The following is a 57043-nucleotide window of genomic DNA, read 5'->3' as shown; positions in this document are numbered from 1 at the left end:
GCGTGCCGTCGGTGAAGGCCAACTGGTACGCCGAGGTGAAGCGGGCCGGCGCGATCGGCCGCAACGTCTTCTGGCCCGCGCCGAACGTCGACTCCGGCCTGGTCTCCCTGGTCCGCCGCACCGAGCCGCTGGCGACCACCGCCACCCGGCAGGAGGTCTTCGCGGTCGTGGACGCGGCCTTCGCGCAGCGCCGCAAGACCCTCCGCGCGGCCCTCGCGGGCTGGGCGGGCTCCCCGGCGGCGGCCGAGGAGGCCCTGGTGAAGGCCGGGATCTCGCCGCAGGCGCGCGGCGAGTCCCTGACGGTGGAGGAGTTCGCGCGGATCGCGGAGGCGAAGGCATGAACGGCGGTACGGAGCGGGTGCGCGACGGCGCGCGGACGGCGGGCGGCGGTACGGAGCCGGTCGGCGGCGGCACCGGTGGTACGGGCGACGGGCCGCGGTCCGTCACCGTCCGCGTCCCCGCCAAGGTCAACGTCCAGCTCGCCGTCGGCGCGGCCCGCCCCGACGGCTTCCACGACCTGGCCAACGTCTTCCTCGCCGTCTCCCTCCACGACGAGGTGACCGCCACCCCCGCCGAGGCCCTGACGGTCACCTGCGAGGGCCCGGACGCCGACAAGGTGCCGCTCGACCGCACCAACCTCGCGGCCCGCGCCGCCGAACTCCTCGCCGCCCGGCACGGCATCGCCCCGGACGTGCACCTGCACATCGCCAAGGACATCCCGGTGGCCGGCGGCATGGCGGGCGGCAGCGCGGACGGGGCGGGCGCGCTGCTCGCGTGCGATGCGCTCTGGGGACTGGACACCCCCCGTTCCGAACTCCTCGACATCTGCGCCGAGCTGGGCTCCGACGTGCCGTTCAGCCTCGTCGGCGGGGCGGCGCTCGGCACCGGACGCGGCGAGAAGCTGACGGAGCTGCCGGTCGGCGGCGCGTTCCACTGGGTGTTCGCCGTCGCGGACGGCGGGCTCTCGACCCCGGTCGTCTTCGGCGAGTTCGACCGGCTCACCGAGGGCACGGACGTCCCCGAACCGGCCGCCTCGCCCGCCCTCCTGGAGGCCCTGCGCACCGGAGACACCACCGCCCTCGCGGGCGCCCTCGCCAACGACCTCCAGGCCCCGGCGCTCTCCCTGCGCCCCTCGCTCGCCGCGACCCTGGCGGCCGGCACGGACGCGGGCGCGCTCGCCGCCCTCGTCTCGGGCTCGGGCCCGACGACCGCGTTCCTGGTGAAGGACGCGGAGGCGGCGAAGGCGGTCGCCGCCGCCCTGACCGCCTCGGGCACCTGCCGCACGGCCCGCACGGCGACCTCCCCGGCGGCCGGGGCGACGATTCTGCCGGACTGACACCTTCCCTTCACCCGCGCCTGCCACCCTGACCCCTCGGACGGACCGGAACGAGGGGCGGGGCGCCGGATGAGGACGCGGCGATGGCTCGGGACGATGCGGCTGCTGTCGAGCGCCGTCGTGGTGGGGCTCCTCTGCCTGCTGCTGGCCGAGGGGACGTCCGAGGGCCGCCCGCCCGGCGCCCCGTTGCCCTGGATCCCGTGGTGGGCGGTCCTCGTCGCCCTGGCCCTCTTCCTGGCCGACTCCGTCCGGGACCTCGTCCGGGCCTGGCACGCCTGGCGGGCGGACCGCGGGTACTCACGCGGCGGTTGAGTATCCGCGCCCTGTCGCCCCGCCGGGCCCCGCGGGACCGTACTCCCATGGGAAGCAGGAACACGGGAAACAGGGACACGGGAAACAGGAGTACGGGAAGCCGCGGCCGCCTCCGCGCGCGTGACCTCGCCGCCGCCACGCCCGCCACCCGGGACCGGTACGTCGACCTGCTCCGGGTCGCCTCGCTCGCCGTCGTCGTGCTCGGGCACTGGCTGATGGCGGCGGTCGGCCCGGACGGGCAGGTCGGGAACCTGCTCGCGGTCGTGCCCGAACTCCAGGCGGTGACCTGGGTGTTCCAGGTCATGCCGGTGTTCTTCTTCGTCGGGGGCTTCGCGCACGCCCTCGCCCACCGTTCCCGGCCCCGGTACGCGGAGTTCCTGCGGGCCCGGCTCCAGCGGCTGTTGCGCCCCACCATGGTGTTCGTCGCCGTGTGGGGCGCCGCCGCGCTCGTGCTCCCGCCGCTCGGCGCCGACGGCGGGCTCGCCGGGGTGGCGCTGCGGCTCGTCACCCAGCCGCTCTGGTTCATCGGGATCTACCTGGCGATGGTCGCCCTCACCCCGCCGCTCCTGAGGCTGCACGAGCGGTGGGGCTGGGGCGCGTTCGCCGCCCTCGCGGGCGGCGCGGTCGCCGTCGACCTCCTGCGGTTCGCCGTGCACGTGCCGTTCGTCGCGTTCCTGAACTTCGCGTTCGTGTGGCTGGCGGTCCACCAGCTCGGCTTCCTGCGCGCCGACGGCATGATCCCCCGCCCCGCCCTGCTCGCCGGGGCGGGCCTCGCCGGTGCGGCCGCGCTCGTCGCCCTCGGCCCGTATCCGCTCTCCATGGTGGGGATGCCGGGCGAGAAGGTCTCCAACATGGCGCCGCCCACGCTCGCCCTGCTCTGCCACGGGCTGTGGCTGGTCGGCGCGGTCGAGCTGCTGAGGGGGCCCGGGGGCCGGTTCGCCGCCCGCGCCGGGGTCTGGCGGGCGGTGGTCGCCGCCAACGGGGTCGCGATGACCGCGTTCCTCTGGCACCTGACGGCCATGCTCGGGGTGTACGGGGCGCTCCTCGGGTCCGGCGTGCGGCTCCCCGAGCCCGCCTCCGGGGCCTGGTGGGCGCAGGTGCCGCCGCGGCTCGCGGCGGCGGCCGTGCTCGCCGCCCTGCTCGTCGCCGCCTTCCGCCGCTTCGAGGCCCCGGTCCCGGCCGCCCCGGCGACCGGGACCGGCGGCCCGCTCGCCGCGCTCGGCATCACCCTCGCCCTGTTCGGTGTCCTCGGCCTCTCCCTGACCGGTTTCGCCGGGCTCCTGGACGGCCACGCGGCGACCCTGGTCGTCGTCCCGGTCACGGCCCCGGCCGCCGTGGCGCTGATCCTGGCGGGCTGGCTGGTGGTGGAGCGGGCGGGCCGGGCGCCCGGGGCGGTCACCGGCCGGTCGCGCTGAGCGCCACCAGCCCCTTCGTCCCCATCGCGTACACCTTCCCGCCGCCCGCCCGCGCCCTTCCGCATCACGCCGTACACCGTGCCGCCGCCGACGGTCGCGACGAGCCCTCCGCCGTAGGCGCCGGTGGACAGTTCCGCCGGGTGGGCCAGGGGGCCCCACCTCCTGCGGCCCGTGCCGTCGAAGGCCCACATGTTCTTGGTGCTGAGGGCGACGATCGTGTCGCCCTCGCGCAGGAGCTGCACCAGCGGTTCGGAGACCGGTGCCGTCCACAGGGGCTTCGCCGTGGTCTCCGTGCCGAGGGGGCGTTCGGGGTCGGTGAGGGCGGGGTCGGGGTGACCGAGGGCGCGAGGACCGAGGCGGCCTCCTCGATCATCGCGATCAGGGCGGGCGGCAGCCACGCGCCGGAGGTCCGGGGGGCCGCCCCCTGCTCCACGATCCCGACGATCTGCCGGGGCGCGGGCCGGTCCTCCGGGCGCTTCGCCAGGCACGCGGCGACGAGCAGCCGCAGCCCCTCGGGCACCCCCGACAGGTCCGGCTCCCCGTGCACCACGCGCCGCAGCACGTCCGTCGGCGTCCCGCCGTCGAAGAGCCCCGCGCCCCGGGCGGCGAACGCGAGGGTCGAGCCCAGCGAGAACACGTCGCTCGCGGGCCCGACCGGGTCCGCCACGGCCTGCTCGGGCGACATGTACGCCGGAGTGCCCAGGACCATGCCGGTGGCGGTGAGCGCCGTGCCGTCGACGGCACGCGCGATGCCGAAGTCGATGACGTGCGGCCCGTCGAGGGCGAGGAGCACGTTCGCCGGCTTCAGGTCCCGGTGGACCACCCCCGCCGCGTGCACCCCCACCAGGGCCTCCGCGAGGCCCGCCGCCAGCATCCGCAGCGCGGCCTCCGGCAGCGGCCCGTGGGCGGTGACCGCCCGGCTCAGCGGGACGCCCGGCACGAACGCCGTCGCCATCCACGGCACCTCGGCGTCCGGGTCGGCGTCCACCACGGGGGCGGTGAACGCCCCCGACACCAGCCGCGCCGCCGCCACCTCGCGCCGGAACCGGTCCCGGAACCGCCCGTCCCCCGCCAGGTCCGGCCGCACCACCTTCACGGCCACCGTGCGGCCCCCGGACGAACGCCCCAGGTACACCGCGCCCATGCCGCCCGCGCCCAGCCTCCCGACGAGCGCGTACGGACCGACCCGCCGCGGGTCGCTCCCGACGAGCCGCTCCATGCGTGACACCCCCTCCCCCGTGAGGCCCCACAGGCTAGTGGTGATCACCCCGGCGGGAGGGGTGTTCGCGCGCACCGGACCGGATCGGGCACCGCCCCGACCCCGACCCGGTCGTCACGGAGAGTGACGGGTCGCCCCACGGTCTACCCTGGACGTCGATCGATCACCCCGTACAGGAGTCAACGTGGCCGTCAACCTGGTCAATGTCGAGAACGTCAGCAAGGTGTACGGCACCCGTGCCCTGCTCGACGGCGTCTCGCTCGGCGTCTCCGAAGGGGACCGGATCGGGGTCGTGGGGCGCAACGGCGACGGCAAGACCACCCTCATCCGGATGCTCGCCCGCCTGGAGGAGGCCGACACCGGCCGCGTCACCCACAGCGGCGGCCTGCGCCTGGGCGTCCTCACCCAGCACGACTCGCTCGACCCGGAGGCCACCATCCGGCACGAGGTCATCGGCGTCATGGCCGACCACGAGTGGGCCGGCAGCGCCAAGATCCGCGACGTGCTCACCGGCCTCTTCGGCGGGCTCGACCTGCCCGGCTTCGAGAACGGCCTGGACACCGTCATCGGCCCGCTCTCCGGCGGCGAGCGGCGCCGGATCGCGCTCGCCAGGCTCCTCATCGAGGACCAGGACCTCATCGTCCTCGACGAGCCCACCAACCACCTCGACGTCGAGGGCATCGCCTGGCTCGCCCAACACCTCCAGAACCGGCGCTCCGCGCTCGTCTGCGTCACCCACGACCGCTGGTTCCTCGACCAGGTCTGCACCCGCATGTGGGACGTGCAGCGCGGTGACGTGCACGAGTACGAGGGCGGCTACTCCGACTACGTCTTCGCCCGCGCCGAGCGCGAGCGGATCGCGGCCACGGAGGAGGCCAAGCGGCAGAACCTGATGCGCAAGGAGCTGGCCTGGCTGCGGCGCGGCGCCCCCGCCCGCACCTCCAAGCCCCGCTACCGCATCGAGGCCGCCAACGAGCTGATCGCCGACGTGCCGCCGCCGCGCGACACCTCCGAGCTGATGAAGTTCGCCAACGCGCGCCTGGGCAAGACGGTCTTCGACCTGGAGGACGTGACCGTCACCGCCGGGCCCAAGGAGCTCCTGAAGCACCTCACCTGGCAGCTCGGCCCCGGCGACCGCGTCGGCCTGGTCGGCGTCAACGGCGCGGGCAAGACCTCACTCCTGCGGGCCCTCGCGGACGCGGCCCGCAGCGGTGGCGAGGTCCAGCCGGCCGCCGGCCGGATCGTCGTCGGCAAGACCGTCCGGCTCGCCTACCTCTCCCAGGACGTCACCGAACTCCCCGGCACCCTGCGCGTCCTGGAGGCCGTGCAGCAGATCCGCGACCGGGTCGACCTCGGCAAGGGCCGCGAGATGACGGCCGGCCAGCTCTGCGAGCAGCTCGGCTTCTCCAAGGAGAAGCAGTGGACGCCGGTCGCGGACCTCTCCGGCGGCGAGCGCCGCCGCCTCCAGCTGCTGCGCCTGCTCATGGACGAGCCGAACGTCCTCTTCCTCGACGAGCCCACCAACGACCTCGACATCGAGACCCTGACCCAGCTGGAGGACCTGCTCGACGGCTGGCCGGGCTCCATGGTCGTCATCTCCCACGACCGGTTCTTCATCGAGCGCACCACCGACAAGACGTTCGCCCTGCTCGGCGACCGGACCCTGCGGATGCTGCCGCGCGGCATCGACGAGTACCTGGAGCGGCGCCGCAGGGCCGTCGAGGCGTCCGTCCCGGCGCCCGCCGCCGCCCCCGCGCAGCCGAAGCCCGGCGTTTCGGCCGCGGACGCGCGCGCCGCGAAGAAGGAGCTGCAGAAGGTCGAGCGCCAGCTCGACAAGGTCTCCGAGAAGGAGGCGAGGCTGCACGGGCAGATCGCGGACAACGCCACCGACTTCGAGAAGGTGGCGAAGCTCGACGCCGAGCTGCGGGAACTCGTCGCGGAGCGTGAGGAGCTGGAGATGCGTTGGCTGGAACTGGCCGAGGACGCATAACGAGGGCATCACAGGCCGGTCCTCCCTTGGGAACAAGGGGCGGACCGGTCGCTTTTGCGCCATTGCGTGAGTGGTAGAAAGAAAACCCGTTCACGCCTAGGGGGAACCAGCTGATGACGCAGCCGCCCAGCAACCAGCCGCCGGGGGGCTTCGGAGCCCCCCAGGACCCGAGTCGGCCCTCGGACCAGCCCCCGCAGCCGGGGCAGCCGCCCGTACCTCCGGTTCCGCCGCAGGCGCCGCCGGTCCCGCCCACCCCGCCGCAGGGCCCGCCGGCCGCGCCCGGCCCGTACGGGCAGGCCCCGCAGCAGCCCGGATACGGCCAGCCGCAGCAGCCCGGAGCCGGGTACGGCTACCCGCAGCAGCCCGGCCAGCCCGGCCAGCCCGGTCCGTACGGGCAGCCGGTGCCGCCCCCCTACGGCTACCCGCAGGGCCAGCAGCCCGGCCCGTACGGTCAGCAGCCCGGCCCCTACGGCGGCTACCCCGGTCAGCCCGGCGCCCCGACCCCGCCCGGCGGCGGACCCGGCAAGAACCGGACCGCCCTCGTCGCCGGCGTGGCCGCCGCGGCCGTCCTGATCGCCGCCGTCACCACCTGGGCCGTCGTCGGCGGCGGTGACGACGAGAAGGACCCGGTGGCCCGGCCCACCGCCACGGCCGCCCCGACCTCCGGGGCCCCCAAGCCCTCCGAGTCGGTCGACCAGGGCGACGGCTCCGGCGACGGGCGCAACGGCGAGGAGGACCTCAACGCGGGCCGCCAGGACGGCGAGGCCAAGGTCAACTGGCTGCTCAAGAACACCGTCGACCTGCCCCGCAACGGCTCCGACGTCAAGGGCCCCTGGATCGTCGGCGACACCGTCGTCAAGGCCATGTACAAGAGCGTCGAGGGCTACGACCTCGCCACGGGCGCCGTGAAGTGGACCGTCCCGCTGCCGTTCAAGCTGTGCGCGGCCCCGACCGAGCCCTCCGCGAACGGGATCATGGTCTTCGGGTACGAGGAGAGCGCCAAGGACGGCGCCAAGTGCACCGAGCTCCAGCAGATCGACCTGAAGACCGGCAAGCCCGGCTGGAAGAAGGCGGTGCCGAAGGCCACCGGCTTCTTCGCCTTCTCCGACAACACCCTGGCCATCAGCGGCAACACGGTCACCGCGGCCGGCTCCAGCAGCGCGTACGGCTTCTCGCTCACCGACGGCCGGCAGCTCTTCGCGGGCCCCACCACCGGCTGCAAGCCCTTCGCCTACGCGGGCGGCAAGAAGCTCGTCGCCGCCATGGACTGCCCCGCCAACGGCACGAGCAAGAAGACCCAGGCGGTCGGCGAGGTCGATCCCGACACCGGCAAGCCGAAGTTCGTCTTCCAGCTGCAGGCCGGCTGGGAGGTCGACAAGGTCTACTCGGTCGACCCGCTGGTCGTCTCGGCCACCCAGCGCGAGCCGAAGAAGTGGGGCATCTTCTCCCTGCGGCCCGACGGCAAGCTCCGCTCGAACATCCAGGGCGGCACCGACAAGTTCGCCCCCTCGTGCGGCGGCAGCTTCGTCATCTTCGGCAAGAACCTCCAGGGCTGCACCGGCGTCGCGGCCGACGCGAACACCTTCTACATGGCCACCGAGACCGGCTACGGCAAGGCCAACGAGGTCATCGCCTTCGACCTGGACAACGGCAAGGCCAAGTGGCGCTCCAAGGCCCCCGGCGAGCAGACCGTGGTGCCGCTGCGGATGGAGGGCTCCGAGGTCCTGGCGTACGTGAAGTCCTCGTACAACAAGGGCGGCGCCGTCGCCACCATCGCCCCCACCGGCGGCGCGCCGAAGATCCTGCTCCAGCACCCGGCCTCCACCGCAGAGATCGAGAACAGCTTCTTCAGTGCCGGCTACGCCTACGGCAACGGCGTCTTCGTGGTGGCGAGCGGACGCGTCTCCGCCACGAACGACAAGGAAGAGAAGCTGGTCAAGACGATGATGGCCTTCAGCAAGTGAGGTACACGGACCGATGACGCAGCCACCCCCGCCCCCGCCGAACCAGCCGCCGGACCCGCAGGGCGGCTTCGGGGCCCCGACGCCTCCGCCGCAGGCCCCCGGCTACGGCTACCCGCAGCAGCCCGGAGCCGGCTACGGCCACCCGCAGCAGCCCCCGGCCGACCAGGGCTACGGCTACCCCCAACAGCCCCCGGCCGACCAGGGGTACGGCCACCCGCAGCAGCCTCCGACGGCGCCGTACGGCTACCCCGGGCAGCCCCGGCCCGACCAGGGCCAGGGGTACGGCTACCCGGCGCAGCCGCAGCAGCCCCCGGCGGCCCCGTACGGCTACCCGACGCAGCCCCAGCAGCCGCAGTACGGCGGGTACCCGCCCGTCCCGCCCCCGGCGCCCGGCGGCGGCAAGAAGCTGTCGGCGCAGCTCCAGATCGTCATCGCGGCGGCCGTCGCGGTCGCCCTGATCGTCGGCTTCGGCATCTGGTACGCCAACTCCGGTGACGGCTCCGAGGAGGCCAAGGGCCCGGACGGCACCACGCAGGGCCCCGCGACCGGCGGCGGCACCGGCGGCAAGGGCGGCGGCGGTGGCGGCGGCAAGGAGAAGGCGCCCGCCGACACGCAGGCGAAGGTGGCCTACAAGATCGACCTGCCGAAGGTCCCGGACGTCACCGACGTCTCCGGCTCCTGGATCACCGACAAGGCGTTCGTGAAGCCGGGCCTCAACTCGCTCGTCGCCTACGACCTGGACAAGGGCAGCGTCCTGTGGACGCTGCCGCTGACCGGCCAGATGTGCGGCGCCTCGCGGCACGTCAGCGCCGACGGCAGGCTGCCGATCCTCTTCGAGGCCGCCAAGCGGGTCGCGCCGCGCTACTTCCAGCCGTGCACCGAGGTCGGCGTGGTCGACCTGAACACCGGCAAGCTGGTGTGGTCCGAAGCGGTCTCCGTCGGTGACGAAAAGGCCCGGCTCAGCGAGGTCACGCTCAGCGGGGCGACCGTCGCGGCCGGCGGCACCGACGGGGGCGCGGCCTTCGACCTCGCCAACGGCAACCCGCGGTGGAAGCCGAAGGACGAGGGCGACCGCTGCTACGACCTGGGCTACGGCGGTGGCCCGGCCCTCGTCGCGGTCCGCAAGTGCGGCACGTACGACAACCCGTCCGTGCTGATCCAGAACCTGGACCCGGTGTCGGGCAAGCCGCTCTCGCAGTTCAAGATGCCGACCGGCGTCAAGTACGCCTCGGTCGTCTCCAGCAAGCCGCTGGTCGTCGCGGCCGACGTCGGTGAGACCGCCGGCGACGGCAGCGGCATCTCGGACTTCTTCTCGATCGACGAGACGACGGGGAAGCTGAAGGCGAAGATCACGGCGGACGCCGACCGGTACGCGGCCCGCTGCCGCTCGACCCAGGTCGAGTCCTGCACCCAGGCGCTCGTCGGCAACGGCAAGCTGTACGTGCCGACCGAGGAGCACGAGGGCAGCACGGGCGACTACGGCTCCGAGACCAACGAGATCATCGCCTTCGACCTCGCCACCGGGCGCATGATGCCGGAGAAGGCCGACGCGGGCGACAAGTACACCCTCGTCCCGATGCGGATGGACGGCGCCGCCCTCATCGCCTACAAGGAGGCGCCGTACGACAAGGGCGGACAGGTCGTCTCGGTCGACGGGGCCACGATGAAGGAGACGCTCCTCCTGGAGAACCCGGCGGACAAGTCGTCCCAGAACCCGGAGCGGACCTTCAGCCTGAACGGCGCCGACCTCCGCTACGCGGACGGCCGGTTCTTCCTCTCGGACAACCTGCTCAGCAAGCCCCGGGCGTCGGACACCGGCCCCAAGGACTACCTGGCGGTCTCCTTCGCCGTCCCGCGCTGACGGCACGGCGGCACAACAGGACGACGGCACGACGGCACGACGGCACGACGGCACGACGGCACGACGGCACGACGGCACCACAGCACGACGGCACACGGCCGCGGGCCCCTCCGGACCACCGGAGGGGCCCGCGGCCTTTTCCGGTGGTCCCGTTCGCCCGCTCGGGCGGCCCGTGTCCGGGATTGGCGGGATGGGGGGCGGGGGAGCGTGTAGCTTGCCGGGTTCAGGCCCGCCGGGATCTGCGGCGGGCCTCGGAGGAGGGGGAATGACGGGGATGGGCGTACGCCTCGTGGTGGTCGACGACCACCGGCTGCACGCGGAGGCGCTCGCCTCGGCGCTCAAGCTGCGCGGGCACCGGGTGCTCGCGGCGGCCGCGCCGGTGGCGGGAGCGGCGGAGCTGGTGGTGGGCCGGGCGCCGGAGGTCTGCCTCCTGGGCACGGCGGCGCCGGACGTGCCGGGGGTCTTCGACCCGGTCGTGCGGATCAGACGGGAGCGGCCACAGGTGGCCGTGGTGGTGCTCGGCCCGGTGCCGTCGCCGCGCGGGATCGCGGCGGCGTTCGCGGCCGGGGCGTCGGGGTACGTCCGCCACGACGAGCGCATCGAGGGCGTCGAGCGGGCCCTGGTGAAGGCCAGGGCGGGCGAGTCGGCGGTGGCGCCGCAGCTCCTCCAGGGCGCCTTCGCGGAGCTGCTGCACCCGTCGGAGCAGCCGGACGACGAGGGGCAGCGGCTGCTGCGGCTCCTGACGCGGCGGGAGGTGGAGGTCCTGGTGCGGGTCGCGGAGGGCGAGGACACCCGGCTGATCGCGGTGGGGATGGGGATCGCGCCGAGCACGGCGCGGACGCACGTGCAGCGGGTCCTGATGAAGCTGGGGGTCGGCTCCCGCCTGGAGGCGGCGGCCCTGGCGGCCCGCACGGGGCTCCTGGACCGGGCCCTGCCGGGGCCGAGGGGCGCCTCCTAGAGCCCCCCCGCCCGGCGAACCGCGCGGATCGCGCCCCGCGCCGGATCACGCCCCGCGCCGGGGCGGAGCGATCCGGGGCGGCCTCCGGCATTGACGGTGATGTTTGAATGTGATTCTTTGTGCGTGGTTCTGTTTGGTTGCGCTTGGTCCTGCCCGGAGGGCATCCCGTGAAGAAGACCGTCACCACGCTCGCCGACGGACGCGAGCTCATCTACTACGACGCGCGCGAGGACACCGTCCGCGACGCCGTCGACCCCCGCCCCCTCACCCGTGTCGTCTCCCGCTCCGAGATCCGGTACGACGAGCTGACCGGCGACCCGGTCACCGTCGCCTCCCACCGGCAGGACCGCACCTACCTCCCGCCGGCCGACGCCTGCCCGCTCTGCCCCTCCCGGGACGGCCGCGAGAGCGAGATCCCCGAGAAGGGCTACGAGGTCGCGGTCTTCGAGAACCGCTTCCCCTCCCTCTCCGGCGGCGTCGGCCGCTGCGAGGTCGTCTGCTTCACCGACGACCACACCGACTCCTTCGCCGACCTCACCGAGGAACGGGCCGCCCTCGTCCTCGACGCCTGGACCGACCGCACCGCCGCGCTCTCCGCCCTCCCCGGCGTCGAGCAGGTCTACTGCTTCGAGAACCGGGGCGCCGAGATCGGCGTCACCCTGCCCCACGCCCACGGCCAGATCTACGCCTTCCCCTACGTGACGCCCCGGACGGCCGCCATGAGGCGCCGGATCGACGCGCACCGCGAGGCGACCGGGCGGAACCTCTTCGACGACGTCGTCGCCCGGGAGAAGGGGGACGGCGAGCGGGTGGTCCTGGAGACCGAGCACTGGATCGCCTTCGTGCCGTACGCCGCCCACTGGCCGTACGAGGTGCACCTGCACCCCAAGCGGCGGGTGCCCGACCTGCTCGCCCTCGACGGCGGCGCCCGCACAGAGTGCCCACAGGTCCTTCTGGAACTCTTGAGGCGCTTCGACCGGATCTTCGGCCCGGACGCGCCGCCGACCCCCTACATCGCCGCCTGGCACCAGGCGCCGTTCACGGACGGGCGGCGCGAGGACTTCGGGCTCCACCTGGAGCTCTTCACCGTCCGACGGGCCCCGGGCAAGCTCAAGTTCCTCGCCGGCACCGAGTCCGGCATGGGGGCCTTCATGAACGACGTGCGGCCGGAGGACGCGGCCCGACGACTGCGAGAGGTGGCGAGCGCATGACGCGCAGGTATCTGGTGACGGGCGGGGCGGGGTACGTGGGCAGCGTGGTCGCCGCCCACCTCCTGGAACGGGGCCACCGGGTCACCGTCCTCGACGACCTCTCCACCGGCTTCGCCGAAGCCGTCCCCGAGGGCGCCGAGTTCGTCGAGGGACGCGTCCAGGACGCCGGGCGGTGGCTCGACGGCTCCTACGACGCCGTCCTGCACTTCGCCGCCTCCTCCCAGGTCGGCGAGTCCGTCGAGAAGCCCGAGAAGTACTGGGAGAACAACGTCGGCGGCACCACGGCCCTGCTCGCCGCCATGCGCGCGGCCGGGGTCCGCCGCCTCGTCTTCTCCTCCACCGCCGCCACCTACGGCGAGCCGGAGGCCGTGCCGATCCCCGAGACCGCCCGCACCGCCCCCACCAGCCCCTACGGAGCGACCAAGCTCGCCGTGGACCACATGATCGGCGGCGAGTGCACCGCCCACGGCCTGGCCGCCGTCTCGCTGCGGTACTTCAACGTGGCCGGGGCGTACGGCCCGTACGGCGAGCGCCACGACCCCGAGTCGCACCTGATCCCGCTCGTCCTCCAGGTCGCCCTGGGCCGCCGCGAGGCCGTCTCCGTGTACGGCGAGGACTACCCGACCCCGGACGGCACCTGCGTCCGCGACTACATCCACGTCGCCGACCTCGCCGAGGCCCACCTGCTCGCGCTCGACGCCGTGGCGGCGGGCGAGCACCTGGTCTGCAACCTGGGCAACGGCAACGGCTTCTCCGTCCGCGAGGTGATCGAGACCGTCCGGAAGGTCACCGGCCACCCGGTCCCCGAGGTCACCGCCCCCCGCCGCCCCGGCGACCCGGCCGTCCTCGTCGCCTCCGCCGACACCGCGCGCGAACGGCTCGGCTGGACCCCCTCCCGCCCCGACCTGGCGGACGTCGTCGCCGACGCCTGGGCCTTCGCCCGGAACGGGGAAGGAGAGTGCCCGTGAACGTCGCCGCCGGATTCCGGAGCCTCTACGGGGCCGCCCCCGACGGGGTCTGGGCGGCCCCGGGGCGGGTCAACCTCATCGGGGAGTACACCGACTTCAACGACGGTTTCGTGCTGCCGCTCGCCCTGCCGCACACCGCCGTCGCCGCCGTGGCCCGCCGCGACGACGGCGTCCTGCGCCTGCACTCGGCCGACGTCGACGGCGGGGTCGTCCAGCTCGACGCGGACACCCTGGAGCCGCTGTCCGGCGGCGGCTGGGCGGCCTACCCCGCCGGGGTCGTCTGGGCCCTGCGGGAGGCCGGGCACCCGGTGACCGGCGCCGACGTGCACCTCTCCTCGACCGTGCCGACCGGCGCCGGACTCTCCTCCTCGGCCGCCCTGGAGGTCGTCACCGCCCTCGCCCTGAACGACCTGTTCGGCCTCGGCCTCTCCCGGCCCGAACTGGCCCGGCTCGCCCAGCGCGCCGAGAACGCCTTCGTCGGCGTGCCCTGCGGGATCATGGACCAGATGGCCTCCGCCTGCGCGCTGGAGGGCCACGCCCTCCACCTGGACACCCGCGACCTGTCGTACCGCCAGGTCCCCTTCGACCCGGCCGCCGAGGGGCTGACACTCCTCGTCGTCGACACGCGCGTGAAGCACGCCCTCGGGGACGGCGCGTACGCCGAGCGGCGCGCCGGGTGCGAGGCGGGCGCGCGGGCGCTCGGCGTGCGCACCCTGCGCGAGATCGACGCCGCGCACCTGCCGGAAGCGCTCGCACGGTTGGACGACGAGACGGTACGGCGGTACGTGCGGCACGTCGTCTCGGACAACGCGCGCGTGGAGCGGGTGATCGCGCTGCTCGACGCGGGGGACCCCCGGGCGGTCGGCCCGCTCCTCACCGAGGGCCACGCCTCGCTCCGGGACGACCTGCGGGTCTCCTGCCCCGAACTGGACCTGGTGGTCGGGGCGGCGAACGCGGCCGGGGCGCTCGGCGCCCGGATGACCGGCGGCGGCTTCGGCGGCTCGGCCGTCGTCCTGGTGGAGGCCGACCGGGCGGAGGAGGTCGCCGCCGCCGTCGAGAAGGCCTTCGCCGCGGCCGGGCACACGGCCCCGGGCGTCTTCCCGGCCGTCCCCTCGGCGGGCGCCCACCGCCTCTGAGGAGCCCTTTCCGGCCTCCGCCCCCGGCAGTTCCGCGATTCGGCCCCCGCCGTGGAGCACCGCCCCTACCCTGGGGCGGTGCCGGTGGGGGCCGGCGTCGTTCAGGGGACGGGGCCCGCCGGGTACGGCGCCGTGAGCGGGGTATCTCTCCCCGCACGGCGGCCGTGTCCCACGACGGACCCGCCCCCGGCGCTCCGCCCGCGCCGGCCCGTTCCTCGACGCATGGGGGTGTCCGTGGCACGTATCCGGGTCCTGGTGGTGGACGACCACCGGATCTTCGCCGAGTCGCTGGCCGCCGCCCTCGCGGCGGAGCCGGACGTCGACGTCGCCGCGGCCGGCAGCGGTCCCGCGGCCCTGCGCTGTCTGGAGCGCGGTGCGGCGGAGGGGCGCAGGTTCGACGTGCTGCTGGTCGACGCCGAGCTGGGCGCCGGCCCGCCCGGGACGGCCCCGGCCCGCGCCGTGCCCGACGACGGCGAGGGCGCGGTGGACGGGATCTCGCTGGTGGCCGGGGTGCGCCGGGTCCAGCCCGCCGTCCGCACCGTCGTCCTCGCGGAGCGGGACGACCCGCAGCGGGCCGCGCTCGCCCTCCAGGCCGGGGCGTCGGGCTGGGTCGCGAAGGACTGCTCGCTCCAGCGGCTGCTCGCGGTGGTGCGGGGGGTCCTCAGGGACGAGACGCACCTGCCGCCGGCCCTGCTCACGGGCGTCCTGCGAGAGCTGACGGCGGCCCGCAAGCACCGCACGGACAGCGAGCGGCTCGTGGAGTCGCTGACCCCGCGCGAGCGGGAGGTGCTGCGCTGCATGGTCGCGGGCCTGGGCCGCAAGGCGGTCGCCGAGCGCCTCTTCCTCTCCCCGCACACCGTCCGCACCCACATGCAGAACGTGCTGGGGAAGCTGGGCGTGCACTCGACCCTGGCGGCGGTGGCCCTGGCCCGCCGCGCGGGCGTCGGCCCCGCGGAGGCCGTGCCGGTGTCCGTACCGGCGCCGGTGCTAGCCGGGGACGTTGTCGAACGGGGCGGTCAGCCGGCGTAGCAGGGCGGCCAGTTCGGCGCGCTGGGCGCCGGAGAGCCGGGCCAGGATGGCGCGCTCCTGGGCGAGGAGTCCGGCGAGCGCCTCGTCGGCGCGGTCGCGGCCCTCGGGGGTGAGCCGGACGAGGACCCCGCGCCGGTCGCTGGGGTCGGGCAGCCGCTCGACCAGGCCCTTCTTGGTGAGCCGGTCGATGCGGTTGGTCATGGTCCCGGAGGTGACCAGGGTCTGGGTGAGGAGCTGGCCGGGGGAGAGCTGGTAGGGCGCCCCGGCGCGGCGGAGCGAGGTGAGGACGTCGAACTCCCAGGGCTCCAGCTGGTGCTCGGAGAAGGCGAGCCGACGGGCGCGGTCGAGGTGCCGGGCGAGCCGCGAGACGCGGCTGAGCACCTCGAGCGGTTCCACGTCGAGGTCCGGGCGCTCGCGGCGCCATGCTGCGACCAGTCGGTCGACCTCGTCCTCCATGACGATCAGTGTAGAGGGTCTGTTGACATAAAGTCTCTTCAAGTGAAGTTTCTTTGCCTAAAGATTCTTTTTATCAAGATATATTTCCCTGGACTATGGGGAAGGGACCCGGCCGGAACACCGTTCCGTTTCGGTCATTCGTTCCAGCAAGGGGGCTTCGAACATGCATTCCGTGGAATCCGCCGCGCCAACCTGGGATCCACAGCAGTACCTCCGCCACTCCGGACACCGCGCCCGGCCCTTCCTCGACCTGCTCGCCCGAATACCGGAGCTGCCGGCCGGAGACCGGCCCGCCCGCATCGCCGACCTCGGCTGCGGCCCCGGCAACGTGACGGCCCTCCTCGCCGACCGGTGGGCCGACGCGCACATCACCGGCTTCGACCTCTCGCCCGAGATGCTGGAACGGGCCGACAAGGACTGGGCGGGGACCACCGGGGGAGGCGGCTGGATCGACTTCCGGCCCGCCGACGCGGCCCACTGGACCCCGGACGAGCCCTACGACCTGATCGTCTCCAACGCGGCCCTCCAGTGGGTCCCCGACCACCCCGAGTCCTTCGCCTCCTGGATCGACGGGCTGCGCCCCGGCGGCACCTTCGCCTTCCAGGTCCCCGGCAACTTCGTCTCGCCCAGCCACGCCCTGCTCGGCGAACTCTGCGACACCCCCGAGTGGCGCGACCGCCTCGGCGACCAGGGCCGCCGCTTCGTCCACGTCCTCGACACCGCCGACTACCTGAACCGCCTCATCGGCCTCGGCTGCGAGGCGGACGTCTGGGAGACCACGTACTGCCAGCTCCTCCAGGGCGAGGACCCCGTCCTCGACTGGGTGAAGGGCACCGCCCTGCGGCCCGTCCTCACCGCCCTGGGCGACGACCGGGAGGCGGCCGACGCCTTCCTCGGGCAGTACCGCGCCCTCCTGCGCGAGGCCTACCCGCCCGGCCCGCACGGAACCGTCTTCCCGTTCCGGCGGATCTTCGCCGTCGCCCGCAAACCGGCCTGAACGCGCGGGAACGAACCGTCCTGAACGCGCGGGAAGCGGTGGACGCGCGGACGCCCCGCACCGGAACTCCGGTGCGGGGCGCCCGCGATGCCTCGGTACCTCAGAAGACCTTGTTGTAGATCTGGAAGCCGGGGCCGAACTTGACCCGCCCGGAGAACTTGCCCGGCGCGGTGTTCAGGTAGGTGTACAGGTCGCCGTTGTGGGCGACGCCGATGAGGTCGGCCTTGCCGTCGGCGTTCAGGTCGCCCGGGGCCACCAGCTTGCCGTAGGTCTGCCAGCCGGGACCGATCTTCACCCGGCCCTTGAACGGCGCGGTCGCGCTCCCCGTACCGCCGTAGAGGTACAGGTCGCCGCCCGGGGTGGTGGCCAGCAGGTCGGTGCGGCCGTCGCCGGTGTAGTCGCCCGCGCCGACCAGCTTGTCGTACGAGCCCCAGCCGGGGCCGACCTTGATCCGGCCGCCGAAGGCGGTGCCCGCGCCGTTGCCCGCGTACAGGTAGAGCACGCCGGACCTGTCCCGGGCCAGCAGGTCGCCCTTGCCGTCGCCGGTCAGGTCGCCCGGGCCCACGATCGTGTCGTAGACGTCCCAGCCGGGGCCGATCTCCGCGCCCTCGACGTACAGGACGCCCTCGAAGAGGAAGCCGAGGTCCGACAGGGCGTCCTGGTTCAGCGAGGAGAAGTGCAGGGGGACGAAGGTGTCGTCGTAGCCGCCGTTGTCGGAGGCCAGCACGCGCGGGTCCAGGGAGCCGGTGGTGCTGCCGTTGTACCAGTACAGGGCTCCGGCGGGCGTGGTCGCGAAGATGCCCTCCTTGCCGGTGTACGGGTTCCCGCCGCCGTTGGCGAAGTGGACGATGCCCTTCATGCTGCCCGTGCTGCCGGACTTCTGGGGCGCGGCCAGGGTGCCGTTGCCCTTGCCCGCGTAGACGTACAGCGAGCCCTTCTGGTCCCGGGCGAGCAGGAAGCCGTCGCCGCCGGGCAGGAGCTGGGTGTAGACGCCCCAGCCGCCGCCGATGGCCTTGCGGGCGCCGAACGGCGCGGACGCCTTGCCCGTACCGGCGTAGAACCACAGCGTGCCGGCGGTGTCGCGGGCGTACAGGTCGCCGCGGCCGTCGCGGTTGGCGTCGCCGAAGCCCACGATCTGGTCGTAGGCGCCCCAGCCGCCGCCGATCAGCGTACGGGCCCCGAGCGGCTTCGACAGGTTGCCGGTGGCCAGGTACAGGTACAGCGACCCGTCCTTGGTGCGGGCGATCACGTCCGCGCGACCGTCGCCGTTCAGGTCGCCGGGCGAGGAGATCTTGTTGTAGATCTGCCAGCCGCCGCCCACCGTCGACTCGTACGGGCTGCCGTACGGGTCGGCGTCGCGGTACAGCTTCAGCGTGCCGTTCTCGGACAGGACCAGGACCTCGGGCTCGCCCGTGCCGCCCTGGTTGCCGATCGGGACGATCTCCTTCGCGACGTCCTCGGTGCGGAAGAGCTCGAACGCGCCCCCCTGGCCGCTGGACGTGGACGAGTAGAGCTGCCCGTCCACGGCGCGGAAGATGATGTCCTCGAAGCCGTCGCGGTCCAGGTCGGACTGGAGCCGCGCGCCGGCCGTGGCCGTGGCGGCGCCCATGCGGACGTCCTCCCGCTGCGGGAGCGCCAGCTTCGGAGGAGTGAAGGAGGGCGCCTTCTTCTCGGCCACCCGCTTCGTGGCCGACGGACGCGGCGACGGGTTGTCGGCGGACGCGGTGCCCGCCAGGAGCATGCCCGCGGAGAGGGCGAGAGCGGTGCAGGCGGCGAGGCGGCCGGCACGCTTGGAGTGCGTGAGGAACAAGAGATCCCCCCCAGGGATCAGAGGTGCGACGGAAACGCACACAGACGAGATCAAACGGGAGGGTTCGCACGGCGTCGAACGGCGTCGACGCAGGCCGATGGCCCCGTCGAGACGGCTTCGTTCGAAGGTCGGAACACCCCCCCGGATGTTGAACATGATCCTACCCCGGTCCCCCCGGAGCGCCAGGGGTTTGTGCCGGGAAGCAGGGAAGCCGGCAAGCAGGGAAGCCGGGGGGCCGGGAAATCCCGGACCCCCGGGCCGTTCTGCCTCCCGGCCGTCACGACATGGAGTCGTAGGCCCCGAAGCCGCTGCCGATGGCGAAGCGCGCCGAGAACGTGCCCGACGTGGTGTTCAGATAGCGGTAGAGGGTGCCGTCGGCGGCCACGCCGAGCAGATCGGCCTTGCCGTCGGCGTTCAGGTCGCCGGGGGCCACCAGCCGGGTGTACGTCTGCCAGCCGGGACCGATCCTGACCCGGTCCTTGAACGGCGCGGTCGCGCTCCCCGTACCCGCGTACAGGTACAGGTCGCCGCCCGGGGTGCGGGCCACGATGTCCGCGCGGCCGTCGCTGGTGTGGTCGCCCGCGCCGACCAGCCTGTCGTACGAGCCCCAGCCGGGGCCGACCTTGATCCGGCCGCCGAAGGCGGTGCCCGCGCCGTTGCCCGCGTACAGGTGGAGCACGCCGGACCTGTCCCGGGCCAGCAGGTCGCCCTTGCCGTCGCCGGTCAGGTCGCCCGGACCCACGAACGCGTCGTAGACGTCCCAGCCGGGGCCGATCTCCGCGCCCTCGACGTACAGGACGCCCTGCTCGACCCACGCGACGTCCGACGAGGCGTCCGGGTCCAGCGTGGACAGGTGCGTGAAGCCGACGCCCGCCCAGGCGCCCGGTTCACCGGTCGGGGTGCGGTCGGCGAGCACGCCGTCGGTCCGGCTGCCGTACCAGAACAGCGTGCCGGCCCCGTCCCGCGCCAGGACGCCCTCCTTGTCGCCGGTGACCGGGATGTTGCCCGCGCCGCCGAACTGCGGAATGCCCTGCCAGTAGCCCACGGCGTCGAGTTGCCGGCGGGTCTCGAAGGCACCCCCGCCCTTGCCGACGTAGTACCAGAGGGTGCCCTTCTGGTCGCGGGCGAGCAGCTCCCCGTTGCCGTCCCCGTTGTCGTCGCCGACGGCGAAGATCTGGTTGTAGGCCTGCCAGCCGCCACCGACGGCCTTGCGGGCGCCGAACGGCGCCGCCTTGTCGCCCCTGCCGGCGTAGAACCACAGGGTGCCGGCGGTGTCGCGGGCCAGCAGATCGGCCCAGCCGTCGCCGTTGTTGTCCCCGATGCCGAGGAGCTGGTCGTACGTGTTCCAGCCGGGACCGACCTTCACGCGCGCGGAGAACGGCTCCGCGTGGTTCCCGGTGGCGTAGTACAGGTACAGGTTGCCGTTGTGGTCGCGGGCGAGGAGGTCCGCGCGGCCGTCGTCGTTCACGTCGCCGGGCGCGAGGACCTTGTTGTAGATCTGCCAGCCGAGGCCCTGCCAGGCGTACGAGGCGGTGGTGGGCGTGGCGTTCGCGTACAGCGAGAGCACGCCCCGCGACGAGAGGGTCAGGACCTCGGGGCCGCCGCCGTCGCCCTGGTCGCCGATCGGGACGACGTCCTTGACGGGCTCGGGGACCTCCGCGAGGAACCGCCCGCCCCCGCCGGCGGTCGTGGCGGTGTGGAGACCGCCGTCCCAGGCACGGTAGATCAGGTCGCCGTACCCGTCGCCGTCGAAGTCCGACAGCTGCGGGGAGCCGGCGGGCCTGGACGCCCCCACGGCGTCCGCGCGGCCCGCGGCGCCGCCGGGGACCTTCCGGACCGACGGGGTGGCGGAGTCGGGGGCCGGCTTCCCGACGGCCGGGCGGGGCGAGGGCCCGTCGGCCGACGCCGGGGCCGCGAGCAGCATGCCCGCGGAGAGGACGAGAGCGGTGCAGGCCGCGAGGCGCGCACGCGTGGAACGCACAGGACGCAAGAGATCCCCCCCAGGGATCAGATGACGATGGACCGGGCGCGGGGCTCCGCGACACCTCCGCGCGCGGTGCACGCGCGCGGAGGGCGAACACCCTCCCGGTTTCGGCAGGAGCATATCCCGCCCCCACGACACGTCACCGACGCCCGCCCCCGGCAACCGGAACCCCCCTCCGCCCGCCGGTCCCACCCCTTCCGGCCCCCGGCCCGCCGGCCCCTCGGGGCCCCGCCGAGCGCCCCGGCCCGCCGGGCTTCCCGCGTCCCGTCAGCTCTTCCGGTGCCCTATCAGCCGCGGCTTCTGCTCCAGGCCGTCCAGGCCGTGCCACGCCAGGTTCACCAGGTGCGCCGCGACCTCCGCCTTCTTCGGCTTGCGGACGTCCAGCCACCACTGGCCCGTCAGGGCCACACTGCCCACCAGCGCCTGCGCGTACAGCGGCGCCAGCTTCGGATCGAACCCCCGCGCCTTGAACTCCAGGCCCAGGATGTCCTCCACCTGCGTGGCGATGTCGCTGATCAGCGACGCGAACGTACCCGTCGACTGCGCCACCGGCGAATCCCGTACGAGGATCCGGAAGCCGTCCGTGTAGTTCTCGATGTAGTCGAGCAGCGCGAACGCCGCCTGCTCCAGGAGCTCCCGCGGATGCCCCGCCGTCAGCGCCCCCGTCACCCCGTCCAGGAGCTGCCGCATCTCCCGGTCGACCACGACCGCGTACAGCCCCTCCTTCCCCCCGAAGTGCTCGTACACCACCGGCTTGGAGACCCCGGCCTTCGCCGCGATCTCCTCCACCGACGTGCCCTCGAAGCCCTTCGCGGCGAACAAGGTGCGGCCGATGTCCAGCAGCTGCTCCCGGCGCTCCGCGCCCGTCATCCGCACCCGGCGCCCGCGCCGGGGCTTCTGCTCGCCGCCGCTGCCGCCACTGCCGCCGGTCCTGCCCTCGATCGCCACGTCCTCCATCATGCCGCGTCTGCCGGCGCGGCCCGGCGGCGGGCTTCGATGCGCGACTTCGCCGGCCAGCGCACGTCGTACGCCCAGCCCGCCTTCTCGAACCAGCGGATCAGCCGCGCACTGGAGTCGACCTGCCCGCGCAGCACCCCGTGCCGCGCCGACGTCGGGTCCGCGTGGTGCAGGTTGTGCCACGACTCCCCGCACGACAGGACCGCCAGCCACCACACGTTCCCCGACCGGTCGCGCGACTTGAACGGACGCTTGCCCACCGCGTGGCAGATCGAGTTGATCGACCACGTCACGTGGTGCAGCAGCGCCACCCGCACCAGCGAGCCCCAGAAGAACGCCGTGAACGCGCCCCACCACGACCACGTCACCAGACCGCCCACCAGCGGCGGGATCGCCAGCGACACCACCGTCCACAGCACGAACTGGCGCGAGATCGCCCGCAGCGCCGGATCCTTGATCAGATCGGGCGCGTACTTGTGCTGCGGCGTCCGCTCCTCGTCGAACATCCAGCCGATGTGCGCCCACCACAGGCCCTTCATCAGCGCCGGAACCGTCTCCCCGAACCGCCACGGCGAATGCGGGTCGCCCTCCGCGTCCGAGAACTTGTGGTGCTTGCGGTGGTCCGCCACCCAGCGCACCAGCGGCCCCTCCACCGCCAGCGACCCCATGACCGCCAGCGCGATCCGCAGCGGCCGCTTCGCCTTGAACGACCCGTGCGTGAAGTACCGGTGGAAACCGATCGTGATCCCGTGGCAGCCGATGAAGTACATCGCCACCATCAGACCGAGGTCCAGCCAGCTCACCCCCCAGCCCCACGTCAGCGGCACCGCCGCGAGCAGCGCCAGGAACGGCACCACGATGAACAGCGTCAGGGCGATCTGCTCGACCGACCCCTTCCTGTCACCGCCCAGCGTGGCGAAGGGCAGCGCTTCGGGGCCGTCCGGATTGTCCGGCGCCTCGGGCGCAGAGGTCATCTCGGGGCTCATGGTCATGGGTCTCCCTGGGGATGAGGGGCAGAAGGGGTGACGCGCGCGGAAACGCGCACGTGAACGATCCCGTGGCTACGGCTCCGTAACCTACGGTGTCGTAAGTATGGCAGCGTCGTGGCGCGCGGCAAGAGGGCACAAGAGGGCCCCGGCCGCCACCGGAGGGACGGCCACCTATCCTTGGTGCGTCGGACAGCGCGGTCCGCAAGCCTCCAGAACACCTCCAGACGTGCTCAAACACTGCAAGGAGCCGCACCTGTGAGCAGTGCCGACCAGACCCCCACCGCCAGCGCCGAGCTGCGCGCCGACATCCGCCGACTGGGCGACCTCCTCGGCGAGACCCTCGTCCGCCAGGAGGGCCACGAACTCCTCGACCTCGTCGAGCGCGTCCGCGGCCTCACCCGCGAGGACGGCGAGGCCGCCGCCGAGCTCCTCCGCGGCGTCGAACTCGAGACGGCCGCCAAGCTCGTGCGCGCCTTCTCCACCTACTTCCACCTCGCGAACGTCACCGAGCAGGTCCACCGCGGCCGCGAACTGCGCGAGAGGCGCGCCGCCGAGGGCGGCCTCCTCGCCCGCACCGTCGACATGCTCAAGGACGGCGACCCCGAGCACGTCCGCGAGACCGTCAAGAACCTCAACGTGCGACCCGTCTTCACCGCACACCCCACCGAGGCCGCCCGCCGCTCCGTCCTCAACAAGCTGCGCCGGATCGCCGCCCTCCTGGAGACCCCGGTCGGCCAGGCCGACCGGCGCCGCACCGACCTGCGCCTCGCCGAGAACATCGACCTCATCTGGCAGACCGACGAGCTCCGGGTGGTCCGCCCCGAGCCCGCCGACGAGGCCCGCAACGCCATCTACTACCTCGACGAACTCCACGCGGGCGCCGTCGGCGACGTCCTGGAGGACCTCGCCGCCGAACTGGAGCGCGTCGGCGTCGAACTGCCCGCCGGCACCCGCCCCCTCACCTTCGGCACCTGGATCGGCGGCGACCGCGACGGCAACCCCAACGTCACCCCCCAGGTCACCCGCGACATCCTGATCCTCCAGCACGAGCACGGCATCACCGACGCCCTCGAACTGGTCGACTTCCTCCGCGGACTCCTCTCCAACTCCATCCGCTACACCGGAGCCACCCCGGAACTCCTGGACTCCCTCCAGCGCGACCTGGAACTCCTCCCCGAGATCAGCCCCCGCTACAAGCGCCTCAACGCCGAGGAGCCCTACCGGCTCAAGGCCACCTGCATCCGGCAGAAGCTCGTCAACACCCGCGAGCGCCTCGCCCACGGCACCCCCCACCAGGACGGCCGCGACTACCTCGGCACCGCCGAGCTGATCCACGACCTCACCCTCCTCCAGACCTCCCTGCGCGAACACCGCGGCGCCCTCTTCGCCGACGGGCGCATGGACCGGGTCATCCGCACCCTCTCCGCCTTCGGCCTCCAGCTCGCCACCATGGACGTCCGCGAGCACGCCGAGGCCCACCACCACGCCCTCGGGCAGCTCTTCGACCGCCTCGGCGAGGAGTCCTGGCGCTACGCCGACATGCCCCGCGACTACCGGCAGAAGCTCCTCGCCAAGGAACTCCGCTCCCGCCGCCCCCTCGCCCCCACCCCGGCCCCCCTCGACGCCGCCGGACAGAAGACCCTCGGCGTCTTCCACACCGTCAAGGAAGCCTTCGAACGCTTCGGCCCCGAGGTCATCGAGTCCTACATCATCTCGATGTGCCAGGGCGCCGACGACGTCTTCGCCGCCGCCGTCCTCGCCCGCGAGGCCGGCCTCATCGACCTCCACGCCGGCTGGGCCAAGATCGGCATCGTGCCGCTCCTGGAGACCACCGACGAGCTCAAGGCCGCCGACGTCATCCTCGACGACATGCTCGCCGACCCCTCCTACCGGCGCCTCGTCTCCCTCCGCGGCGACGTCCAGGAGGTCATGCTCGGCTACTCCGACTCCTCCAAGTTCGGCGGCATCACCACCTCCCAGTGGGAGATCCACCGCGCCCAGCGGCGCCTGCGCGACGTCGCCCACCGCTACGGCGTCCGCCTCCGCCTCTTCCACGGCCGCGGCGGCACCGTCGGCCGCGGCGGCGGCCCCTCCCACGACGCGATCCTCGCCCAGCCCTGGGGCACCCTCGAAGGCGAGATCAAGGTCACCGAACAGGGCGAGGTCATCTCCGACAAGTACCTCATCCCGTCCCTCGCCCGCGAGAACCTCGAACTGACCGTCGCCGCCACCCTGCAGGCCTCCGCCCTGCACACCGCGCCGCGCCAGTCCGACGAGGCCCTCGCCCGCTGGGACGCGGCCATGGACACCGTCTCCGACGCCGCCCACACCGCCTACCGCAAGCTCGTCGAGGACCCCGGCCTGCCGGCGTACTTCCTCGCCTCCACCCCCGTCGACCAGCTCGCCGACCTGCACCTGGGCTCACGGCCCTCCCGCCGCCCCGGCTCCGGCGTCTCCCTCGACGGACTCCGCGCCATCCCGTGGGTCTTCGGCTGGACCCAGTCCCGCCAGATCGTCCCCGGCTGGTTCGGCGTCGGCTCCGGCCTCAAGGCCCTCCGCGAAGCCGGACTCGCCCCCGTCCTCGGCGAGATGTACGAGCGCTGGCACTTCTTCCGCAACTTCCTCTCCAACGTCGAGATGACCCTCGCGAAGACCGACCTGCGCATCGCCCGCCACTACGTCGACACCCTCGTCCCCGACGACCTCAAGCACGTCTTCGACACCATCGAGGCCGAGCACGAACTGACCGTCTCCGAGGTCCTCAAGGTCACCGGCGGCGAGAAGCTCCTCGACTCCAACCCGGTCCTCCAGCAGACCTTCGCCATCCGCGACGCCTACCTGGACCCGATCTCCTACCTCCAGGTCGCCCTCCTCGCCCGCCAGCGCGCCGCCGCCGAGAACGGCGAGGACCCGGACCCCCTCCTCGCCCGGGCGCTCCTCCTCACCGTCAACGGCGTCGCGGCGGGCCTGCGCAACACCGGCTGACCCCCGCCCGCACGGACACCGAGGAGCCCCTTCCGGCACGGACCCCGGAAGGGGCTCCCTCACACGTACGTACGGCTCAGAGCGCGAAGAACGTCGCCACCAGCAACCCCGCGCCCAGCCCCGCCAGCGACCACGCCGTCCGCGGCAACCGCAGCCCACCGCCCACCAGCGGCGCCGCGAGCAGCAGCGCCCCGCCCAACGGCAGCCAGGCGTGCAACCCGCCGCCCCAGCCCGCCCGCACGCCCTCGTCCGTACCCGGCTTCACCACCACCGGGATCGTCATCCCCGGCCCCGCCGCCACCGACCGCCCTATCGACAGCGTCCGGCGCTCCCCACCCGGCTCCCCCGGCACGTACCGCCCGCTGCACGACTCCTCGCCGCAGGCCGTCACCGTCAGCGTCCCGTGCTCACGCCCCTTGCCCAGCAGCACGTGCTGGGCCGAGGCCCACGAGGCCCACACGCCCGCGACGACGAGGAGCAGGGCGACCAGGGCCAGGGCGGCGTTACGGACGTGCGTCATGACCCGCGATCGTACAGTCGTACGCCCGTATGACCAGACTCAGGAGTTGTACGCGGACTGCGCCCGCTCCAACCCCTCCGCCACCAGACACTCCACCGCGTCCGCCGCCCGGTCCACGAACCAGTCCAGGTCCTTGCGCTCCGCCGACGAGAAGTCCTTCAGGACGAAGTCCGCCACCTGCATCCGGCCCGGCGGCCGCCCGATCCCGCACCGCACCCGGTGGTAGTCCGCCCCCATCGCCTTCGTCATCGACTTCAGACCGTTGTGCCCGTTGTCCCCGCCGCCCAGCTTCAGCCGCAGCACCCCGTAGTCGATGTCCAGCTCGTCGTGGACCGCCACCACGTGCGCCGTCGGCACCTTGTAGAAGTCGCGCAGCGCCGTCACCGGACCGCCCGACAGGTTCATGTACGACATCGGCTTCGCCAGCACCACCCGCCGACTCGCCGGCCCCGGCGGACCCATCCGGCCCTCCACGACCTGCGCCTGCGCCTTCTGCGCCCGCCTGAACGAGCCGCGCATCCGCTCCGCCAGCAGGTCCACCACCATGAAACCGATGTTGTGCCGGTTCGCCGCGTACTCCGGCCCCGGATTGCCGAGGCCGACGATCAGCCAGGGCGCGTCGGCGTCGTCCGTCGTCATGTGCGTCAGATCTCCTCGTGTCCGCAAGCGGTGTCCCGTGAGCGGTGTCCCGTAACCCGTACATCCGTACCCGTACAAGGGAAACGGGGTGACGGGCCGTGCGGCCCGTCACCCCGTCACATCAGGCAGAGCCCACGGCTCAGGCCTCGGCGCCCTCGGCGGTCTCGCCCTCGGCGGCCTCGGCGGTCTCGCCCTCGGCGGCCGGCTCCTCGGCCTGGGCGGCCAGGACCTGCAGGACGACGGCGTCGGCGTCGGTCACCAGGGTGGTGCCCTTCGGGAGCTCGATGTCCTTGGCGAGCACGGAGGCACCGGCCTCCAGGCCCTCGACGGAGACCGAGAAGGACTCGGGCAGGTGGGTGGCCTCGGCCTCGACCGAGAGCGTGTTCAGCACGTGCTCCAGGAGGTTGCCACCGGCGGCCAGCTCACCCTCGGCCTGGACCGGAACCTCGACGGTGACCTTCTCGCCGCGCTTCACCAGAAGCAGGTCGACGTGCTCCAGGAAGCCCTTCAGCGGGTCGCGCTGCACGGCCTTCGGGATCGCCAGCTCTTGGCCCTTGCCGTCGATGTCCAGCGCGAGCAGGACGTTCGGCGTACGCAGGGCGAGCAGCAGCTCGTGACCCGGCAGGGTCAGGTGGACCGGGTCCGTGCCGTGGCCGTACAGGACGACGGGGACGTTGTTGTCACGACGGATCTTGCGGGCGGCGCCCTTGCCGAACTCCGAACGGACGGAGGCGGCGATCTTGACCTCGGACATGTGGCACTCCTCGTAGAAGGTGACGGAAAACGAGGTCACCCGGCCACGACTGGCGATGGCCTGCTACGAAGAGCGCGTCGATAACGGACCGCCGGAACCCTCCACGGGTACGGCCTCCCTCGCCGAGCAACCCCGGCAGTCTACCCGCCGCCACCGAACCGCCCAAATGGATCAGCACGGACCGGCGGGAGCACGGGAAAGGACCGCCTCCCCACCGGGGAAACGGCCCTCCCTGTCACTTCTCCGGAGCTCAGTGCTCCTCGAAGAGGCTCGTCACCGAACCGTCCTCGAACACCTCGCGCACCGCACGCGCGATCGTCGGCGCGATCGAAAGAACCGTGATCTTGTCCAGCTCCAGGGCACCCGGCACCGGCAGCGTGTCCGTGAACACGAACTCGCTCACCTTCGAGTTCTTCAGACGATCGGCCGCCGGACCCGACAGGATGCCGTGCGTCGCCGTCACGATCACGTCCTCCGCACCGTGCGCGAACAGCGCGTCGGCAGCGGCGCAGATCGTGCCACCGGTGTCGACCATGTCGTCCACCAGGACACACACACGGCCCTTCACGTCACCGACGACCTCGTGCACCGTCACCTGGTTCGCGACGTCCTTGTCACGCCGCTTGTGCACGATCGCCAGCGGCGCGTCCAGCCGGTCGCACCAGCGGTCGGCGACCCGCACACGACCCGCGTCCGGAGAGACGATCGTCAGCTTCGAACGGTCCACCTTCGCACCCACGTAGTCCGCGAGCACCGGCAGCGCCGACAGGTGGTCCACCGGACCGTCGAAGAAGCCCTGGATCTGGTCCGTGTGCAGGTCCACGGTCAGAATCCGGTGCGCACCCGCCGTCTTCAGCAGATCCGCCACCAGACGCGCCGAGATCGGCTCGCGACCCCGGTGCTTCTTGTCCTGACGGGCATAGCCGTACGACGGGATGATCACGGTGATGCTCCGGGCCGAGGCCCGCTTCAGCGCATCGATCATGATCAGCTGCTCCATGATCCACTTGTTGATCGGAGCCGTGTGGCTCTGGATCAGGAAGCAGTCCGCACCACGGGCCGACTCCTGGAAGCGGACGTAGATCTCACCGTTGGCGAAGTCGAACGCCTTGGTGGGAACGAGGCCGACACCCAGCTGGTGCGCGACCTCCTCGGCCAGCTCGGGGTGGGCGCGGCCGGAGAAGAGCATCAGCTTCTTCTCGCCGGTCGTCTTGATCCCGGTCACAGCACTGTCTCCTCAGACGTGTTCCCTGGCCGCGATCCGCGCTCCCGTGCGCGTGAGCGAACCAGCCGAATTTGTGTGCACGTATCACGGTACGCCGAGTTCGACGCACCTGTTTCCGGTCAGCTTTCGACCGCGGACCCCTCCGAGCCGGCCTGAGCGGCCTGCGCGGCAGCGCTGCCGGGCCGCTTCCGGGCGACCCAACCCTCGATATTCCGCTGCTGGCCACGGGCCACGGCCAGGGCACCCGCCGGCACGTCCTTCGTGATCACGGACCCGGCCGCCGTGTAGGCACCGTCCCCGATCGTGACAGGAGCCACAAACATGTTGTCCGAACCGGTCTTGCAGTGGGACCCGATCGTGGTGTGGTGCTTCGCCTCGCCGTCGTAGTTCACGAAGACGCTCGCCGCGCCGATGTTCGTGTACTCGCCGATCGTCGCGTCGCCCACGTACGACAGGTGCGGCACCTTCGTGCCCTCGCCGATCGTCGCGTTCTTCATCTCGACGTACGTGCCCGCCTTCGCCTTCGCGCCGAGGTTCGTGCCCGGACGCAGGTACGCGTACGGCCCCACGGAGGCACCCGCGCCCACGGTGGCCGAATCCGCCACCGTGTTGTCCACCCGGGCGCCCGCGCCCACGGTGGTGTCCTTCAGCCGCGTGTTCGGACCGACCACGGCGTCCTCGCCCACGTGCGTGGCACCGAGCAGCTGCGTACCCGGCAGGACCACCGCGTCCGGCTCGAAGGTCACCGTCACGTCCACGAACACCGACGCCGGGTCCACGACCGTCACACCGGCCAGCATCGCGCGCTCCAGGAGCCGCTGGTTCAACAGCCCCCGGGCCTCCGCCAGCTGCACCCGGTTGTTGATCCCCAGGATCTCGCGGTGATCGGCCGCCACGGAGGCGCCCACCCGGTGACCCGCCTCGCGCAGGATCGACAGCACGTCGGTGAGGTACTCCTCACCCTGGCTGTTGTCCGTCCGCACCTGACCCAGCGCCTCGGCCAGCAGCTTCCCGTCGAACGCGAAGACCCCGGAGTTGATCTCCCTGATCGCCCGCTGCTCGTCGGAGGCGTCCTTGTGCTCGACGATCTCCGTCACCGCGCCCGTCGCCGCGTCCCGCACGATCCGCCCGTAACCGGTGGAGTCCGGGACCTCGGCACTCAGCACGGTGACGGCGTTGCCGTCGGCCGCGTGGGTGTCCGCCAGGGCGCGCAGGGTCTCGCCGGAGAGCAGCGGGGTGTCGCCGCAGACCACCACGACGGTCCCCTCGGGCGCCGCGCCCAGCTCCTCCAGGGCCATGCGGACCGCGTGCCCGGTGCCGTTCTGCTCCTCCTGGACGGCGGTGCGGGTGCCGGCGTAGTGCTCCTCCAGGTGCCCCCGCACCTGCTCCCGGGCGTGCCCCACGACCACGACGAGGTGCTCGGGCTCCAGCTCCCGCGCGGCGGACACGACGTGCCCGACGAGCGAACGCCCGGCGATCTCGTGCAGGACCTTGGGAGTCTTCGACTTCATGCGGGTGCCCTCACCCGCTGCGAGGACGACGACAGCTGCGGGGGGGTTGGCGCTCACGGGAATGCCCTTCGGCTTTGGTTGGTGGACGCACGAAGGATACCGGGGGGCCGTGGGGCGGACATGAGTGCGGGTCCTGACCGTGGAGGTCAGGACCCGAACCGAGGTCTTGTTTGCTGTTGCTCCCCCGCAAGGATTCGAACCTTGACCTGCCAAGACCAAAACTTGGTGTGCTGCCGGGTTACACCACGGGGGACCGGTGCGTCAGACCATACCGGAGAGGTGTCTCCGCCTGGGCCACGATTCCCTTCCACCACCCTTCGATGCGACGGTACAGGTCCGCACTGTCCAGGACCCGGATCACGAGACAGCCGTGATAGCCGACATCCACGTTCTTCCGGTTGGTCCGGGGATTGTGACGCTTGATGGTCGTCTTGTTGAAGGCCGGGGGATCGACGCCGACGAGGTCGGCCCAATACCGCTCGGCTTCGGTCGCGTCCGCGGTCTCGTGGATCATCACGTAGTACCTCCGACGCTCGGGCTCGACCCCGAGGAGGTCGAGCCAGGCGGCGAAGACCCGGATCATGCCGGGGTCGCTGTTCACGAACACCACGCGCTCCCGGCGGTCGTACGGCTTGTCCTTCGTCCCCTCCGCCCAGTAGAGCCCCACGCCCAACAGGAAGAGTTCTCGCTCCGACAGGGCTCCGATCTCCTCGGCCGCCGTGCGCTTGGTGGCCTCCCGCTCCTCCTGGCGCCGCCGCAGGGTCGCCTCCCAGCCCCGTCGGGCGATCGCGGACGCCTCCTCCGGGGTCCGCTTCCGGTCCGGCTTCGGCAGGTCCCGGACCCACAGGGAGATCGAGCTCTTCGAGCAGCCCAGCTCCACCTGGATCCGGTCGTACGTCCAGCCCTCCAGGCGCAGCTCGCGGGCGCGGGCGCGCAGGTCGTCCTTGGCGTTCGGGCGCCTGGTCCACTCCGGCGGGGGTTCGCCTTCGAGGAGGCGGTTGAGGATGTCGTTGTTGTCGACGTGGAGGCGGTCCCGGATCTGGCGGCGGCTGAGGCCTCCGCGGCGGAGTGCGATCGCCTGCTCGCGCAGGTTCTCGAAGTCCGCGTACTTGCTCGTGGCGGATGTCATACGAACACCCTCGTCCGGAATCCGGACGTCCACGTCGAAAACTCTGGCGATTCAACAGTTCGAGGGACTGGTGTGCGCAAGGTTGACGGGGGGCGTGGCGGGGGCGGGGTCGCCCGTAGGGTGGTGGGCATGACCGCAACGGGGGCAGAACGGGACGCCGCGGGCGTCGGGAATCGGTGGTGGGGGAGACGGCGGAGCGCCGTTCTCGACGTCGGGCTCGCGGTCGTGTCCGCGCTGGAGTGCGGGATCGAGGGCATCGGTTTCGCGGAGAAGGCCGCGCTGCCCGTGCCCCTGGGCGTGGTGTTCGGGCTGCTCGTCGGTTCGGTCCTCGTCGTGCGCCGCCGCTGGCCCATCGCCGTCGTCCTCGTGTCGATCGCCGTCGCGCCCGCCGAGATGGGCTTCCTGATGGGGATCGTCGGGCTCTACACGCTCGCCGCCTCCGACGTGCCCCGCCGGGTCACCGCCGTTCTGGCCGGGATGTCCACGACGGCCGTCTTCATCGTGACGGTGGTCTCGCTGCGGCAGGACATCGCCCGTGCCGAGCTGGAGACGAGCAGCTGGTACGTGCCCGGCATGGCGCTCCTGCTGACCCTCGGGCTCAACGCCCCGCCGCTCCTCCTCGGCCTCTACATAGGGGCCCGTCGCCGGCTCATGGAGAGCCTGCGGGAGCGGGCCGACAGTCTGGAGCAGGAGTTGTCCCTGCTCGCGGACCGGGCCGAGCAGCAGGCCCAGTGGGCGCGGCAGGAGGAGCGGACCCGGATCGCCCGCGAGATGCACGACGTGGTCGCGCACCGGGTGTCGCTGATGGTGGTGCACGCCGCCGCGCTCCAGGCGGTGGCCCTGAAGGACCCGCAGAAGGCGGTGAAGAACGCGGCCCTCGTCGGTGACATGGGTCGGCAGGCGCTGACCGAGTTGCGGGAGATGCTGGGCGTGCTGCGGGAGGGGGCCGTGCCTCCCGCCCCGGCGCCGGTGCCGCTGGCGGCGGTCGGGCGGGCCGCCGCCGCTGCCGCCGAGGCGGCGGCCGGCGAGGGCGGGGGCGACGGGCCGCGCCTGGACGCCCTGGAGGCGCTGTGCGAGCAGTCGCGGCTCGCGGGGGCGGTCGTGGAGCTGGTGGTGCTGGGGGAGGTGCGCGCGTATCCGCCGGAGGTGGAGCGCACGGCGTACCGGGTGGTGCAGGAGGCCCTGACCAACGTCCACAAGCACGCGGCGGGCGCCGAGGTCGTGGTGCGTCTGGCGCATCGCGGGACGGAGGTGGCGATGCAGGTGGAGAACGGTCCGTGCCCCTCGGAGGCGGGGGGTGCCGGTGTCGGTCTGCCGAGCGGGGGGAACGGGCTGGTCGGGATGCGGGAGCGGGTGTCCCGGCTGGGCGGCGCGTTCGTGTCGGGGCCGACGGACGCGGGCGGCTTCAAGGTGTCGGCGGTGCTGCCGGTGGGGGAGTCGGAGGCGGCGTAGCCCGGCGGGGCCCTTTTCGTCCCCGTACCGGTCCCCGTACTGGTCCCCGTACCGGTCCCCGTACCGGTCCCCGTACGCGCCCCCGCAGCAGTCCCCGTACCCCTTCCTCCTTCCTGCTCCTACTTCGCCGTCAGCCGGGTCGGTTGCGCCCCCGTGATCAGGGTCGAGAGGGCCGCGTCGATGTCCTTGCCGAGGTACCAGTCGCCCGCGTGGTCGAGGCTGTAGACGCGGCCCTCCGCGTCCATCGCCAGGACCGCGCGGTGGTCGCCCTCCTCGCCGAGGGGGGCCAGCTCGGTCTCCAGGGCGCGGCCGAGGTCCGCGAGGGTGCGGGAGAGGTGGAGGCCGGCGAGGGGGTCGAAGCGTACGGCGGCGGGGGCTATCTGCCGGCCGTGTCCGGGCGCGGTGACCCGCAGGCCGCCGAACTCCGCCCAGGCCTCGACGACGGCGGGGAAGACGCTGTGCCGGTGGCCGGCGGGGGAGACGTGGGCGCGCAGGGCGTCGGCCCACTCCTCGGCGAGCTTGATGTCCCAGCGGCCGGGTTGCCAGCCGGCCTCGCGGAGGGCGGCGTCGACGTTGACCGGGAAGCGGGTGGTGCTGAGGTGGTCTGGCATGAGGAGTGCGGTCAGCCGTTCTCGACAGGCGTGGTGGGGTCGACGGTGCGGACGCCGAAGTGGGCGAGCATCGCCGTGCAGGAGCGGCAGGGCGGCGCGTAGCTGCCGTGCAGCGGGTCGCCGTCCTCGCGGATGTGCCGGGCGGTGAGCTTGGCGTGTTTGAGGGAGCGGCGGGCCTCGCCGTGGGTGAGCGGCTTGCGCTGGGCGCGCTTGGAGCGTCCGCCCTCGGTGGCGGCGAGGTGCCGGGAGAGCAGGATCGCCTCGGGACATCGTCCGGTGAACCGTTCCCGCTGGCCGCTGGTGAGGGTGTCCAGGAAGTCCTGGACGAGCGGGTGCAGGACGGGTGGGCGGTCGCCGCGGCCCGCGGTGCCGGTGAGGGTTTCGCCGCGTACGGAGAGGGCGGCCCCGACGGTGGGAAGGATTCCGTCGCGGCGGTGACGCAGTAAGGGTGCGCGGCCGGCCTCGGCGCTGCTGCTCCAGTTGAGGCGTGGGTCACCCTGTGTGGGCGTCGGTGCTGCGTGCATGGTGCTGGTCTTCCCCTCCTGCAATCCCCCCGAGTTGCGTGGACAGCCTGCCAAATGGGGAGCCATATGGGGAAGCTGGGGCGCCGAAACGGGCTTTCGGTGTGTCGGAATCATGGTGTGCCTGTCATGGGGTCGTGACGTTTGGTCACCGTCGGATCGGGCCGGTTCGGCCTCTTGTGGCAGCGCATAGGCTGTGCGGCATCAGTCGGCGGCAGTCAGCGGTCCGGCTGTCGGTAGCAGTCAGCGACGCCATGCAGGGGGCAACCGCCATGACGACAGGTCGGCTCGGGCAGGACACCGCGCCACCGAACGCGGCCTACGCCGGGCAGGTCGTGCACTTCCCGGATCCGGTCCGTGCTTCCCGGCACCCTCGTGGGGTGCGGGTGGACGGGCGCGGTTATCCGGACTTCTCGCCGTACGCGCGCGCGGCGGCGGAGATCGCGGATCCGCCGGAGGGCTTCGGCGTCGACGAGCTGCGGCTCACGGACTACGTGTCGGCGAACGCGGCGATGGCCGCGACCGGTCACGAGCTGTGGGACACGATTCCGGCGGTGGCGACGCCGCACGGCTGGACCTGGCACCACGTGGCGCACAGCCGCCGGATGGAGCTGGTGCCGGTCGAGGTGAAGGCGTTGTTGCGGCACCACGGCGGGGTGGCGACGGCGGCGGTGGACCAGGCGAAGCGGGGGACGCGTCCGTTGCAGGAGACGCGGCCGGTGCACTTCGGGCTGCCGAAGGGCCGGGTGTCGGTGTCGGAGCAGCAGCTCCAGGGCGTCGAGGAGGACCTGGGCTACCGGCTTCCGGGGGCGTACCGCACGTTCCTGAAGGCGGCGGGAGGGTGTGCTCCGGTGGGGGCGGCGCTCGACGCGGAGCTGGGGCTCCTGGTGGACCAGCCGTTCTTCACGGTGCGGGAGGAGGCCGGGATCAACGACCTCGTGTACGTGAACAAGTGCCTGCGCGACCATCTGACGAAGGACTACCTGGGCGTCGCGTTCGTGCAGGGCGGTCTGGTCGCCCTGAAGGTGCGGGGCGGCGGGGTCGGTTCGGTGTGGTTCTGCGCGTACGACGACGCGCGGGACGCGGGCGAGGTCGCGGCGGGGTGGTCGGTGAACGAGCGGGTGGAGCGGTTGCTGCTGCCGTGCGGCGAGGACTTCGACGCGTTCCTCCAGCGGTTGGCGGGCAATCCGCCGGAGTTGGAGACGGTGGCGAACCTGATGGTGGACGGTGGCTTCGCGCGCGCCGTGCCCGTGGTCCCGGTGGGGGAGTGAGCTGGCTGTGGTGACGTTCGCGCAGGCGCAGGAGCGCGCCGAGGAGTGGATCAACGGGGATCTGCCGGGCTATCAGCACCGTGAGGTGCGGGTGCGGGAGTTCGAGCTGGGGTTCGTGGTGTGGGCGGAGGACCGCGAGGGCGGTCCGACGTCGGACGGCGGGCGCCAGCGGCTCGTGATCGCGCGGGACAGCGGTGAGGCGACGCTGTGGCCGGGGCTGCCGGTGGGCGAGGTGATCCGGCGGTACGAGGAGGAGTACGGGTCCGCGGACGAGGTGCCGGCGCAGGCGGCGGTGCCGGCGGCGCGGATCGATCTGAACCAGACGTCGTTCCTGCTGACGCCGCCGGAGTGGTTGCAGGACGCGGCGGACAAGATCGGGTTGCCGAGGGAGGAGTCGCACGCGTCGCAGGAGGGCGCGGGTGCGGCGGGTCCGGTGGACGACGTGTCGGACGTGGCGGAGGGGGTGGGGGCGACGGGGCCGGTGGTGTCGTCGGCGTCGGTGGCGTCTTCCGAGTCCTCGGCGTCTTCGGCGTCTTCGGCGTCCTCGGGATCTTCGGGTTCCTTCGCTTCCCCTGTGTCTTCTTCCGCCGCTTCGTCCCCTTCTTCTTCCTCTTCCTCCTCTTACTCCTCTTCCTCCGCGTCGTCGGCGGTCTCGTCGGACGAGGCCTCGTCCCCGTTCCCGGAGGCGTCGGAGGTCTCGGAGGCGACGGACTCGGCTCCCGGTGCCGCCTCCGAGGACGACGCGTACGAGCCGACCGCGATGGACGGCGTTCCCGCGTCCGCGCCCGTGCCGCCGTTCGCGCCCCCGCCTCCCGTGGTTCCGGCGGCTCCGCCCGCCCCCGCGCCCGTGGCCGGGCCGTGGGTGGACGCGAACGCGAGTTCCGGTGGTGCGGACGGGGCGGTGCCGCTGCCCGCGACCGTCTTCGCGCCGCCGCTGACGGGGACGGACGACGAGGACGCCCCGCCGCCGGTGGTGGGCGCCGACGCGCCGACGGCCCTGATGAAGGGTGGCAGCGCGCTGCCCCCGACGGCCGTGGCGCCCCGGCTCGACCCGGCCGCGCCGCCCCCGCCGGGTGCCACCCCGGCGTCCCCGGCCGTTCCCGCGACCCCGCCGCCTGCGCCGCCCGGGCCCTCGGGTGCCGGGGACATCGCGGACGCCGCGACGAGCAAGGCCACGCCGCCGCCGAAGAGCGGTCGCGGTCCGGTCGGTCCGCCGCCCCCGCCGGGTGTTCCGGGCGTGCCGGGTGCGTCGTCGGGGGGCAACGCGTACATCCCGACGCAGTTGGTGTCGCAGCTCGGGCCCGAGGGGCCCCGGCCGCCGGCACCGCCCGCGCAGCCGGGTCCCCCCGGGCCGCCGCCCGCCCCGCCGGGTCCGGTGACGCCGCCGCAGCCGGTGCACCACGCGGCGACGATGCTGGCGCAGCCCGGTCCGGCGGGTCCGGGCGGCCCGGGGGTGCCTCCGCCCCCGCCCCCGCCGCCGGGCGTGCCCGGTACGCCTCCGGGCGGTGTCGCGCACGCGGCGACGATGCTGGCGCAGCCGGGTCCCGGCGGTCCGGCCGGTCCGCCGCCTCCGCCCGCCCCGGCGCCGCCGGTGCACGGCGGGCACACGCCGCCGCCGGTGGCCGGTCCCGTGCCTCCCGCGTACGGGTATCCGCAGCAGCCGACGGGTCTGCCGACGGTCGGTCCCGGCTACCAGGCGGTGCTGCGCTACCGGGCGCCGGACGGTTCCGAGGCGCAGATCATCCGGCGTTCGGCGCCGGGCACCCCGCATCCGGAGTGGCAGATCCTGCACGAGCTGCGCGCGATGAACGTGCCGCCGCAGCAGGTGCTCGAACTGCACACGGAGCTGGCGTCCTGCGAGCTGCCGGGCGGTTACTGCGCGCGGATGATCCGGGAGACGTGGCCGCAGGCGCGGATCACGAGCATCGCCCCGTACGGTCGTGATCACGCGGGCCGTCAGCAGGGCATGCGGCAACTGCTCACCCACCAGGGCGAGTTGCACCAGGTGGCGGACGGTCCGGCGCGGCCCGCGCCGGTGCGGGCGCCGCTGCCGCCGGTGCAGCCGGCGCCGTCGGTCCCGCCGGAGGCGATCGCGCAGGAGCTGGCCGGGGCGTTCGGTCCGGGCGTCCTCCGCTTCGACCAGCGGGCGGTGTCGCGGCAGGGCGTGCCGGAGCTGGTGGCGCGGACGCTGGTGTGGGCGGGTCTGCCGGCGGACTTCGGTCCGTTCTTCTGGGCGCAGCCGGCGGTGCCGGTGGTGCCGACGCTCGCGGAGCTGGCGGCGCAGCGGCAGGTCGCGGCGGCGCCGGACGCGAGTTCGTACCTGGTGCTGGGGTCGGACTTCGGGCGGGCGATCTGCGTCCAGTACGGGACCGCGCACATCGTGGCGGTGCCGGTGGAGGCCGGTCCGGGCGGGCAGTCGGTGCCGCCGCAGTTCGTGAACACGGGGCTGCCGGAGTTCACGCGCTCGATGGCGCTGCTCGGCCGGATGTGGCGGCTGCGGTTCGGGCTCAATCCGGAGCAGGCGGGCCGCTGGACGGTGGACTTCCAGGCGCAGCTGGCGATGCTGGACCCGGCGGCGCTCGCGTCGCCGGAGAACTGGTGGTCGGTGCTCCTGGAGCAGATGTGGGACGGCCTGCTCTGACCGGTTCCGGTTCACGGTCGGACGGGATGTGACGAAAGGCGCTCGGCGTGTGTACACGTTGGGCGTCTTTTGTCCGTTCTGATGGCGCATCCTGGAGGTTCGGGCCAGAGGGAAGGGACGTCAGGGATGGGTTTCGCTGTCGGGCGGGGACGGAGCTACCGCCCCGAGCAGGTCGACCGCTTCCTCGCCGCGCTCTCCGCCGAGTGCGACGACGCCCGGGAGCGGGTGGTGCTGCTGACCGCCCTGGTGGCGGAGCGGGAGACGGAGCTCGCGGGGCTCCGCGCGCTCGTGGAGGGGCTGCCGCCGCAGCGGTACGAGTCGCTGGGCGAGCGGGCGCGGAAGATCCTGGAGTTCGCCGAGGCGGAGGACGAGACGCTCGTACGGGCCGCCGAGGCCGACGCGCAGGCCCTCGCGGAGGCGGCCGACGCGGCGGCCCGGGAGGCGGCGGAGTCGGCGCGGGCGTACGCGGAGGGCGTCCGCGAAGCGGCGGAGGCGAAGGCCCGCGCGACCCTGGAGGCGGCCCGGAAGCGGGCCGGGGAGCTGGCGGCGGAGGCGGAGCGCGAGGCGGCGGAGCTGCGGTCGGCGGCCCGGGAGGTCTTCGAGGAGACCGAGCGGCGCGCGGCGGAGCTCCTGGCGGAGCAGGCCGCCGAGCAGAAGGCGGTACGGGAGGGGGCCGAGCGCGAGGAGGAGGCGCGGGCGGCCGAACTCGACGCGCACCACGAGGAGTTGATCGGCCGGGCGGAGTCCCGTCTCGCGGAGGCCCGCCGGTCCCTGTCGGAGACCGAGGAGCAGGCCCGGCACGGCCAGGAGGACGCGGACGCGAAGGCGGCGGAGCTCCTGACCGAGGCCCGCCTGAAGGCCGAGCGGACCGAACGGGCGACGGAACGGGTCCTGCGGGAGCACGAGGAGGCGCGGGACGAGATCCACTCCCACATGGAGCACATCCGCAGCTCCCTGTCGGCCCTGACGGGCCGGGGCCCGGAGGAGAAGCCGCGACCGGAGCCGGAGGCGGACGGCCGGTAGGGGCCCTGCTCCCGGCGGGAAGGGAATCGGGGTGCGCGGCGCCGGACCGCCCGTCTACCTTCCCGCTCATGCTCATGAAGCTGACGGCCGTCACGCTCGACTGCGCCGACCCCCTGGCCCTGGCCGACTTCTGCCACCGGGCCACCGGCCTGCCCGTCCACGAGCGGTCGGACGCCGAGTTCGCGGGCCCCGCCCGGACCTGTGGCGGGTCGTCCTGGACCCGGCCTGACGGTCCCGCGTACCGCCTGAGGGGCCTCAGGCGAGGACGCACTCCGCCCACACCGTCTTCCCCGGGCCCAGGAGCCTCGGGCACCAGCCCCAGCGGTCGGCGAGCCCGTCCACGAGCAGCAGTCCTCGGCCCCCGTCCGCGAGTTCCGGACCGGAGCCGGGGTCGGGGAGCTGTCCGGGCCGGGGCGGTACGCGCTCGGCGCGGGTGTCGCTGACCTCGATCCGGGCGAGGGGCCGGGGGTTCTCCATGATCCGCAGCAGCAGGTGGAAGTCCCGCCCCGGCACGTGCCCGTGCCGCACCGCGTTCGCCGCCAGTTCGGCGGCGACCAGGACGACGGTCTCGTGCGTCTCCGTCCCGTACGGCACGCCCCACTCGTCCAGCCGCACCCCGACGAGCCGCCGCGCGAGCCGCGCGCCCCGGGTGGTGGACGTGAAGCGCAGGCTGAAGATCCTGCTGTCCAAGTAAGGCGAGTAGCAAGAGGGTTGGGTGGTGCCCGTGGGGCTGCCGTTGTCGCTCGTCATGCCTCCCAAGGTCCTCTTGGTGGCGTAGCGTGACCAGGGGTGACGCACCGACGCGGTCGCCTTGTACGTGTGGTGTCGGTGCAGGTACGAGAGGCGGGGTGCGGGTGGCGGAGGAGCAGGCGGACGAGGGCCGGATGGCGGACAAGTCCGGTCAGGGTGTCGTGGCGGCGTTCGGGCAGAGCCTGAAGACGCTGCGGACGCGGGCGGGGATGGAACGGGAGGAGTTCGGCAAACGGCTGGGCTACTCGGCCTCCACGATCGCGTCGTTCGAGCAGGGCCGGAGGATCCCGCCACCGCGCGCGATCGACCGCTTCGATGAAGTACTGGACGCGGGCGGGCTGTTGAAACTGTGGAAGGAGCAGTTGGAGAAGGCGCAGTACCCGGTGTTCTTCCAGGGAATGGCGGAGCTGGAGAAGCGGGCGATAGAGCAGCTGGCGTACGACACCCTGGTGGTCAACGGCCTGCTCCAGACCGAGGAGTACATGCGGGCGCTGCTCAGCAACCGGCGGCCGCCGCTCGACCCGGAGACGATCGAACAGCGAGTGACTGCTCGGCTGGCCCGGCAGGACATCTTCGACCGGCGTCCCGAACCGCTGCTGAGCTTCGTCATGTGCGAGTCGGTGCTGCGGCGGAAGTTCGGCGGCAAGGAAGTGCTGCGCGGACAGCTGGAGCAACTGCTCCTCATCGGCCGGCGGAGGAACGTCGAGCTTCAGGTCATGCCGCTCGACAGCGAGGACAACTCGGGTGTGGACGGCCCCTTCACCGTCATCACGCGTGAGGACGGCAAGAGGTTCGTCTACGTCGAGGCCCAGGGCACCAGCGCCCTGGAGACCGACCCCAAGCAGGCCGTTCTCGCGGCTGCCCGCTATGGGATCATCCGGTCACAGGCTCTCACCCCGCGAGAGTCGCTGGAGTTCATCGAGAAGTTGCTGGGAGAGCTATGAACAACACGGAATCCCTCGCCTGGTTCAAGAGCAGCCACAGCGGTGCTGAGGGCGGCCAGTGCGTCGAGATCGCGACCGGCGCGGGAGCCGTGCACGTCCGTGACTCCAAGGACGTGGCCCGGCCGGCCCTCCGAGTCTCGCACGACGCGTGGGCCGGGTTCGTCGGCCTCGCCTCGGCGGAGTAGTACAACCGCCGCTTGTACGCGGTCGGTCCTCGCGCCCCGTCCCCTCCCCCAGCACCGGGAAGCGGCGGGGCGCGAGGGTGGGCGGGGCTTGCGATCGCGTTCGGGGGCCAGAACCGGCAGATCTGCTGGTGGTCGGCGTCCACCTCGGCCTCGGCCCCCGAGGGGGCCTGGAAGCCCTCGAACAGGTCCTCCGGCTTCCTGTCCGACAGTTGACTCCCCGTCGGCTTCTTCCACAGACAGGTGAGCAACCGTGGACGCATCGCACCCGCTCCTGACGTTCTTCACGGCTGCCGCCGGCGGTCGCTTCCCGCCGGTCGACGGCCGGGTGACGGTGCTGCCGCCCCTGCCCGGGGGACTGGAGTGCTCGGTCGCCTTCACCGGTCACGCCGTCATCGCCACCGCCATGGCCAGCCGGGCCGTACACGCCCAGGGGCCGGACGGCTTCGGCGCGTCGCTCTCGCCGGACTTCCTGCGTCACCTGGCCGGCCCGAAGGGCTGGATCGGCGTCACCGACGCGACGCTCACGGCTCGCGGCACGGGCGGTCCGCCGCGTCTGGCCGAGCTGACCGACGCGGATGATCACCCACGTGTCCGCCATGCCCGGGAGCTGCGGACGAACGTCGAGGTCTACGGTGACGAACGCGGCCTGGTCACCCTGGCCGACGGCCTCGCCGGGCGACGCGAGCTGAGCATCGAACTCCACGACGTCCAGGACGGCAGCCGGGGACACGGGCGGTCGCTCCTCACCGACGCCCTTTCCCTCGTTCCGGAGGCCGACCCGGTCTTCGCCGCCGTCTCCCCCGGCAACGCCCGCTCCCTGCGGGCCTTCCTCGCCTGCGGGTTCACACCGATAGGCAGCGAGGTCCTGCTGCGTCCCGAGCGGCGGTAGGGCGTGGATCAGCGGATGGGCGGCCGTCCCCGCCGGTGGGACAGGCATCCCACCCGCTGAGAAGGGTCGTCCGGCCCGTGCGCGTTCGTACGCGGTCACTCCTCGCGCCCCGTCCCCTCCCCCAGCACCGGGAAGCGGCGGGGCGCCAGGATGAGGAGCACCAGGAGGGCCAGGGCCGCCGCCCCCGCCGCGCCCAGGTGGACGTAGTCCACCGCCGCGTCCACCGCGCGGCGCAGGGTGTCCGTCGTCGCGGGCGGCAGGGAGTCGGGGGAGTCCAGGGAGCGGGCCAGGGCCTCCAGGTCGCCGTCGCCGCCGAGGCGGGCCGCCAGGACCCCGTTCGCGACGGCGCCGAAGACGGCCGCTCCGACGCTCTGGCCGACCTGGCGGCAGAAGAGGACGGACGCGGTGGTCGTGCCCCGCTCCTCGTACGGGACGGTCGACTGGACACCGACGATCAGCGGCAGTTGGAAGAGGCCCAGGGCCGCGCCGAGCAGCAGCATCAGGAGCGCCGGCTGCCACGGCTCACCGGGGAACGGCAGCAGCGGGAAGGCGAGCAGGACGAGCAGCGCGCCGGACATGCCGAGGATCGCGGTGAGACGGAAGCCGATGCGGGTGTAGACGCGGTTCGAGAGCGCCGCGCTGACGGGCCAGCTCAGGGTCATCACCGACAGGACGAATCCGGCCGCGATCGGGCCGAGCCCCAGGACGGACTGCGCGTACGTGGGGAGGAAGACGGTCGGGGCGACCATGAGCAGGCCGAGGGCCCCGAGCGCGAGGTTGACGGCGGCGATCGTACGGCGGCGCCAGACCCAGCCGGGGATGATCGGCTCGGCCGCGCGCCGCTCCACGAGGACGGTGACGGCGCCCAGGGCGGCCGCTCCGCCCAGGAGCCCGAGCGAGGGCGCCGAGAGCCAGGGCCAGGCGACGCCGCCCTGCACGAGGGCGGTGAGGAGCAGGGCGCCGGTCGCGAAGACGCAGAGCGCGCCCGCCCAGTCGATCCGTACGCGCGCGCGTGGCTCCGTTTTCCGGGCTCCCGCGCGTGCGCCCGCGCGTGCCCGTCCCGGCTCCACCAGGTACCGGCAGATCAGCCACAGGGCCACCAGGCCGACCGGCAGGTTGATCAGGAAGATCCAGCGCCAGTCGGCGTAGCCCGCGAGGAGGCCGCCGGCCGCCGGGCCCGCGACGGCAGAGGCGGCCCAGACGGAGGACAGCTTGGCCTGGATCTTCGGGCGCTCCTTCAGCGGGTACAGGTCGGCGGCGATCGTCTGGACCGTGCCCTGGAGCGCGCCGCCGCCGAGGCCCTGGACGACCCGGAAGGCGATGAGGGACGCCATGTCCCAGGCGGCGGCGCACAGCAGGGAGCCGACGAGGAAGAGGACGACCCCGGCGACCAGGACCGGCTTGCGGCCGAAGGTGTCGCTGAGCTTGCCGTACACGGGGAGGGTGACGGTGACGGCGAGCAGGTAGCCGGAGAACAGCCAGGAGAAGACGGAGAGTCCGCCGAGGTCCCCGACGATCTGCGGGACGGCCGTGGACACGATCGTGCCGTCGATCGCGGCCAGCCCCATCCCCAGCATGAGCGCGGCGACGACGGGTCTCCGGCGGTCCGGTGCGGGGGCGGGGGCCGGGCCGGTCCCGGTCCGTGTCGTCGACGGCTCGGTCACCGTACGCACTTCCTTTCTTCGTACACCTAAATTCTCGGGTGACAGCGTGCCACTCGAACCGTGGACGGAGAAGCCCCTAGGGGTTTCTCCCCCATGCGGGCCAGGGGCCGTTCGTACCGGCGGAGGAGGAGAAGTCCCGTTCCGCGTCCTTAACTTGAACTTACAAACCCACCACCGCTCCGACCCGAGGAGAAGACCGTGACTTCGGCTGTGACCACCCCCAGGCCCGGGGGAACCGGAGGGGCTACGGCCGTCGCCGCGCGGGCGCGGCAGGTCGTGAAGGCGTACGGCTCCGGGGAGACCCGGGTCGTCGCCCTCGACTCCGTCGACGTGGACATCGCCCGCGGCCGGTTCACCGCGATCATGGGTCCCTCGGGCTCCGGCAAGTCCACCCTGATGCACTGCCTCGCCGGGCTCGACACCGTCACCAGCGGGCAGATCTTCCTGGACGAGACCGAGATCACCGGCCTCAAGGACAAGAAGCTGACCCAGCTCCGCCGGGACCGGATCGGCTTCATCTTCCAGGCGTTCAACCTGCTGCCGACCCTGAGCGCCATCGAGAACATCACGCTCCCGATGGACATCGCGGGCCGCAAGCCGGACGCCGACTGGCTGCGCCGGGTGGTGGACACCGTCGGCCTGTCCGAGCGGCTCAAGCACCGGCCGAACGAGCTGTCCGGCGGCCAGCAGCAGCGCGTCGCCGTGGCCCGCGCGCTCGCCGCCCGGCCCGAGATCATCTTCGGGGACGAGCCGACCGGAAACCTCGACTCGCGGGCCGGCGCCGAGGTCCTCGGCTTCCTGCGCACCTCGGTGGACGAGCTGGGGCAGACCATCGTCATGGTCACCCACGACCCGGTCGCCGCCTCCTACGCCGACCGCGTCCTCTACCTCGCGGACGGGCGGATCGTGGACGAGATGGAGCGGCCCACCGCCGAGGCCGTCCTCGACCGCATGAAGGACTTCGACGCGCGCGGGCGGACGTCATGAGCGTCCTCAAGACCTCCCTGCGCAACTTCCTCGCGCACAAGGGCCGGATGGCGCTCTCCGCCGTCGCCGTCCTGCTCTCCGTCGCGTTCGTCTCGGGGACCCTGGTCTTCATGGACACGATGAACGCGACGTTCGAGAAGCTCTTCGCCACCACCGCCTCCTCCGTCACCGTCAGCCCCGAGGGCGCCACCGACGACGAGACCCCGCAGACCGGGCGGCCCGAGACCCTCCCCGCCGCGCTCCTGGACGAGGTCGCGAAGGCGGAGGGCGCCCGGAACGTGCAGGGCGCGGTCACCTCCCTGAGCGTCACCGTCGTGGACGCGAAGAACAAGAACGTCGGCCCCACCGGCGGCGCCCCGACGATCGCCGTCAACTGGACCCCGAACGAACTGCGTTCGGTCGAGATCACCTCCGGCCACGAGCCGCGCGGCCCCACCGACGTCGTCGTGGACGCCGCCACCGCCGAGAAGCACGGCCTGAAGCTCGGCGACGAGCTGCGGACCATCTCCGTCACCGGCGACTTCACCGCGAAGATCTCCGGCATCGCCGAGTTCAAGGTCACCAACCCCGGCGCCACCCTCGTCTACTTCGAGACCGCCACCGCCCAGCGCGAACTGCTCGGCAAGGAGGGCCTGTTCACGCAGATCACGGCCGACGCCGCGCCCGGCGTGAGCGACGACGCCCTCAAGGCGAACATCGCCGCCGCCCTCGGAGACGGCCACAAGCTCCAGACCGCCGCCGAGGCCGCCGACGCGGGCCGCGAGGAGCTGGCCGGCTTCCTCGACGTCATGAAGTACGCCATGCTCGGCTTCGCCGGGATCGCCCTCCTCGTCGGCATCTTCCTCATCGTCAACACCTTCTCCATGCTGGTCGCCCAGCGCACCCGCGAGATCGGCCTCATGCGGGCCATCGGATCGAGCCGCAGGCAGGTCAACCGCTCCGTGCTCGTCGAGGCGCTGCTCCTCGGCCTGGTCGGCTCGGCCGCCGGCGTCGCGGCGGGTGTCGGCCTCGCCGTCGGCCTGATGAAGCTGATGTCCGCCGTGGGCATGGAGCTCTCCACCGGCGACCTCACCGTGAAGTGGACGACCCCGGTCGTCGGCGTCGTCCTCGGCGTCGTCGTCACCGTCCTCGCCGCCTACGTCCCGGCCCGCCGCGCCGGGAAGATCTCCCCGATGGCCGCCCTGCGCGACGCCGGCACCCCCGCCGACGGCAGGGCGGGCCGGGTCAGGGGCGGGATCGGCCTCGCCCTCACCGCCGCCGGAGCCGCCGCCCTCGTGGCCGCCGCCCGCGCCGAGGAGGCCGCCCCCGGCTCCGCCTGGCTCGGCCTCGGCGTCGTCCTCTCCCTGCTCGGCTTCGTCGTCGTCGGCCCGCTGCTCGCCGGCGTGGTCGTCCGCGCCCTCGGCGTCGTCGTCCTGCGGGTCTTCGGGCCCGTCGGCCGGATGGCCGAGCGCAACGCCCTGCGCAACCCGCGCCGCACCGGCGCCACCGGCGCCGCCCTCATGATCGGCCTGGCGCTCGTCGCCTGCCTGTCGGTGGTCGGCTCCTCCATGGTGGCCTCCGCCACCGAGGAGCTGGACCGCTCCGTCGGCGCCGACTTCATCGTGCGGTCCGGCACCGGGCAGCCGATCGTGCCGCAGGCGCAGGCCGCCCTGGAGAAGGCCCCCGGCATCGACCACGTCACCGAGTACAGGTGGCTCGACGCCACCGTCACCGACCCGCGCGGCAGGAAGACCGAGGAGGGCCTGGCCGCCACCGACGCGACGTACATGCGGGACCTGCGCCGGGAGACCACCGCCGGGCGGCTCGCCGACGCCTACGGGCCGGACGCCATGTCCGTCGGCAGCGACTACGCCACCGAGCACGGCGTGAAGGTCGGCGACGTCCTGACCGTCGCCTTCAAGGGCGGGAAGCCGGCGAAGCTGAGGGTCGCGGCGATCACCGCCGACCAGGGGAACGTCGACAACGGCGCGATGTACACCGACATCACCACCGCTGCCCGGTACCTCCCGGCCGACCGGGTGCCGCACAGCCTGCTGCTCCTCGCCGGCGCGAAGGACGGCCAGGAGACGCAGGCCTACCAGGCCCTCAAGGACGCGCTCGCGCCCTACCCGCAGTACAAGGTCAGCAACCAGGCCGACTACAAGAAGGACCTCCAGGACCAGGTCGGGCAGCTGCTCAACATCGTGTACGGGCTCCTCGCCCTGGCGATCGTCGTCGCGGTCCTCGGCGTCGTGAACACCCTGGCCCTGTCGGTGGTCGAGCGGACCCGCGAGATCGGCCTCATGCGGGCCATCGGCCTCTCCCGCCGCCAGCTGCGCCGCATGATCCGCCTGGAGTCCGTGGTCATCGCCCTCTTCGGCGCGCTCCTCGGCCTCGGCCTGGGCATGGGCTGGGGCACGGCCGCCCAGAAGCTCCTGGCCCTGGAGGGCCTGGGCGTCCTGGACGTCCCCTGGCCGACGATCCTCACCGTCTTCGTCGCCTCCGCCTTCGTGGGCCTCTTCGCGGCCCTGGTCCCGGCGTTCCGGGCGGGGCGGATGAACGTCCTGAACGCGATCGCGAGCGAGTAGCGGTCGTACGGGGGAATACGGGGGAGCGGGTACGGCCCCGGTGCTTGTGCGCCGGGGCCGTACGGCTGCCCGGGGGCTCAGACGGTGAGCACCGGCACGTCGTACCGGGGGATGTTCTTGTCCCGGGTCACGAGCGTGAGCCCCTCGGTCTGCGCCTGGGCGATCAGTATCCGGTCGAAGGGGTCGCGGTGGTGGGGCGGGAGCCGTCCGGCGCGGATGCCGTGCTCCGCGACGACCGGCAGGGCCAGGAACTGGGTGTCCCTGGCCCGTTCCGCCACGTCGGCGGGGGCGTCGAGCTTGCCGGTGGCCTGCTTGACGGAGAGCTCCCACGGCGTGACGGCGCTCATGTACACCCAGCGTTCCCGGGCCAGGAGATCGCGGGTCTCGTCCGGGAGGTCGCCGTTGAGCCACCAGAGGACGACGTGCGTGTCGAGCAGGAGCTTCACTCGGCGGCTCCGGACGGCTCGTCCGCCTCGTCCCCGAACGCCTCGGCGAAGCCGTCGGGAAGCTCGTCGAAGTCGTCGGCGACGGTGATGCGCCCCTTGAGGGAGCCGTAGTCGGTGCGGAGGACCTTTCCGGCCAGCGGGATCACCTTCGCGACCGGTTCCCCGGACTTGCTGATGATCACCTCCTCGCCGGTCGCGACCGCCTCCAGGATCTTGGAGAAGTGGGTCTTCGCCTCGTGGACGTTGTACTGCCGGGCTGCTTCCATCGCGGCCTCTCACGGCTAGGTGGAGCAAAGGTGGACTAAGTGCTGGACTAATCTTAGTCGTACAAGCCGCCCGGGAAACAGCCGCTTCACCCTCCCGAGTGGCCGGGTTCCTTCGGGCGAGTGACAGTGGCACGTCGTAGGCTGGGGACGCCCGGGCCGTACGCGTCCGGGAACACCCGGCCCGTGCGACGTGTCGGGCCGTTCGCGTTGTCCGCACCTCCAGTTCCGGGATGGAAAGCCCCATGAGCCTGCACGGTCTGCTCGACGCCGTCGTCAAGGACGCCGCCCTCGCCGAGGCGGTGAAGGCCGCCGCCGACGGCAACCGGCCCCACGTGGACCTGGTCGGACCGGCCGCCGCGCGCCCGTTCGCCGTGGCCGCGCTCGCCCGGGACTCGGGGCGACCGGTCCTCGCGGTGACCGCGACCGGCCGGGAGGCCGAGGACCTGGCCGCCGCGCTGCGCTCGCTCCTCGACCCCGACACCGTCGCCGAGTACCCCTCCTGGGAGACCCTGCCGCACGAGCGCCTCTCGCCCCGCTCCGACACCGTCGGCCGCCGCCTCGCCGTGCTGCGCCGCCTCGCGCACCCGAGGGACGACGACCCGGCGGCCGGGCCGGTCAGCGTGGTCGTCGCGCCCATCCGCTCGGTCCTCCAGCCACAGGTCAAGGGCCTGGGCGACCTGGAACCCGTGGCGCTGCGGTCGGGGCAGACGGCCGATCTGAACGAGGTCGTGGAAGGCCTGGCGGCCGCCGCGTACTCCCGGGTGGAGCTGGTCGAGAAGCGCGGCGAGTTCGCCGTGCGCGGCGGCATCCTGGACGTCTTCCCGCCCACCGAGGAGCACCCGCTCCGGATCGAGTTCTGGGGCGACGACGTCGAGGAGATCCGCTACTTCAAGGTGGCCGACCAGCGGTCCCTGGAGGTGGCCGGGCACGGCCTGTGGGCGCCGCCCTGCCGCGAGCTGCTGCTCACCGACTCCGTACGGGAGCGGGCGGCGGCCCTCGCCGAGGAGCACCCGGAGCTGGGCGAACTCCTGAACAAGATCGCGGAGGGGATCGCGGTCGAGGGGATGGAGTCCCTGGCGCCCGTCCTCGTGGACGACATGGAGCTGCTGCTCGACGTGCTGCCCGAGGGCTCCATGGCCGTGGTCTGCGACCCCGAGCGGGTGCGGACCCGGGCGGCGGACCTGGTCGCCACCAGCCAGGAGTTCCGCCAGGCGTCCTGGGCGGCCACGGCCGGCGGCGGCGAGGCCCCGATCGACGTCGGCGCGGCCTCCCTGTGGGGGATCGCGGACGTCCGGGACCGGGCGCGCGAGCTGGGCATGCCCTGGTGGTCGGTGTCGCCGTTCGCGGCGGACGAGGCCGACGCCGACGGAGACACCCTCGCCCTCGGCATGCGCGCCCCCGAGTCGTACCGCGGCGACACCGCCCGCGCGCTCGCGGACACCAAGGGCTGGCTGGCCGAGGGCTGGCGCACGGTCTACGTGACGGAGGCCCACGGCCCCGCGTCCCGCACGGTCGAGGTCCTGGGCGGCGAGGGCATCGCCGCCCGCCTCGACTCCGACCTGACCGAGATCGCGCCCTCGGTCGTCCACGTGGCCTGCGGTTCCATCGACCACGGCTTCGTGGACCCCGGCCTGAAGCTGGCCGTGCTCACCGAGACCGACCTGTCCGGGCAGAAGGCGGCCGGCAAGGACGGGCAGCGGATGCCCGCCAAGCGGCGCAAGACGATCGACCCGCTGACCCTGGAGGTCGGCGACTACATCGTGCACGAGCAGCACGGCGTCGGCCGGTACGTCGAGATGGTCCAGCGGACCGTGCAGGGCGCCACCCGCGAGTACCTGCTCGTGGAGTACGCGCCCGCGAAGCGCGGCCAGCCCGGCGACCGGCTCTACATCCCGACCGACCAGCTGGAGCAGGTCACCAAGTACGTGGGCGGCGAGGCCCCGACCCTGCACCGGCTCGGCGGCGCGGACTGGACGAAGACGAAGGCGCGCGCCAAGAAGGCCGTCAAGGAGATCGCCGCCGACCTGATCAAGCTGTACTCGGCGCGGATGGCGGCCCCCGGCCACGCCTTCGCCCCCGACACGCCCTGGCAGCGCGAGCTGGAGGACGCCTTCCCGTACGCGGAGACGCCCGACCAGCTCTCCACCATCGCCGAGGTGAAGGAGGACATGGAGAAGACCGTCCCCATGGACCGCCTGATCTGCGGCGACGTCGGCTACGGCAAGACGGAGATCGCGGTGCGGGCGGCCTTCAAGGCCGTCCAGGACGGCAAGCAGGTCGCGGTCCTCGTGCCGACGACGCTGCTCGTGCAGCAGCACTTCGGGACCTTCTCCGAGCGGTACTCGCAGTTCCCGGTGAAGGTGCGGGCCCTGTCCCGCTTCCAGTCGGACACCGAGTCCAAGGCGACCCTGGAGGGGCTGCGGGACGGCTCGGTGGACATCGTCATCGGCACCCACCGCCTCTTCTCGTCCGAGACGAAGTTCAAGGACCTCGGCCTGGTCATCGTGGACGAGGAGCAGCGCTTCGGCGTCGAGCACAAGGAGCAGCTGAAGAAGCTCCGGGCCAACGTCGACGTGCTCACCATGTCCGCCACCCCCATCCCCCGCACGCTGGAGATGGCGGTCACCGGCATCCGCGAGATGTCGACGATCACCACCCCGCCGGAGGAGCGCCACCCGGTCCTCACCTTCGTCGGTCCGTACGAGGAGAAGCAGATCGGCGCCGCGATCCGGCGCGAACTCCTGCGCGAGGGCCAGGTCTTCTACATCCACAACCGGGTCGACTCCATCGACCGGGCGGCGGCGCGGCTGCGCGAGATCGTGCCCGAGGCGCGGATCGCGACCGCCCACGGCCAGATGTCGGAGCAGGCCCTGGAGCAGGTCGTGGTCGACTTCTGGGAGAAGAAGTTCGACGTGCTGGTGTCCACGACGATCGTGGAGTCCGGCATCGACATCTCCAACGCCAACACCCTCATCGTGGAGCGCGGCGACAACTTCGGGTTGTCACAGCTCCACCAGCTGCGCGGCCGGGTCGGCCGCGGCCGCGAGCGGGGGTACGCGTACTTCCTGTACCCGCCGGAGAAGCCGCTGACGGAGACCGCGCACGAACGGCTCGCGACGATCGCCCAGCACACCGAGATGGGCGCGGGCATGTACGTGGCCATGAAGGACCTGGAGATCCGGGGCGCGGGCAACCTGCTCGGCGGCGAGCAGTCCGGCCACATCGCGGGCGTCGGTTTCGACCTGTACGTACGGATGGTGGGCGAGGCGGTCGCGGACTACCGGGCGTCGCTCGACGGCGGGGCGGAGGAGGAGCCGCCCCTGGAGGTCAAGATCGAGCTGCCGGTCGACGCGCACGTGCCGCACGACTACGCGCCGGGCGAGCGGCTGCGCCTCCAGGCCTACCGGGCGATCGCCTCCGCCAACTCGGAGGAGGACATCCGGGCCGTGCGCGAGGAGCTGACCGACCGCTACGGCAAGCTGCCCGAGCCGGTCGAGAACCTGCTCCTGGTGGCGGGCCTGCGGATGCTGGCCCGCGCCTGCGGGGTCGGTGAGATCGTCCTCCAGGGCCCGAACGTCCGCTTCGCCCCGGTGGAGCTGCGCGAGTCGCAGGAGCTGCGCCTCAAGCGCCTGTACCCGCGTACGGTCATCAAGCCGGCCGTCCACCAGATCCTGGTCCCGCGCCCGACGACGGGCAAGATCGGCGGCAAGCCGGTGGTGGGCCGCGAACTGCTGTCGTGGACCGGGGAGTTCCTGACGACGATCCTGGGATCCTGACGCGGATGGGTAGTGGTCGGTTCTATAGAACCGACCACTACCTGAGGAACCGGCCACTATCTGAAGAACCGACCACTGCCCGAGTCGGGGTCAGAGCAGGTCCGGGTCCACCGCCTCCGCCATCGCCCGGTAACCCGCGTCGTTCGGGTGGAGGCCGTCGCCCGAGTCGTACGCCGGGAGGAAGCGGTCCGGGTCGGCCGGGTCGGCCAGTGCGCGGTCGAAGTCGATCACGGCGTCGTACGCGCCCGAGGTGCGGACCCAGTGGTTGAAGGCGTCCCGCACGGCCTCGTTGGCCGGGGTGCCGTAGCGGGAGCCCTTGACGGGGGTGAGGGTCGCGCCGACGACCCGCAGGCCCCGGGCGCGGGCCTCGTGGATCAGGGCGAGGTGGCCTTCGGCCAGCTGCTCGGCGGAGACCCCGGGGGCGGCCGAGGCGGGGGAGCCGGGCTTGCGGAACCCGATGTCGTTGATGCCTTCGAGGAGGACGACGGTCCGGACGCCGTGCTCGGTGAGGACGTCCTCGCGGAAGCGGTCGAGGGCCTTCTCGCCGGCCCAGGGGCTGTCGTTCAGGACCTGGTTGCCGCTGATGCCGTGGTTGAGGACGGCGCGGGGCCGGCCGGCGGCGGCGAGGCGTTCGGCCAGTTGGTCCGGGTAGCGGTCGTCCGCGTCGGGCGTGGATCCGACGCCGTCGGTGAGGGAGTCCCCGAAGGCGACGACGCCGTCGCGGCGCCAGGCCTCCCGGCCGCCGGACACCTCGACGCCCGAGAGGAGGTACCAGGAGCCGCTCGTCTCCCGGAAGGCCTCCCCGGACGCGTCGGCGCGGTGGTCGCCGGTGGCGCGGTACGTGGTGGCCGTGGCCACGTGGTGGAAGGAGGCGGGCCCGGTGGCCTCCGCCAGGTGGAGGGTGACGGCCAGGGAGTCGAAGGCCTCGACGGGGAACCGCGCGGCGTCGCTGAGGAGGGTGCCGCCGGCCGGGACCGTCGCGGACTCCCGGCCTTCGAAGCGCAGGTGCCGCACGGAGCCGGGCTCGACCGCGCCGCCGCGGGCCGCCCGCGCGACGGTCGCGCCCGCGATCCGCAGCGGGGTGGAGCCGTAACGGTTCGTCAGCTCGATCCGGGTCCGGTCGCCGCCGGTGGTGACCCGGACGACCTGGCGGACCGTGTGGTCCTCGAAGCCCCGCGACGACCAGTTGGGTGCGAAGGGCGCGGCCGGCGCCTGCGGGGAGGCGGCCCAGGCGCCGCGCCACACGGGGTCCTGCCGTCCGGTGGCGACGGCGGACGGGGTCGAGGCGAGGGCGACCGCGGTGAGCAGGGCCACGGCGGTGCGGCGGAGGGGGTGCGGGGTTCCCATGCCTTCGATGATCACCCGTTCACGGGCTTATATCCCTTCCCTTCCCTTTTCGGCTCCTTCCGGGGGTGTCCCTCGACTCCTCCCGGGGGTTGTCTTTCGGCTCTTTCCGGGGGTGTCGCTCCGCGAAGAGCAGGCCGGCGAGGGAGTGGAAATACTCCTCCGGGTCCCGGCCGCCCAGCGCCTCCGTCACGTTGCGGGTGAGGAGCAGCGTCGCGAAGCCGTGGGCGAGCGACCAGGCCGCGATGCCCGCCTCGCGCGCGTCGGGGACGTCCTCCAGGCCGGCGACGCCCGCGCGGAGTTCGGCGGAGGCGCGCTCCTTGGCGGCGAGCAGGACCGGGTCGTCGGCGCGCAGCAGCTCCGGCCGGAACATGACCTGGAAGTGGGCGGGGTGCTCCATCGCGAAGCGCACGTACCGCACGCCCCGTTCGCGCAGCTCGGGCGTGCCCGCCAGGGCCCCGGCGAGGAGGTCGTACCCCTCGGCGGCGACGGCGGTCAGGAGGCCGGTGCGGTCCTTGAAGTGGTGGGCGGGCGCGGCGTGGGAGACGCCCGCACGGCGGGCGAGGTCCCGCAGGCTCAGCGCCCCGGGGCCCTCGGCGGCGATGACGTCGAGGGCGGCGGCGAGGACGGCCTGCCGCAGGTCGCCGTGGTGGTAGGTGCTCCGGGTCGTCATGGGGTCAGCCTAGTCCCCATCTTGTCATTGACAAGTTCGGGGAGCGGGGCGCAATCTTGTCAGTGACAAGACGCGGGAGGGCCGATCGTGAGGGAGAACGCCGTGGATGAGTTGGACGCCGTGGACAACGTGGACAACGTGGACGCCGTGGGCAACGTGGACAACGTGGACGCCGTGGGCAATGTGAATGCCGTGGAAGCCCCGGAGGTCCGGGAGCTCGTGGAGTCCGGGCGCGTACGCCGGATGTGGCACCTGCTCGAACCCCTGCACGCCCTGCTCTACTACGCCCCCGAGGCCTTCGAGGAGGCCGCCTCCCTCGGGTACGGCACCGACGAGCGCTGGCCCTCCTACTTCGCCTGGCGCGCCGCGCCCTTCGGCGCTGCCGGGCCGGTCCGCGTGGCCTCCGCCTTCTACAGCTTCAGCCCGGCGGCGGTCGCCCGGTACGTTCCCGCCGCCTGGTCGATCGCCGACCCCGCCGACGTGCTCGCCGCCCGGCTCCGGGCCGTCGACCGCACCGGTCGGGCCGTCCTCGGCGAGGACGCGGTCGCGGACCCCGGCCTCGCGGAGGCCGCCGCGCTCGCCCGCCGGGCGGCGGAGGCGGCCGGGACCGCCGGCCGGCCGCTCGCCGCCGCCAACGCCGAACTGCCCTGGCCCGACGCCCCGCACCTCGTCCTCTGGCAGGCCGCCACGATCCTGCGCGAGCACCGGGGCGACGGGCACGTCACCGCCCTCCTGGCCGCCGGGCTCGACCCGGTCGAGGCGCTCGTCTCCTTCGCGGCGGTCGGCGCCGCGCCCGAGCCCGTCTTCGCGAGCCGGGGCTGGTCCCCCGCCGAGTGGTCCGCCGCCCGCGACCGGCTCGCCGCCCGGGGGCTCGTGGACGACTCCGGCGCGGCCACCGACGCCGGGCGGGCCCTGCGCGCCGGGGTCGAGCGGCGTACGGACGAACTGGCCGCCGCCCCCTGGGCGGCCCTCGGCGCCGAGGAGGCGGACCGCCTGGCCGACCTGCTCGGCGGCCCCTGGCTCGCCGCGATCGGCTCCGGCCTGCTGCCCGCCGAGAACACCCTCGGCATCGGCAAGGTGTGACACAACGGTGCGAAGCGGTTCTTGTCGTCCGTCCTAGGATCTGAAGGGTGCTGATGTATCGAAGGACCCTCGCCGCCTCGGCCCTCGCGGTCGTCGCCCTCATAACCTCCGCCTGCTCCCCCTGGACCGGCGACGGGGCCGGGCCCCCGGCCGCGTCCGGGACGGCGCTCGCCGCCGTGGACACCCTCACCGTCAAGGGCCGAGCCCCGAAGACGGGGTACGACCGGGACGTGTTCGGACGCGGCTGGGTGGACGTCGACCGCAACGGCTGCGGCACCCGCGAGGACATCCTCAAGCGGGACCTGACCGGCGTCCGGTACGCGGACGGCCACTGCAAGGTCGCCTCCGGCACCCTCGCCGACGACCCGTACACCGGCACCGACGTCCCCTACGTCCGGGGTCGCAGCAAGGTCGACATCGACCACGTCGTGGCGCTCTCCGACGCCTGGCAGAAGGGGGCGCAGCAGTGGAGCGCGGAGACCAGGCGCCGCTTCGCCAACGACCCGCTCAACCTCCTCGCCGTGGACGCCGCCACCAACCGCCGCAAGTCCGACGGCGACGCCGCGACCTGGCTGCCGCCGAACGGCGCGTACCGCTGCGCGTACGTGGCCCGGCAGGTCGCGGTGAAGAGGAAGTACGAGGTGTGGATCACGGAGGGCGAGCGGGACGCGATGAAGCGCGTCCTGCGGGAGTGTCCGCAGCAGAAGCTCCCGCAGGAGGGCGATCCGGCGGGAGGGCCTGCGGGGAAACCGTAGGAAAAACGGTTGGTCACCGGCGGAACGATCTTTACTCTGCCGCCATGGACCTGAACATATCGACCCTCGCCGAACGCCCCGAGTTGGAAGGGCCGATGTGGGACATGCGCCACCTCTGGCCCGAGTTCATGATGCACGACCCGGTGGGCTGGGCGAACATGGGCCAGATCGTGCGACAGCTCCCCGAGTACGTGCTCGTCGCCACCGACGCCGACGGGAAGTTCGTCGCGCGCGGGTTCAGCGTCCCCTTCCGGATGGACCTGGACGGCCGCCGCGCGCTGCCCGACCGGGGCTGGGACGAGGTGCTGCTCTGGGCCTTCTCCGACCTGAGGCAGGGCCGGGAGCCCGACACGGTCAGCGCCATCGAGATCACGGTCGACAAGGCCTACCTGGGGCGGGGCGTCTCGCACCGGATGCTGACCGCTCTGCGGGAGAACACGGCCGCGCGCGGCTTCTCCGAGCTGGTCGCCCCGGTCCGCCCCAACGGCAAGCACCTGGAGGCCGGCGCCTCCATCCACGAGTACGCCTTCCGCACCCGCGCGTCCGACGGTCTGCCGCACGACCCGTGGCTCCGCGTCCACGTGCGCGCGGGCGGCACGATCGAGGCGGTGGCCCCGGCGTCGATGACCGTCCCCGGCTCCGTCGAGCAGTGGCGGAAGTGGACCGGCCTCCCCTTCGACACGGACGGCCCGGTCGAGGTCGGGGGCGCGCTCGTCCCGGTCCACTGCGAGGCCTCGCGCGGCTACGCGGTCTACGTCGAGCCGAACGTGTGGGTCCGGCACCGCGTCTGACGCGCCCGCACGAGCACGCGCCCGCACGAGCACGCGCCCGCACGAGCACGCGCCCGCACGAGCACGCGCCCGCACGAGCACGCGCCCGCACGCACCCGCACGAGCACGCGCACGTGTCCGCGCCGCCGTTCATCCACGCGCGCAGTCGTGTGCACGCGCGCGTGAGGGGGGCCGCTCCCCTCCCGCGGCCCCCCTCACACGTCCCCCCTCGGGGCCCGGCCCCCCGGGTCCGGCCCCGATCGGCCCCTGGACCGTCCCCCCCCGGGTTCAGTCCAGGTCCGCGATGTCCTTCGGTGCCGGGGCCTTCGCCGTGACCGGCTTCCCGTGGTGGGAGAAGGTGATCGTCCCCGGCTCGTCGCCGCCCTTCGTGACGATCCTGAGGACGTACGGCGTGCCCTCCGCGGCCACGTGCACGGTCCTCGTCACGTCGCCGTCCGGCTCCGTCAGCGCGAGCGCCTTCCGCCCGCCGACGGTGGTCTCCCCGCCCCGCTCGATGCCGCTCGCGCCCTGCCCGGAGCCGTCGAGGAGCTCCTTCGCGTCGCACAGCGCCAGGAGGTCCTTCGCGTCGGGGTCCGAGGCCGGGAGCTCGACCCAGCGGCCCTTGAGCGCCTTGAACATGGCCTCCCGCACCTCCGGGGTCTCGCCCTCGGACTGCTCGTTCAGGGAGGCCTCGTCGAAGCGCAGGTACACGTTCTTCCCGTCGGCCCTGACCAGCTCGGTCGTGGCGGTCGCACCCAGGGTCACCGTGCCGGCGCACTTGCCGGTGGTGTCGAAGGAGACGTGGGCCCTCGTCCGCTCGCCCTCGGACGTCGTGTCGACGTCCACGGTCAGGGACGGCGCCGCGTTCGTCGCCGCGAACGCCTTGTCGGCGATCTGCGACCCGGTCAGCCCCGCGAAGGGCCCGGCGGGCTTCGCCTCCTCCGGGGACGGGCCGCAGGCGGCGGCACCGGCCGCGACCGCGGCGCACAGGAGGGCGGCGACGGCGGTGCGCCGGACGCGCGGGCGGGAGGGGGCGGGGACGGGGGCGCGCATGGTGGTTCTTCTCCGGG

48 protein-coding genes and 1 tRNA gene (1 of these 49 cut by a window edge) are annotated in these 57043 nt (G+C 73.1%); 27 read left to right on the top strand and 22 right to left on the bottom strand.

Annotation, left to right across the window (positions count from 1 at the left end; translation table 11 throughout):
• The 4 genes from rsmA to OO47_RS12275 form a co-directional block, all read left to right on the top strand.
• Positions 1 to 341: the end of a 16S rRNA (adenine(1518)-N(6)/adenine(1519)-N(6))-dimethyltransferase RsmA gene (rsmA, locus tag OO47_RS12290; protein ID WP_030216764.1), read on the top strand. The gene continues 532 nt to the left of window position 1, outside the view; 341 of the gene's 873 nt are visible here — the last part of the coding sequence; its start codon lies off the left edge, out of view; its stop codon occupies positions 339 to 341.
• A complete protein-coding gene (locus OO47_RS12285; RefSeq protein WP_030216761.1) occupies positions 338 to 1336 on the top strand; it encodes a 4-(cytidine 5'-diphospho)-2-C-methyl-D-erythritol kinase in 999 nt (332 codons plus the stop codon). Before rsmA ends, OO47_RS12285 begins: the two co-directional genes overlap by 4 nt.
• 69 nt (positions 1337 to 1405) lie before the next feature.
• Entirely contained in the window at positions 1406 to 1648 is a 243-nt protein-coding gene (locus OO47_RS12280; RefSeq protein WP_158708652.1) for a hypothetical protein, read from the top strand.
• 47 nt (positions 1649 to 1695) lie between these two features.
• Entirely contained in the window at positions 1696 to 3063 is a 1368-nt protein-coding gene (locus OO47_RS12275; protein ID WP_051716136.1) for an acyltransferase family protein, read from the top strand.
• A 64-nt stretch (positions 3064 to 3127) separates the two neighbouring features.
• Here the strand turns inward: OO47_RS12275 and OO47_RS12270 are convergent, their stop codons facing one another.
• Complete coding sequence (locus OO47_RS12270) at positions 3128 to 4282, bottom strand: serine/threonine-protein kinase (RefSeq protein WP_051716135.1); 1155 nt, start codon at positions 4280 to 4282, stop codon at positions 3128 to 3130.
• 184 nt (positions 4283 to 4466) lie between these two features.
• On the opposite strand from OO47_RS12270, the gene OO47_RS12265 reads away from it, so the two are divergent.
• The 8 genes from OO47_RS12265 to OO47_RS12230 all read left to right on the top strand — a co-directional run bounded on the left by OO47_RS12265 (position 4467) and on the right by OO47_RS12230 (position 15399).
• A complete protein-coding gene (locus OO47_RS12265; protein WP_030216752.1) occupies positions 4467 to 6272 on the top strand; it encodes an ABC-F family ATP-binding cassette domain-containing protein in 1806 nt (601 codons plus the stop codon).
• A gap of 113 nt (positions 6273 to 6385) precedes the next feature.
• Positions 6386 to 8236 (top strand): outer membrane protein assembly factor BamB family protein, encoded by a 1851-nt coding sequence (locus tag OO47_RS12260; RefSeq protein ID WP_030216740.1) that lies wholly within the window; start codon positions 6386 to 6388, stop codon positions 8234 to 8236.
• A gap of 13 nt (positions 8237 to 8249) precedes the next feature.
• Complete coding sequence (locus OO47_RS12255; protein ID WP_030216737.1) at positions 8250 to 10097, top strand: outer membrane protein assembly factor BamB family protein; 1848 nt, start codon at positions 8250 to 8252, stop codon at positions 10095 to 10097.
• 274 nt (positions 10098 to 10371) lie between these two features.
• Positions 10372 to 11055, top strand: a complete 684-nt coding sequence (locus OO47_RS12250) for a response regulator transcription factor (protein ID WP_030216734.1) — start codon at positions 10372 to 10374, stop codon at positions 11053 to 11055.
• Between the two features lie 167 nt (positions 11056 to 11222).
• Entirely contained in the window at positions 11223 to 12266 is a 1044-nt protein-coding gene (gene galT / locus OO47_RS12245; protein ID WP_030216731.1) for a galactose-1-phosphate uridylyltransferase, read from the top strand.
• Positions 12263 to 13234, top strand: coding sequence for a UDP-glucose 4-epimerase GalE (gene galE / locus OO47_RS12240; RefSeq protein ID WP_030216730.1), 972 nt, complete (start codon positions 12263 to 12265; stop codon positions 13232 to 13234). The genes galT and galE overlap by 4 nt, the downstream gene beginning before the upstream one ends.
• Complete coding sequence (gene galK, locus OO47_RS12235; protein WP_030216729.1) at positions 13231 to 14370, top strand: galactokinase; 1140 nt, start codon at positions 13231 to 13233, stop codon at positions 14368 to 14370. Before galE ends, galK begins: the two co-directional genes overlap by 4 nt.
• Positions 14371 to 14604: 234 nt before the next feature.
• The gene (locus tag OO47_RS12230; RefSeq protein ID WP_030216728.1) at positions 14605 to 15399 is read left to right on the top strand and encodes a LuxR C-terminal-related transcriptional regulator; all 795 of its coding nucleotides are present in this window, start codon (positions 14605 to 14607) and stop codon (positions 15397 to 15399) included.
• Here OO47_RS12230 and OO47_RS12225 read toward each other — a convergent pair.
• A complete protein-coding gene (locus OO47_RS12225; protein WP_030216727.1) occupies positions 15358 to 15855 on the bottom strand; it encodes a MarR family winged helix-turn-helix transcriptional regulator in 498 nt (165 codons plus the stop codon). The two genes, OO47_RS12230 and OO47_RS12225, sit on opposite strands and share 42 nt — an antisense overlap.
• A 163-nt stretch (positions 15856 to 16018) precedes the next feature.
• On the opposite strand from OO47_RS12225, the gene OO47_RS12220 reads away from it, so the two are divergent.
• Complete coding sequence (locus tag OO47_RS12220; RefSeq protein ID WP_030216724.1) at positions 16019 to 16852, top strand: trans-aconitate 2-methyltransferase; 834 nt, start codon at positions 16019 to 16021, stop codon at positions 16850 to 16852.
• 100 nt (positions 16853 to 16952) lie between these two features.
• Here OO47_RS12220 and OO47_RS12215 read toward each other — a convergent pair whose 3' ends face one another.
• The 4 genes from OO47_RS12215 to OO47_RS12200 form a co-directional block, all read right to left on the bottom strand.
• Positions 16953 to 18662 carry an FG-GAP-like repeat-containing protein gene (locus tag OO47_RS12215; RefSeq protein WP_030216721.1) on the bottom strand — a complete coding sequence of 570 codons (1710 nt, stop codon included), beginning with the start codon at positions 18660 to 18662 and terminating at the stop codon, positions 16953 to 16955.
• 277 nt (positions 18663 to 18939) lie between these two features.
• The gene (locus OO47_RS12210) at positions 18940 to 20643 is read right to left on the bottom strand and encodes an FG-GAP repeat domain-containing protein (RefSeq protein ID WP_234323144.1); all 1704 of its coding nucleotides are present in this window, start codon (positions 20641 to 20643) and stop codon (positions 18940 to 18942) included.
• 270 nt (positions 20644 to 20913) lie between these two features.
• Positions 20914 to 21606 carry a TetR/AcrR family transcriptional regulator gene (locus tag OO47_RS12205; protein ID WP_030216716.1) on the bottom strand — a complete coding sequence of 231 codons (693 nt, stop codon included), beginning with the start codon at positions 21604 to 21606 and terminating at the stop codon, positions 20914 to 20916.
• Entirely contained in the window at positions 21603 to 22577 is a 975-nt protein-coding gene (locus OO47_RS12200; RefSeq protein ID WP_033208960.1) for an acyl-CoA desaturase, read from the bottom strand. The genes OO47_RS12205 and OO47_RS12200 overlap by 4 nt, the downstream gene beginning before the upstream one ends.
• A 270-nt stretch (positions 22578 to 22847) precedes the next feature.
• Here OO47_RS12200 and ppc point away from each other — a divergent pair, with 270 nt between their 5' ends.
• Positions 22848 to 25577, top strand: a complete 2730-nt coding sequence (gene ppc, locus OO47_RS12195; protein WP_030216713.1) for a phosphoenolpyruvate carboxylase — start codon at positions 22848 to 22850, stop codon at positions 25575 to 25577.
• Between the two features lie 76 nt (positions 25578 to 25653).
• Here ppc and OO47_RS12190 read toward each other — a convergent pair whose 3' ends face one another.
• The 7 genes from OO47_RS12190 to OO47_RS33960 all read right to left on the bottom strand — a co-directional run bounded on the left by OO47_RS12190 (position 25654) and on the right by OO47_RS33960 (position 31355).
• On the bottom strand, positions 25654 to 26097 hold the full coding sequence (locus OO47_RS12190; protein ID WP_030216710.1) for a hypothetical protein: 444 nt from the start codon (positions 26095 to 26097) through the stop codon (positions 25654 to 25656).
• Positions 26098 to 26136: 39 nt separating this feature from the next.
• The gene (gene pth / locus OO47_RS12185; protein WP_030216707.1) at positions 26137 to 26736 is read right to left on the bottom strand and encodes an aminoacyl-tRNA hydrolase; all 600 of its coding nucleotides are present in this window, start codon (positions 26734 to 26736) and stop codon (positions 26137 to 26139) included.
• Positions 26737 to 26875: 139 nt separating this feature from the next.
• Positions 26876 to 27490: a 50S ribosomal protein L25/general stress protein Ctc gene (locus tag OO47_RS12180; RefSeq protein WP_030216705.1), complete on the bottom strand. Its 615-nt coding sequence runs from the start codon at positions 27488 to 27490 to the stop codon at positions 26876 to 26878.
• Between the two features lie 250 nt (positions 27491 to 27740).
• Positions 27741 to 28715, bottom strand: a complete 975-nt coding sequence (locus tag OO47_RS12175) for a ribose-phosphate diphosphokinase (protein WP_030216703.1) — start codon at positions 28713 to 28715, stop codon at positions 27741 to 27743.
• A gap of 119 nt (positions 28716 to 28834) precedes the next feature.
• Positions 28835 to 30283: a bifunctional UDP-N-acetylglucosamine diphosphorylase/glucosamine-1-phosphate N-acetyltransferase GlmU gene (glmU, locus tag OO47_RS12170; RefSeq protein WP_030216701.1), complete on the bottom strand. Its 1449-nt coding sequence runs from the start codon at positions 30281 to 30283 to the stop codon at positions 28835 to 28837.
• A 122-nt stretch (positions 30284 to 30405) separates the two neighbouring features.
• Positions 30406 to 30479 (bottom strand) — tRNA-Gln (locus OO47_RS12165).
• On the bottom strand, positions 30465 to 31355 hold the full coding sequence (locus OO47_RS33960) for a hypothetical protein (RefSeq protein WP_051716153.1): 891 nt from the start codon (positions 31353 to 31355) through the stop codon (positions 30465 to 30467). The genes OO47_RS12165 and OO47_RS33960 overlap by 15 nt, the downstream gene beginning before the upstream one ends.
• A 129-nt stretch (positions 31356 to 31484) precedes the next feature.
• Here OO47_RS33960 and OO47_RS12155 point away from each other — a divergent pair, with 129 nt between their 5' ends.
• A complete protein-coding gene (locus OO47_RS12155; RefSeq protein WP_030216697.1) occupies positions 31485 to 32807 on the top strand; it encodes a sensor histidine kinase in 1323 nt (440 codons plus the stop codon).
• A gap of 119 nt (positions 32808 to 32926) precedes the next feature.
• Here OO47_RS12155 and OO47_RS12150 read toward each other — a convergent pair whose 3' ends face one another.
• Together OO47_RS12150 and OO47_RS12145 are read right to left on the bottom strand one after the other, a co-directional pair.
• Positions 32927 to 33418: an SUKH-3 domain-containing protein gene (locus tag OO47_RS12150; protein WP_030216695.1), complete on the bottom strand. Its 492-nt coding sequence runs from the start codon at positions 33416 to 33418 to the stop codon at positions 32927 to 32929.
• 11 nt (positions 33419 to 33429) lie between these two features.
• Positions 33430 to 33942: a YwqJ-related putative deaminase gene (locus tag OO47_RS12145; RefSeq protein ID WP_030216693.1), complete on the bottom strand. Its 513-nt coding sequence runs from the start codon at positions 33940 to 33942 to the stop codon at positions 33430 to 33432.
• 269 nt (positions 33943 to 34211) lie between these two features.
• Between OO47_RS12145 and OO47_RS12140 the strand changes: the two genes are divergently transcribed.
• The 3 genes from OO47_RS12140 to OO47_RS12130 all read left to right on the top strand — a co-directional run bounded on the left by OO47_RS12140 (position 34212) and on the right by OO47_RS12130 (position 38874).
• Positions 34212 to 35210, top strand: coding sequence for an SMI1/KNR4 family protein (locus tag OO47_RS12140; RefSeq protein WP_033208958.1), 999 nt, complete (start codon positions 34212 to 34214; stop codon positions 35208 to 35210).
• Positions 35211 to 35217: 7 nt separating this feature from the next.
• On the top strand, positions 35218 to 37851 hold the full coding sequence (locus OO47_RS12135; protein ID WP_030216687.1) for an SUKH-4 family immunity protein: 2634 nt from the start codon (positions 35218 to 35220) through the stop codon (positions 37849 to 37851).
• A 126-nt stretch (positions 37852 to 37977) separates the two neighbouring features.
• Positions 37978 to 38874 (top strand): hypothetical protein, encoded by an 897-nt coding sequence (locus tag OO47_RS12130; protein WP_030216684.1) that lies wholly within the window; start codon positions 37978 to 37980, stop codon positions 38872 to 38874.
• A 255-nt stretch (positions 38875 to 39129) separates the two neighbouring features.
• Here the strand turns inward: OO47_RS12130 and OO47_RS12125 are convergent, their stop codons facing one another.
• The gene (locus tag OO47_RS12125; RefSeq protein ID WP_030216670.1) at positions 39130 to 39624 is read right to left on the bottom strand and encodes an ATP-binding protein; all 495 of its coding nucleotides are present in this window, start codon (positions 39622 to 39624) and stop codon (positions 39130 to 39132) included.
• Positions 39625 to 39758: 134 nt separating this feature from the next.
• On the opposite strand from OO47_RS12125, the gene OO47_RS12120 reads away from it, so the two are divergent.
• From OO47_RS12120 to OO47_RS12110, 3 genes are all read left to right on the top strand, one after another.
• A complete protein-coding gene (locus OO47_RS12120) occupies positions 39759 to 40568 on the top strand; it encodes a helix-turn-helix domain-containing protein (protein ID WP_051716152.1) in 810 nt (269 codons plus the stop codon).
• Positions 40565 to 40753: a DUF397 domain-containing protein gene (locus OO47_RS12115; RefSeq protein WP_030216664.1), complete on the top strand. Its 189-nt coding sequence runs from the start codon at positions 40565 to 40567 to the stop codon at positions 40751 to 40753. The genes OO47_RS12120 and OO47_RS12115 overlap by 4 nt, the downstream gene beginning before the upstream one ends.
• A gap of 250 nt (positions 40754 to 41003) precedes the next feature.
• Positions 41004 to 41642: a hypothetical protein gene (locus OO47_RS12110; protein ID WP_051716134.1), complete on the top strand. Its 639-nt coding sequence runs from the start codon at positions 41004 to 41006 to the stop codon at positions 41640 to 41642.
• A 95-nt stretch (positions 41643 to 41737) separates the two neighbouring features.
• Here OO47_RS12110 and OO47_RS12105 read toward each other — a convergent pair whose 3' ends face one another.
• The gene (locus tag OO47_RS12105) at positions 41738 to 43306 is read right to left on the bottom strand and encodes an MFS transporter (protein ID WP_033208956.1); all 1569 of its coding nucleotides are present in this window, start codon (positions 43304 to 43306) and stop codon (positions 41738 to 41740) included.
• 198 nt (positions 43307 to 43504) lie between these two features.
• Here OO47_RS12105 and OO47_RS12100 point away from each other — a divergent pair, with 198 nt between their 5' ends.
• A complete protein-coding gene (locus tag OO47_RS12100) occupies positions 43505 to 44293 on the top strand; it encodes an ABC transporter ATP-binding protein (protein WP_030216656.1) in 789 nt (262 codons plus the stop codon).
• Entirely contained in the window at positions 44290 to 46860 is a 2571-nt protein-coding gene (locus OO47_RS12095) for an ABC transporter permease (RefSeq protein ID WP_030216653.1), read from the top strand. The genes OO47_RS12100 and OO47_RS12095 overlap by 4 nt, the downstream gene beginning before the upstream one ends.
• Before the next feature lie 77 nt (positions 46861 to 46937).
• Here OO47_RS12095 and OO47_RS12090 read toward each other — a convergent pair whose 3' ends face one another.
• Both OO47_RS12090 and OO47_RS12085 read right to left on the bottom strand, forming a co-directional pair.
• The gene (locus OO47_RS12090) at positions 46938 to 47306 is read right to left on the bottom strand and encodes a type II toxin-antitoxin system VapC family toxin (RefSeq protein ID WP_030216649.1); all 369 of its coding nucleotides are present in this window, start codon (positions 47304 to 47306) and stop codon (positions 46938 to 46940) included.
• Positions 47303 to 47572: a type II toxin-antitoxin system Phd/YefM family antitoxin gene (locus tag OO47_RS12085; RefSeq protein ID WP_030216646.1), complete on the bottom strand. Its 270-nt coding sequence runs from the start codon at positions 47570 to 47572 to the stop codon at positions 47303 to 47305. Before OO47_RS12085 ends, OO47_RS12090 begins: the two co-directional genes overlap by 4 nt.
• A gap of 242 nt (positions 47573 to 47814) precedes the next feature.
• Between OO47_RS12085 and mfd the strand changes: the two genes are divergently transcribed.
• Positions 47815 to 51348: a transcription-repair coupling factor gene (mfd, locus tag OO47_RS12080; protein WP_030216642.1), complete on the top strand. Its 3534-nt coding sequence runs from the start codon at positions 47815 to 47817 to the stop codon at positions 51346 to 51348.
• A 90-nt stretch (positions 51349 to 51438) separates the two neighbouring features.
• Here the strand turns inward: mfd and OO47_RS12075 are convergent, their stop codons facing one another.
• The gene (locus OO47_RS12075) at positions 51439 to 52695 is read right to left on the bottom strand and encodes an SGNH/GDSL hydrolase family protein (RefSeq protein ID WP_030216639.1); all 1257 of its coding nucleotides are present in this window, start codon (positions 52693 to 52695) and stop codon (positions 51439 to 51441) included.
• 19 nt (positions 52696 to 52714) lie between these two features.
• Positions 52715 to 53365 carry a TetR/AcrR family transcriptional regulator gene (locus OO47_RS12070; protein ID WP_078489611.1) on the bottom strand — a complete coding sequence of 217 codons (651 nt, stop codon included), beginning with the start codon at positions 53363 to 53365 and terminating at the stop codon, positions 52715 to 52717.
• 243 nt (positions 53366 to 53608) lie between these two features.
• Here OO47_RS12070 and OO47_RS12065 point away from each other — a divergent pair, with 243 nt between their 5' ends.
• From OO47_RS12065 to OO47_RS12055, 3 genes are read left to right on the top strand one after another with little or no spacing between them, the layout of a single operon-like run.
• Positions 53609 to 54448 carry an SCO6745 family protein gene (locus tag OO47_RS12065; RefSeq protein ID WP_051716151.1) on the top strand — a complete coding sequence of 280 codons (840 nt, stop codon included), beginning with the start codon at positions 53609 to 53611 and terminating at the stop codon, positions 54446 to 54448.
• Between the two features lie 53 nt (positions 54449 to 54501).
• Complete coding sequence (locus OO47_RS12060) at positions 54502 to 55203, top strand: HNH endonuclease family protein (RefSeq protein WP_030216631.1); 702 nt, start codon at positions 54502 to 54504, stop codon at positions 55201 to 55203.
• A gap of 44 nt (positions 55204 to 55247) precedes the next feature.
• Positions 55248 to 55994 (top strand): hypothetical protein, encoded by a 747-nt coding sequence (locus tag OO47_RS12055; protein ID WP_033208926.1) that lies wholly within the window; start codon positions 55248 to 55250, stop codon positions 55992 to 55994.
• 267 nt (positions 55995 to 56261) lie between these two features.
• On the opposite strand, the gene OO47_RS12050 is transcribed toward OO47_RS12055, so the two are convergent.
• A partial coding sequence (locus OO47_RS12050) for a hypothetical protein (protein ID WP_234323143.1) occupies positions 56262 to 57043 on the bottom strand: 782 nt, incomplete at its 5' end.

Origin of the sequence: Streptomyces bikiniensis (assembly GCF_000716625.1) — a bacterium.
Lineage (GTDB): Bacteria > Actinomycetota > Actinomycetes > Streptomycetales > Streptomycetaceae > Streptomyces > Streptomyces bikiniensis.
The sequence above is the reverse complement of the archived record's forward strand: the minus strand, read 5'-3'. Positions and strand labels throughout refer to the sequence as shown.

What these genes read in the sequence shown, in the direction of transcription:
- OO47_RS12085 (WP_030216646.1), bottom strand. Translation starts at nt 47,572, where the DNA reads ATGGAAGCAGCCCGGCAGTACAACGTCCACGAGGCGAAGACCCACTTC.
- OO47_RS12225 (WP_030216727.1), bottom strand. Translation starts at nt 15,855, where the DNA reads ATGGAGGACGAGGTCGACCGACTGGTCGCAGCATGGCGCCGCGAGCGC.
- OO47_RS12220 (WP_030216724.1), top strand. Translation starts at nt 16,019, where the DNA reads ATGCATTCCGTGGAATCCGCCGCGCCAACCTGGGATCCACAGCAGTAC.
- OO47_RS12190 (WP_030216710.1), bottom strand. Translation starts at nt 26,097, where the DNA reads ATGACGCACGTCCGTAACGCCGCCCTGGCCCTGGTCGCCCTGCTCCTC.
- OO47_RS12060 (WP_030216631.1), top strand. Translation starts at nt 54,502, where the DNA reads ATGTATCGAAGGACCCTCGCCGCCTCGGCCCTCGCGGTCGTCGCCCTC.
- OO47_RS12115 (WP_030216664.1), top strand. Translation starts at nt 40,565, where the DNA reads ATGAACAACACGGAATCCCTCGCCTGGTTCAAGAGCAGCCACAGCGGT.
- OO47_RS33960 (WP_051716153.1), bottom strand. Translation starts at nt 31,355, where the DNA reads ATGACATCCGCCACGAGCAAGTACGCGGACTTCGAGAACCTGCGCGAG.
- pth (WP_030216707.1), bottom strand. Translation starts at nt 26,736, where the DNA reads ATGACGACGGACGACGCCGACGCGCCCTGGCTGATCGTCGGCCTCGGC.
- OO47_RS12130 (WP_030216684.1), top strand. Translation starts at nt 37,978, where the DNA reads ATGGGTTTCGCTGTCGGGCGGGGACGGAGCTACCGCCCCGAGCAGGTC.
- galE (WP_030216730.1), top strand. Translation starts at nt 12,263, where the DNA reads ATGACGCGCAGGTATCTGGTGACGGGCGGGGCGGGGTACGTGGGCAGC.
- OO47_RS12125 (WP_030216670.1), bottom strand. Translation starts at nt 39,624, where the DNA reads ATGACGAGCGACAACGGCAGCCCCACGGGCACCACCCAACCCTCTTGC.
- OO47_RS12255 (WP_030216737.1), top strand. Translation starts at nt 8,250, where the DNA reads ATGACGCAGCCACCCCCGCCCCCGCCGAACCAGCCGCCGGACCCGCAG.
- OO47_RS12070 (WP_078489611.1), bottom strand. Translation starts at nt 53,365, where the DNA reads ATGACGACCCGGAGCACCTACCACCACGGCGACCTGCGGCAGGCCGTC.
- OO47_RS12270 (WP_051716135.1), bottom strand. Translation starts at nt 4,282, where the DNA reads ATGGAGCGGCTCGTCGGGAGCGACCCGCGGCGGGTCGGTCCGTACGCG.
- OO47_RS12120 (WP_051716152.1), top strand. Translation starts at nt 39,759, where the DNA reads ATGGCGGACAAGTCCGGTCAGGGTGTCGTGGCGGCGTTCGGGCAGAGC.
- OO47_RS12095 (WP_030216653.1), top strand. Translation starts at nt 44,290, where the DNA reads ATGAGCGTCCTCAAGACCTCCCTGCGCAACTTCCTCGCGCACAAGGGC.
- OO47_RS12250 (WP_030216734.1), top strand. Translation starts at nt 10,372, where the DNA reads ATGGGCGTACGCCTCGTGGTGGTCGACGACCACCGGCTGCACGCGGAG.
- OO47_RS12280 (WP_158708652.1), top strand. Translation starts at nt 1,406, where the DNA reads ATGAGGACGCGGCGATGGCTCGGGACGATGCGGCTGCTGTCGAGCGCC.
- OO47_RS12155 (WP_030216697.1), top strand. Translation starts at nt 31,485, where the DNA reads ATGACCGCAACGGGGGCAGAACGGGACGCCGCGGGCGTCGGGAATCGG.
- OO47_RS12180 (WP_030216705.1), bottom strand. Translation starts at nt 27,490, where the DNA reads ATGTCCGAGGTCAAGATCGCCGCCTCCGTCCGTTCGGAGTTCGGCAAG.
- OO47_RS12205 (WP_030216716.1), bottom strand. Translation starts at nt 21,606, where the DNA reads ATGATGGAGGACGTGGCGATCGAGGGCAGGACCGGCGGCAGTGGCGGC.
- OO47_RS12260 (WP_030216740.1), top strand. Translation starts at nt 6,386, where the DNA reads ATGACGCAGCCGCCCAGCAACCAGCCGCCGGGGGGCTTCGGAGCCCCC.
- OO47_RS12140 (WP_033208958.1), top strand. Translation starts at nt 34,212, where the DNA reads ATGACGACAGGTCGGCTCGGGCAGGACACCGCGCCACCGAACGCGGCC.
- mfd (WP_030216642.1), top strand. Translation starts at nt 47,815, where the DNA reads ATGAGCCTGCACGGTCTGCTCGACGCCGTCGTCAAGGACGCCGCCCTC.
- OO47_RS12055 (WP_033208926.1), top strand. Translation starts at nt 55,248, where the DNA reads ATGGACCTGAACATATCGACCCTCGCCGAACGCCCCGAGTTGGAAGGG.
- OO47_RS12065 (WP_051716151.1), top strand. Translation starts at nt 53,609, where the DNA reads ATGTGGCACCTGCTCGAACCCCTGCACGCCCTGCTCTACTACGCCCCC.
- OO47_RS12200 (WP_033208960.1), bottom strand. Translation starts at nt 22,577, where the DNA reads ATGACCTCTGCGCCCGAGGCGCCGGACAATCCGGACGGCCCCGAAGCG.
- OO47_RS12285 (WP_030216761.1), top strand. Translation starts at nt 338, where the DNA reads ATGAACGGCGGTACGGAGCGGGTGCGCGACGGCGCGCGGACGGCGGGC.
- OO47_RS12150 (WP_030216695.1), bottom strand. Translation starts at nt 33,418, where the DNA reads ATGCCAGACCACCTCAGCACCACCCGCTTCCCGGTCAACGTCGACGCC.
- OO47_RS12275 (WP_051716136.1), top strand. Translation starts at nt 1,696, where the DNA reads ATGGGAAGCAGGAACACGGGAAACAGGGACACGGGAAACAGGAGTACG.
- OO47_RS12075 (WP_030216639.1), bottom strand. Translation starts at nt 52,695, where the DNA reads ATGGGAACCCCGCACCCCCTCCGCCGCACCGCCGTGGCCCTGCTCACC.
- OO47_RS12145 (WP_030216693.1), bottom strand. Translation starts at nt 33,942, where the DNA reads ATGCACGCAGCACCGACGCCCACACAGGGTGACCCACGCCTCAACTGG.